Origin of the sequence: Methylocaldum sp. 14B (genome assembly GCF_002005105.1) — a bacterium.
Lineage (GTDB): Bacteria > Pseudomonadota > Gammaproteobacteria > Methylococcales > Methylococcaceae > Methylocaldum.
This window is the reverse complement of record NZ_MSCV01000017.1, coordinates 57,672-115,342: the sequence shown is the minus strand read 5'-3', so window position 1 is coordinate 115,342 and position 57,671 is coordinate 57,672. Positions and strand designations below refer to the sequence as shown.

At 58.3% G+C, this 57,671-nt stretch carries 47 protein-coding genes and 1 tRNA gene (2 of these 48 cut by a window edge); 16 read left to right on the top strand and 32 right to left on the bottom strand.

What is annotated here, in order from left to right:
- The 7 genes from B2A78_RS13965 to B2A78_RS13935 form a co-directional block, all read right to left on the bottom strand.
- On the bottom strand, window positions 1–3,554 hold part of the coding region annotated (locus B2A78_RS13965) for a PKD domain-containing protein (RefSeq protein WP_143735171.1) (this coding region is incomplete at its 3' end). The annotated region extends 900 nt beyond the left edge of the window; 3,554 of 4,454 annotated nt are visible.
- A gap of 661 nt (window positions 3,555–4,215) precedes the next feature.
- Window positions 4,216–4,872, bottom strand: a complete 657-nt coding sequence (locus B2A78_RS13960) for a hypothetical protein (protein ID WP_077730605.1) — start codon at window positions 4,870–4,872, stop codon at window positions 4,216–4,218.
- A gap of 186 nt (window positions 4,873–5,058) precedes the next feature.
- Entirely contained in the window at window positions 5,059–6,039 is a 981-nt protein-coding gene (locus B2A78_RS13955; RefSeq protein ID WP_168175429.1) for a HupE/UreJ family protein, read from the bottom strand.
- A gap of 14 nt (window positions 6,040–6,053) precedes the next feature.
- Complete coding sequence (locus B2A78_RS13950) at window positions 6,054–7,043, bottom strand: peptidyl-prolyl cis-trans isomerase (protein ID WP_077730603.1); 990 nt, start codon at window positions 7,041–7,043, stop codon at window positions 6,054–6,056.
- On the bottom strand, window positions 7,013–9,343 hold the full coding sequence (locus B2A78_RS13945; RefSeq protein WP_168175428.1) for a DUF3604 domain-containing protein: 2,331 nt from the start codon (window positions 9,341–9,343) through the stop codon (window positions 7,013–7,015). The genes B2A78_RS13950 and B2A78_RS13945 overlap by 31 nt, the downstream gene beginning before the upstream one ends.
- 441 nt (window positions 9,344–9,784) lie before the next feature.
- Window positions 9,785–10,810: a 2-oxoglutarate and iron-dependent oxygenase domain-containing protein gene (locus B2A78_RS13940; RefSeq protein WP_077730620.1), complete on the bottom strand. Its 1,026-nt coding sequence runs from the start codon at window positions 10,808–10,810 to the stop codon at window positions 9,785–9,787.
- 397 nt (window positions 10,811–11,207) lie between these two features.
- Window positions 11,208–12,383, bottom strand: coding sequence for an N-acetylmuramoyl-L-alanine amidase (locus B2A78_RS13935; protein ID WP_077730601.1), 1,176 nt, complete (start codon window positions 12,381–12,383; stop codon window positions 11,208–11,210).
- A 293-nt stretch (window positions 12,384–12,676) separates the two neighbouring features.
- Here B2A78_RS13935 and B2A78_RS13930 point away from each other — a divergent pair, with 293 nt between their 5' ends.
- Both B2A78_RS13930 and B2A78_RS13925 read left to right on the top strand, forming a co-directional pair.
- Complete coding sequence (locus tag B2A78_RS13930) at window positions 12,677–13,588, top strand: carbohydrate kinase (RefSeq protein WP_077730600.1); 912 nt, start codon at window positions 12,677–12,679, stop codon at window positions 13,586–13,588.
- A 116-nt stretch (window positions 13,589–13,704) separates the two neighbouring features.
- On the top strand, window positions 13,705–14,247 hold the full coding sequence (locus B2A78_RS13925) for a MarR family transcriptional regulator (protein WP_205780782.1): 543 nt from the start codon (window positions 13,705–13,707) through the stop codon (window positions 14,245–14,247).
- Between the two features lie 274 nt (window positions 14,248–14,521).
- On the opposite strand, the gene B2A78_RS13920 is transcribed toward B2A78_RS13925, so the two are convergent.
- A complete protein-coding gene (locus B2A78_RS13920; protein WP_240502533.1) occupies window positions 14,522–15,643 on the bottom strand; it encodes an AI-2E family transporter in 1,122 nt (373 codons plus the stop codon).
- Window positions 15,644–15,861: 218 nt separating this feature from the next.
- Between B2A78_RS13920 and B2A78_RS13915 the strand changes: the two genes are divergently transcribed.
- Entirely contained in the window at window positions 15,862–16,608 is a 747-nt protein-coding gene (locus tag B2A78_RS13915; protein ID WP_077730599.1) for a phosphatase PAP2 family protein, read from the top strand.
- A gap of 100 nt (window positions 16,609–16,708) precedes the next feature.
- Entirely contained in the window at window positions 16,709–17,476 is a 768-nt protein-coding gene (locus tag B2A78_RS13910) for a PRC-barrel domain-containing protein (RefSeq protein WP_077730598.1), read from the top strand.
- Window positions 17,477–17,536: 60 nt separating this feature from the next.
- On the opposite strand, the gene B2A78_RS13905 is transcribed toward B2A78_RS13910, so the two are convergent.
- The 6 genes from B2A78_RS13905 to B2A78_RS26355 all read right to left on the bottom strand — a co-directional run bounded on the left by B2A78_RS13905 (window position 17,537) and on the right by B2A78_RS26355 (window position 24,747).
- Entirely contained in the window at window positions 17,537–20,623 is a 3,087-nt protein-coding gene (locus B2A78_RS13905) for an efflux RND transporter permease subunit (protein ID WP_077730597.1), read from the bottom strand.
- On the bottom strand, window positions 20,623–21,867 hold the full coding sequence (locus B2A78_RS13900) for an efflux RND transporter periplasmic adaptor subunit (RefSeq protein WP_168175427.1): 1,245 nt from the start codon (window positions 21,865–21,867) through the stop codon (window positions 20,623–20,625). The genes B2A78_RS13905 and B2A78_RS13900 overlap by 1 nt, the downstream gene beginning before the upstream one ends.
- 8 nt (window positions 21,868–21,875) lie before the next feature.
- Window positions 21,876–22,379: a beta/gamma crystallin domain-containing protein gene (locus B2A78_RS13895; protein WP_077730595.1), complete on the bottom strand. Its 504-nt coding sequence runs from the start codon at window positions 22,377–22,379 to the stop codon at window positions 21,876–21,878.
- Between the two features lie 175 nt (window positions 22,380–22,554).
- Window positions 22,555–23,697 carry a Do family serine endopeptidase gene (locus B2A78_RS13890; RefSeq protein WP_346425848.1) on the bottom strand — a complete coding sequence of 381 codons (1,143 nt, stop codon included), beginning with the start codon at window positions 23,695–23,697 and terminating at the stop codon, window positions 22,555–22,557.
- Between the two features lie 145 nt (window positions 23,698–23,842).
- Window positions 23,843–24,238 (bottom strand): c-type cytochrome, encoded by a 396-nt coding sequence (locus tag B2A78_RS26360; RefSeq protein ID WP_133718174.1) that lies wholly within the window; start codon window positions 24,236–24,238, stop codon window positions 23,843–23,845.
- The gene (locus B2A78_RS26355; protein WP_205780781.1) at window positions 24,211–24,747 is read right to left on the bottom strand and encodes a cytochrome c; all 537 of its coding nucleotides are present in this window, start codon (window positions 24,745–24,747) and stop codon (window positions 24,211–24,213) included. Before B2A78_RS26355 ends, B2A78_RS26360 begins: the two co-directional genes overlap by 28 nt.
- A gap of 192 nt (window positions 24,748–24,939) precedes the next feature.
- Between B2A78_RS26355 and coxB the strand changes: the two genes are divergently transcribed.
- From coxB to B2A78_RS13860, 5 genes are all read left to right on the top strand, one after another.
- Window positions 24,940–25,668, top strand: a complete 729-nt coding sequence (gene coxB / locus B2A78_RS13880) for a cytochrome c oxidase subunit II (protein ID WP_168175426.1) — start codon at window positions 24,940–24,942, stop codon at window positions 25,666–25,668.
- An 87-nt stretch (window positions 25,669–25,755) separates the two neighbouring features.
- Window positions 25,756–26,055 carry a putative quinol monooxygenase gene (locus B2A78_RS13875; RefSeq protein WP_077730593.1) on the top strand — a complete coding sequence of 100 codons (300 nt, stop codon included), beginning with the start codon at window positions 25,756–25,758 and terminating at the stop codon, window positions 26,053–26,055.
- Window positions 26,056–26,206: 151 nt separating this feature from the next.
- The gene (locus B2A78_RS13870; RefSeq protein ID WP_077730616.1) at window positions 26,207–27,304 is read left to right on the top strand and encodes a sodium:calcium antiporter; all 1,098 of its coding nucleotides are present in this window, start codon (window positions 26,207–26,209) and stop codon (window positions 27,302–27,304) included.
- A gap of 10 nt (window positions 27,305–27,314) precedes the next feature.
- On the top strand, window positions 27,315–29,837 hold the full coding sequence (locus B2A78_RS13865; protein ID WP_077730592.1) for a cbb3-type cytochrome c oxidase subunit I: 2,523 nt from the start codon (window positions 27,315–27,317) through the stop codon (window positions 29,835–29,837).
- 6 nt (window positions 29,838–29,843) lie between these two features.
- Window positions 29,844–30,200: a hypothetical protein gene (locus tag B2A78_RS13860; RefSeq protein WP_077730591.1), complete on the top strand. Its 357-nt coding sequence runs from the start codon at window positions 29,844–29,846 to the stop codon at window positions 30,198–30,200.
- A 127-nt stretch (window positions 30,201–30,327) separates the two neighbouring features.
- Here B2A78_RS13860 and erpA read toward each other — a convergent pair whose 3' ends face one another.
- The gene (erpA, locus tag B2A78_RS13855) at window positions 30,328–30,663 is read right to left on the bottom strand and encodes an iron-sulfur cluster insertion protein ErpA (RefSeq protein WP_077730590.1); all 336 of its coding nucleotides are present in this window, start codon (window positions 30,661–30,663) and stop codon (window positions 30,328–30,330) included.
- A gap of 103 nt (window positions 30,664–30,766) precedes the next feature.
- Between erpA and B2A78_RS13850 the strand changes: the two genes are divergently transcribed.
- Window positions 30,767–31,090 (top strand): DUF2845 domain-containing protein, encoded by a 324-nt coding sequence (locus B2A78_RS13850; RefSeq protein ID WP_077730589.1) that lies wholly within the window; start codon window positions 30,767–30,769, stop codon window positions 31,088–31,090.
- 69 nt (window positions 31,091–31,159) lie between these two features.
- Here B2A78_RS13850 and B2A78_RS13845 read toward each other — a convergent pair whose 3' ends face one another.
- The 3 genes from B2A78_RS13845 to mtnA all read right to left on the bottom strand — a co-directional run bounded on the left by B2A78_RS13845 (window position 31,160) and on the right by mtnA (window position 34,346).
- Entirely contained in the window at window positions 31,160–31,564 is a 405-nt protein-coding gene (locus B2A78_RS13845; protein WP_077730588.1) for a septal ring lytic transglycosylase RlpA family protein, read from the bottom strand.
- Between the two features lie 240 nt (window positions 31,565–31,804).
- On the bottom strand, window positions 31,805–33,079 hold the full coding sequence (serS, locus tag B2A78_RS13840) for a serine--tRNA ligase (protein ID WP_077730587.1): 1,275 nt from the start codon (window positions 33,077–33,079) through the stop codon (window positions 31,805–31,807).
- A gap of 232 nt (window positions 33,080–33,311) precedes the next feature.
- Window positions 33,312–34,346, bottom strand: coding sequence for an S-methyl-5-thioribose-1-phosphate isomerase (gene mtnA, locus B2A78_RS13835; RefSeq protein WP_077730586.1), 1,035 nt, complete (start codon window positions 34,344–34,346; stop codon window positions 33,312–33,314).
- A 353-nt stretch (window positions 34,347–34,699) separates the two neighbouring features.
- Between mtnA and B2A78_RS26090 the strand changes: the two genes are divergently transcribed.
- Window positions 34,700–34,870 (top strand): hypothetical protein, encoded by a 171-nt coding sequence (locus tag B2A78_RS26090; protein ID WP_166642627.1) that lies wholly within the window; start codon window positions 34,700–34,702, stop codon window positions 34,868–34,870.
- Here B2A78_RS26090 and rlmB read toward each other — a convergent pair.
- Both rlmB and rnr read right to left on the bottom strand, forming a co-directional pair.
- Window positions 34,867–35,622 (bottom strand): 23S rRNA (guanosine(2251)-2'-O)-methyltransferase RlmB, encoded by a 756-nt coding sequence (gene rlmB / locus B2A78_RS13830; RefSeq protein WP_077730585.1) that lies wholly within the window; start codon window positions 35,620–35,622, stop codon window positions 34,867–34,869. The two genes, B2A78_RS26090 and rlmB, sit on opposite strands and share 4 nt — an antisense overlap.
- Window positions 35,619–37,859: a ribonuclease R gene (rnr, locus tag B2A78_RS13825; protein ID WP_077730584.1), complete on the bottom strand. Its 2,241-nt coding sequence runs from the start codon at window positions 37,857–37,859 to the stop codon at window positions 35,619–35,621. The genes rlmB and rnr overlap by 4 nt, the downstream gene beginning before the upstream one ends.
- A 165-nt stretch (window positions 37,860–38,024) precedes the next feature.
- On the opposite strand from rnr, the gene B2A78_RS13820 reads away from it, so the two are divergent.
- Window positions 38,025–38,109, top strand: a tRNA-Leu gene (locus B2A78_RS13820).
- Window positions 38,110–38,123: 14 nt separating this feature from the next.
- On the opposite strand, the gene B2A78_RS13815 is transcribed toward B2A78_RS13820, so the two are convergent.
- From B2A78_RS13815 to ftsH, 9 genes are all read right to left on the bottom strand, one after another.
- Window positions 38,124–39,416, bottom strand: coding sequence for an adenylosuccinate synthase (locus tag B2A78_RS13815; protein ID WP_077730583.1), 1,293 nt, complete (start codon window positions 39,414–39,416; stop codon window positions 38,124–38,126).
- Window positions 39,417–39,461: 45 nt separating this feature from the next.
- A complete protein-coding gene (locus B2A78_RS13810; protein WP_077730582.1) occupies window positions 39,462–40,655 on the bottom strand; it encodes an ATP phosphoribosyltransferase regulatory subunit in 1,194 nt (397 codons plus the stop codon).
- A 185-nt stretch (window positions 40,656–40,840) separates the two neighbouring features.
- On the bottom strand, window positions 40,841–41,701 hold the full coding sequence (hflC, locus tag B2A78_RS13805) for a protease modulator HflC (protein WP_086134122.1): 861 nt from the start codon (window positions 41,699–41,701) through the stop codon (window positions 40,841–40,843).
- Window positions 41,701–42,876, bottom strand: coding sequence for an FtsH protease activity modulator HflK (gene hflK / locus B2A78_RS13800; protein WP_077730581.1), 1,176 nt, complete (start codon window positions 42,874–42,876; stop codon window positions 41,701–41,703). Before hflK ends, hflC begins: the two co-directional genes overlap by 1 nt.
- 207 nt (window positions 42,877–43,083) lie before the next feature.
- A complete protein-coding gene (hflX, locus tag B2A78_RS13795; protein WP_077730580.1) occupies window positions 43,084–44,358 on the bottom strand; it encodes a ribosome rescue GTPase HflX in 1,275 nt (424 codons plus the stop codon).
- A 62-nt stretch (window positions 44,359–44,420) separates the two neighbouring features.
- Window positions 44,421–44,666, bottom strand: a complete 246-nt coding sequence (gene hfq / locus B2A78_RS13790; protein ID WP_077730579.1) for an RNA chaperone Hfq — start codon at window positions 44,664–44,666, stop codon at window positions 44,421–44,423.
- A gap of 127 nt (window positions 44,667–44,793) precedes the next feature.
- Window positions 44,794–45,177 (bottom strand): lactoylglutathione lyase, encoded by a 384-nt coding sequence (gene gloA, locus B2A78_RS13785; protein WP_077730578.1) that lies wholly within the window; start codon window positions 45,175–45,177, stop codon window positions 44,794–44,796.
- 71 nt (window positions 45,178–45,248) lie between these two features.
- Window positions 45,249–46,589, bottom strand: coding sequence for a phosphoglucosamine mutase (gene glmM / locus B2A78_RS13780; protein ID WP_077730577.1), 1,341 nt, complete (start codon window positions 46,587–46,589; stop codon window positions 45,249–45,251).
- 301 nt (window positions 46,590–46,890) lie between these two features.
- Window positions 46,891–48,807, bottom strand: a complete 1,917-nt coding sequence (gene ftsH / locus B2A78_RS13775; RefSeq protein ID WP_156879779.1) for an ATP-dependent zinc metalloprotease FtsH — start codon at window positions 48,805–48,807, stop codon at window positions 46,891–46,893.
- Between the two features lie 625 nt (window positions 48,808–49,432).
- On the opposite strand from ftsH, the gene B2A78_RS13770 reads away from it, so the two are divergent.
- Window positions 49,433–51,511 carry a TonB-dependent receptor gene (locus B2A78_RS13770; RefSeq protein ID WP_077730575.1) on the top strand — a complete coding sequence of 693 codons (2,079 nt, stop codon included), beginning with the start codon at window positions 49,433–49,435 and terminating at the stop codon, window positions 51,509–51,511.
- A gap of 216 nt (window positions 51,512–51,727) precedes the next feature.
- Here the strand turns inward: B2A78_RS13770 and B2A78_RS13765 are convergent, their stop codons facing one another.
- Together B2A78_RS13765 and B2A78_RS13760 are read right to left on the bottom strand one after the other, a co-directional pair.
- Window positions 51,728–52,153 carry a universal stress protein gene (locus B2A78_RS13765; protein ID WP_077730574.1) on the bottom strand — a complete coding sequence of 142 codons (426 nt, stop codon included), beginning with the start codon at window positions 52,151–52,153 and terminating at the stop codon, window positions 51,728–51,730.
- A 25-nt stretch (window positions 52,154–52,178) separates the two neighbouring features.
- Window positions 52,179–52,916, bottom strand: a complete 738-nt coding sequence (locus B2A78_RS13760) for a TerC family protein (RefSeq protein WP_077730573.1) — start codon at window positions 52,914–52,916, stop codon at window positions 52,179–52,181.
- Between the two features lie 205 nt (window positions 52,917–53,121).
- On the opposite strand from B2A78_RS13760, the gene B2A78_RS13755 reads away from it, so the two are divergent.
- Window positions 53,122–54,324, top strand: a complete 1,203-nt coding sequence (locus B2A78_RS13755) for a cytochrome P450 (protein ID WP_077730572.1) — start codon at window positions 53,122–53,124, stop codon at window positions 54,322–54,324.
- Between the two features lie 29 nt (window positions 54,325–54,353).
- Here the strand turns inward: B2A78_RS13755 and B2A78_RS13750 are convergent, their stop codons facing one another.
- Window positions 54,354–55,415 (bottom strand): fatty acid desaturase, encoded by a 1,062-nt coding sequence (locus B2A78_RS13750; RefSeq protein ID WP_240502532.1) that lies wholly within the window; start codon window positions 55,413–55,415, stop codon window positions 54,354–54,356.
- 18 nt (window positions 55,416–55,433) lie between these two features.
- Here B2A78_RS13750 and B2A78_RS13745 point away from each other — a divergent pair, with 18 nt between their 5' ends.
- Window positions 55,434–57,197, top strand: coding sequence for a carbamoyltransferase C-terminal domain-containing protein (locus tag B2A78_RS13745; RefSeq protein ID WP_077730571.1), 1,764 nt, complete (start codon window positions 55,434–55,436; stop codon window positions 57,195–57,197).
- Window positions 57,194–57,671, top strand: the 5' end (the start) of a protein-coding gene (locus B2A78_RS13740; protein ID WP_077730570.1) for an iron-containing redox enzyme family protein. Its footprint extends 1,604 nt past the window's final position; only the first 478 of its 2,082 coding nucleotides appear in the window; it begins with the start codon at window positions 57,194–57,196; the stop codon falls past the right edge of the window. Before B2A78_RS13745 ends, B2A78_RS13740 begins: the two co-directional genes overlap by 4 nt.

Below are 57,671 nucleotides of genomic sequence, written 5' to 3'. Positions count from 1 at the left end.
TAATACACAATGTCGTAGCGATACAGCAGCGTAACCGTCGCTTGACGCGAGCCAGTCACGGCACGGCCGTAGGCATCGAGGCCATCCCATTCGAAGCGGTAGGACTGATTCGGGGCTGCCGGAAACGTTTGGGTGAAGGTGCGCCCGGCGACGTAAACGGCAAGCTCGATGCTCTTGAGACTGGCCGGGACGCTAGCGCCGGCCAAGGAGATGTCGATGACCTTGTTCGGTTTATACCCTAGGGCGCGCTGGCTCCGATAATGCAACGTGTAAGGCGTGCCGGTGATCGGAAGCTCCTCGCCCACCGTCTGCGCCTGCGGGTTGATGCTGCAGCCCGTGCAGTCGTCGCTGTCTTTGTCGGGCGGCGTCTTGTTCTTCGTCTCATCCGGCGCGGGCGGCGCGGTGGCATCGGCGGGCGGGCCATAGGGCCAGTTGAAATCCCACGGCGTGAAGTGCGTCACCGGCACGCGCCAGAGGCTCTTGCCCGCCGGGTAGAGCTGGGCCAGCCGAGCGCGCTCGGCGTCGGTGATCCCGAGAGCGGCCAGCGTCGCGGCAGCGTCTTCGATGGTGTCGCCGTTGGTGTCGAGACCGGCGAGGCCATCAGCGACGGCCAGGATCTGGATTACCTTGCCGTTGTCCGACGGCATCCAGGCCGCCTTGTCGCGGTCGTACCAGCCGGCGGGGACGGTTTCGCCCACCGGGAAGTCGAGGAAATTGTCGACATAGACCGGCACCGGCTGGTTGAAGCGGACCGTCTTCGCGCCCGCGGCGATGGCCTCGTCCGCCGAGAGTTCCACTGCATAGGTATACCCGGAGGTCGGCGGCAGGGGACCCGGCATGGTCTTGGGGCCGTTCTCGCCCACCGTGTATTCGGTGGCGCGCACATGCAGTGCGCTGAGCGGCTGCTGGGTGCCGTCCGGCAGGGTCAGCACGGCTTGGGTGCCCTGTGGGAACAGCACGGTGGCCTGGCGGCTGCCGTCGGCATCGGTCATGACGCTGCCTTGCGCGACCTGGAAGGGCTGGGTGGTGTCCGCCAAATCGATGGTGCTGACCTCGGGGTCGAGCGGGATCAGCACGATGTCCTCGGACACGGCGAAGTCCTGCCACGGCGCATTGAGTTGCCGCTGGGCGGGGAGGAAACCGGGTTTGCTGTAGTTGAGGGTCAATAGGCCCCCGCCGTTGACCGCGAGGTCGAATTGTCCATCGGCGCGGCTCAGCGTTTGGCCGAACTCGGGGTGGTCCTTGACGGTGACGGTCACGCCCGGCAAGGGGGCGTTGGTCTTGTCCCGCACGGTCCCGCGGAGCACGGCGGCGCGTTTGGGCTCGATCGTGCCCTCGGCGACACCGGTCTGGATCGGGTTGGAGCCGGTGTAGAGGAATTTTGTTGCATCGGCCACCGGGGTGGCGACGGTCGGATCCAAGGGCGGAGCCACTTGGGCGGGATCGGGCGGCAAATTCCCGCTGGTGCCGCCACTGACCACAATCTCGAAGCTCTGGCTGGCCACACCGCCCCGCCCGTCATGGACGGTGACAGTGACGGCATACGTCCCTTCCGCCGTCGGCGTCCACTGGATCAGACCGGTAACGGAATCGACACTCATCCCGGCCAGGATCGCGCCCAGGCTGAAAACCAGGACATCACCGTTGGCATCGGTGGCCTCCACGTCGTAAACATAGCTCTGGCCGACCGTCGCCTGGGTCACCGGGGCGGAGGTGATCGCCGGCGCCACATTGGGCGGTAGCGCCACCTGGATCAGCGCGGTATCGGGATCGCTCGGGAGCTGCCCGTCCTGGACGATCAACTGGGCCACGTAATCGCCGGGGCGGTCCGCCAGGAAGGTCGTCGCGGGTGCGAGCGGATCGCTCAACAGCGCTTGGCTGCCGTCGGGCGTGCTCACCAAGGCCCATTGGTAGCTCAAGATGTCGCCGTCCGGATCGCTGGACCCGGCGCCATTCAGGTGGATCGTGGTGCCGGCGATCGCGGCCTGGTCGGGGCCGGCATTCGCGACGGGCCGGCTGTTGACGGTGCTGACGGTCACCGTATCGGGCACGCTGTCGAGCTGGCCGTCGTGGACGATGAGCTGGGCGACATAGGGACCCGGCCGGTCGACGGTGAAGGTCGGGGTTGGCGAGTCCGGGGCGGCAAGTGCGGCGGTGCTGCCGTCGGGCACCGACGTCAGGGACCAGTGATAGCTGAGAACGTCGCCGTCCGCATCAAGCGAACCCGCCCCGTCGAGTTGGACCAAGGTGCCGACCGGCACGCCCTGGTCCGGACCCGCGGCCGCAATGGGTCGGCTGTTGAGGGTGGTAATGACGACCGTATCCGGGTCGCTGTCGGCGGATCCGTCGTTGACGATGAGCTGGACCACGTACGCGCCGGGCCGGTCCACGGCGAAAACGGGTTGAATCGCCGCGGAGTCGGACAGGGCCGCGGCGCTGCCCTCCGGTTGATTGATCAAGGCCCAGCGGTAAGTCAAGCGGTCGCCGTCCAGATCGGTGGAACCGCTGCCGTTCAAGGTGACGGCGTCGCCGACGTAGACGCTTTGATCGGGGCCCGCCTCGGCGACAGGTTTTGAATTGAGAATGGCGATCGAGACAAAATCGGGTTCGCTGCTGGCCAGTCCATCGTCGACGACCAATTGCGCCGAATAGTAGCCGGGCCGGTCCAGCGTGAAAGCGGGCGTGGCCGAGTTGGGATCGGACAGATGCGCGGCGCTGCCGTCGGGCGCCAGAGTGAGGGTCCACTGATAGCTCAGCGGATCGCCGTCCACATCGCTGGAGGCGCTGCCATCCAGGCGGACGGTCGTGCCTACCGGGGCAGTTTGGTCGGGACCGGCATTGGCCACCGGGGCACTGTTGACCGTGCTGACGGTGACGGTATCCGGGACGCTCGCCAGTTGCCCGTCATCAACCACGAGTTGGACCGTGTAGGTGCCTGGCTTGTCGATCGTGAACGTCGGATTCACCGCGGTGCGATCCGACAGGATCGCGGTGCTGCCGTTGGGTTTTTCGGTAAAGGTCCATCGAAAAGTGAGAGGATCGCCGTCGCCGTCGCTGGAGGTGCTGCCGTCCAGGTAGACGGTCGTGCCCACCGGGGCGGTTTGATCCGGGCCGGCCTCCGCCACTGGGCGCGAGTCATGACCGAAGCGCCACTCCAGCAGCGAGGGGCGGAATTTGACATTGGCAGGCTTTTGAATGGTGAAGGTGTCGCGGCTGACGACGGTGGCACCGGCCGGCACATGGCCGAACGCGAGATCGCCGTCGATCACCACGATACGGGAATCGCGGCTGACGAGCCGCGCACTGACGCGGTACGCGTCCACCGCGGCGGTCGAAGTGAGGCTTGCCCGATAGGTATGCTCGAAGAGATTCTTCCGGCGGTGGATCTTTTTGCCGACTTCCTTGTACGAACCGATGGTGAAGACGGAAGATGATGATCCGCCCTTCCCTTCGGTGGCGACCGTCAGCGTTCCCCAGAGAAGCAGTCCGCAGAACGCGAGACACAAGCTCAGCACGAATCCCGCCCTAAACTGAGACAGCCGCTCGATCCCCATCCGTATTCCCCTTTTGTTTTTTCTCGGCCTTGTTCGACGCGCACGTCGATCCTGTCACAGTTTAGTGACACATTTTCGAAGTTGAAGCCAAGAGCTTGTAAGCCTCGGCGGATCTTTTTGTGAGCGTAGGCTTACATGAAGGGCGAGCCCTTGTTGCAAGGGAGATTGCGGCTGATCGGTGGCTGAATCAGCCCGTTACGTCGGGAAGGGATTCCCGACCTACTTGGTGACGCAGTTGTAGGTCGGCAATCCTTTGCCGACGAACCCGTTGGCCCAACGAAACCGTTGGGAATGGATTCCCCGACCTACTCGCGAATGCCCGTACAGTCGGTATGAAAATGCTCGAGGCGCGACGACGCCGTGGGGCCGCCCCCACAAGAAGGAGCAACGTCGCCAGGGTGGCCCGCCAGCCGTGCAATCGGGTGCGTAGCGGCTTCACCAAACGGTGAGATCGGTAGAAGGTAGGACGGTCAGAATTTATACGGCTTTTCTACTCCTTCTAAGCGGTCAACAGCCGTTTCTAGGAGAATCGTCCAGATGCGTGGGAGAAGACCTGATGTTGATCGCGTCATTAACGTTAATAGGTATTGTCGTTACCCGTGTTGCAAAATCAATAACGCGTCTTTCGATCCATCGTTCAAGAAAAGCCGCGGACGGCTATCTAAAGAATCTTGCGCCTTCGCCGAAATCGAGAAGCCGCAAAGCCAATCAGCGCTAGGCCCGATGCGATACCGAACAGGCTTACGATTCGTGTCGTCAAGCGTTTTACGCCGGAGTCGGCGCCGACATTGAGCGGGATTCTCAATGTGTCTTGTTCCGGAACGGCATCTGTTCCACCCTTGATCAAGTAGATCGCGTAATACCCATTCGTATCAAGGTCAAAATGCGATTCGATGACACCTTTGGAATAAGTTTTGGCGAGAACCTCCGATATGGTGCGCAGATCCTTGAAGTTTTCAGCATCGCTTTCATCGCCGCCCGTAAACTCCTGTTCGACGATCCGGATGCCGATAGGCATGCTCCTCGGTTCGTTACCCACCAGATCCGCTGTAAAAAACACCTTGCCGGGTGTTGGTATATCTTGGCAGTACGAGCGGAACAGCTCTTTCGTTAATCTCGCATCCTGGTTTTCGTCGGGCGGTTGGAGATGCACGCTGAAATAGACAGCGAAAAAGTCTGTGGAGGCCAGGCAGCCGATCCGGGCGTTGGTCATCTGCTGCGACGGATTATCGTTGTAACCTGGGCTGGTGCAAGCGGTCACGAGTGCCGTGCAAACCAATAGCGCATAGAGTCGGAATTCTGGCTGAAAAACTTTCATATGCGCCTCGTTAGCCTGCGTCACGGGGTTAGGAGAGCAGGCGGACATGGTAGAAGAACGAAGCGCGGTATTCCATAACCGTAATACGCTTGCTGTCCGTTATGCTCCTGCCATGGTTTTGGGGTCGAACACGATATTTTTGTCGGAGAATCATCGACGACAGATGCTGTATTGCTTCATCCTGATCTATACGGCCGCCCAGCTTCGATCGAGAAGCCAGAACGCGGCGAGGGAACCGATGGCGTAGGCGGGCATCAGCCGCGCAAACGAGTGCCGGGCGAGCGGCATTTTCCGCAAGAACCTCCACATGAAGAGCACAAGAACGACGAATGCGATCTGACCGAGTTCGATCCCCACGTTGAAGGAGAATAAGGCCAAGGGAATTTCGCCTTCGGGCAGGCCGGCTTCCGACAGCGCCCCGGCAAACCCGAGCCCGTGGAGGAGTCCGAACAGTCCGGCCATGGGCCAGGGATAGGCCCGCAGCAGGCCGGTCTCTCCCGGCCTTGCCAGTTCCACGGCGAGCACGTAGATGCTGAAGGCGATCCCCGCTTCGATCGGCGCGGGCGGAAGCTTGACGAAGCCCAGAACGGCGAGCCCGAGGGTAACGCTGTGTCCCAGGGTAAACGCCGTGATGGTCCAAAGCAGCTTTCTGCCGCCGCCGACCAATAGCGTCAGGCCCAGCACGAAGAGCAAATGGTCGAAACCCGTGAGAATATGCTCGACACCCAGCCTGGCATACGAACCCAACACCGACAGCCTGCTTTCGCGGGCGGGAACCGTAAACTCGGGTTCGTCTCCGGTCAGCACATGGCGCATGGAGCGGCCATCGGCGAGCCGTATCCGGAGGAGAACGTCCGCCCTGCTCGACGGAATGCCCTCGACCTCCACGGATTTGCCCACCAGCCCCTCTGGGCATTGAATCTCCCAGTTCGCTTCGATGCCCGTTCCCGCCTGCTTCACCGCCGGTCTTCCGATACCGTTGCACTCACCGGGGAGCACGGGACGGAGCTCGCTGCCCATGACCCGCATGATGGGCTGTTTCCAGCGTATCGTCACGTGACTCCCGGACGTCTCCTGGAGCTCGAGCAAAGCGGGGGCGAACAAATGCGCCTCGGCCGGGACCGAAAACAGGATCGCCGCCGGCAACAGAAGCCTGAGCCAAAACATGTCGTGCCTTCCCATCATGACTGTCGACCGGGCACGACGATGTCGAACTCGGCCCGAAGCTGCTGCAAACGAAAAGCCAGCCATTCGTCGGCAAGCTTTTCCACAAGACGCCGTCGCACCTGCGTTTTGACTTCCGCCAGAGGGGGTAGATACGGTTGAGTGCGCTCGTGCACGTAAACGAGATGAAAGCCGTAGCGAGAGGGTATCGGACCGCTCCACGCGCCTTCGGGCGCCGTACTGAGAGCTTCCACGAAACGGTACCCGAAACGCCGCGCCAGATCCTTGTTAGTCAGCAAAGGCAGCGACGGCGGTCCGAAAGCCTTGTCGCCCAAGGCGGAAGCCGCTGCCGAAGGGTCGGCGCCCCGCTTCATTCTCTTGAGCAGCGCCCGAGCACGGGCTTCGGTGTCCGAACCATGCGCCAGTCGGTTCACGGAAACCTGGGTGATGCGCGTCATCGCGGGAACCATGAAGGGTTCGGGATTGTTCTGCAAATACGCTTCCATCATCTCCTCGGTCGGCCGGCGCACCCGCACGGCGGCGCGGATCAGGCGCTTCGCCCCGTCGATCAGGATTCGCCGGACCACGGCGTCTCCGTGGTGGAGACCGAGTCCCTCGGCTTCCCCGGCCAACTCCGCCGGCGACTTGGCCTCCTCCGGGTTCTGCTCCACGAAAGTGGCGATTTGAGCCAGTCGCCGCTCCGCCACCGGCTGTTTGTCGAGCCCCAAACGCAGGGCATATTGGTAAAGCACCTCCTCGTCCACGAGCGTTTCGAGGAGATGCTTGTCCTCTTCCGGCGTCGGCGTTCGCCGGTACGCCTCCGCGAACTCGCGGCGCGCGAGATCCACGCGATACGAGGGAATCACCAGCCGAGCCCGGTCGGGCGGGTCCATTCTTCCTTGCGGTGCGAACGCTGCGAACAGTACCGCTCCGATGATCAGAAAATGCAGTGCCGGCGAGCGAAGAGCTCTGTGACCTAGGGTGTGTACCAGATGGGTGAACTCCATGCCCGCTCCTGTATGGCCGGTTGCACGATGGGGGCCGTCGTCTGGTTGCTGCAACACGACGCTGCGTATTGAGCCTTGAGCTGATCGATTTCGTTGCCCTGTTGCAGCTTTTGGAGATCATCCCTGCACTGTTGCGGGCGCAGCGGATTCAGACCGAAAGCGTTCTGACACCAGAGCGTGCTGTAGCGGCACACGGGTTTTTCGATAACACGGGCGTAGTAAAACGCACGCTCGTCGGGCTTGAACTGTTTGTCTTCCCACACCGCGCACAGCGACTCGGCTCCTCCGCCCCTGAGACTGCAATCGGGGGTGACGCCGGCCTGAGGGAGGTTGGGACGCCCTCTTTCGCCGGCTACCGTGACGACCGACTCGTGCAGCTCGCCTGCCGCGTCATACCACCCCTTGATGATCTGGATCTGCTCCAGCGGCGTCCGGATGAAATCGTCCCACCAAGCCGCCACGATGAACCGCGGGGCTTTGGCACGGGAGGGTCTCGGCGGGAGGTCGCCGCCCATGGGGACTCCGTCGGCATAGCCGGTCGGCACGAAATCCTTGCCGCACATGGATTTGTCGAAGTTCCAGCCTCCGAAGAAGCGCAGGACGATCCGCGTTCCGCTGGTCCCGTAAGTCTCCTTGCGCTTCAGCGCCTCGAAAATGGAGTCGCGCGAATTCTCCTCCGCCCACGCCACGGAGTGGCCGCCCGAACTGTTTTGGATGGTGGAGGGACGCTGCACGGGGACCGCATCGTCGATGCCGAGGTGCCCCGGAAACCTTTCGTTCTCGGGATGCCAGCCCATGGTGCCGTTATGCGAATCCGAGGACGCCACCACGCCCATCTTGAAGGGATTGACCCCCTCGAATTGCTCCTCCGCCAGCTTCAGTCCATCCTTCCAGACATTGCGGACGAAGGCGCGCTCGTTGAAAGCCGACGGCGGCAATCCTCCCGCCGATCCGCCGCTGGTTCCGACGCCCGAAGCCGCGGATAGGGAGGTCGTGTCCAGCAGCTCGAAATTGCAGAATTCATCCGCCGTGTCGACACCTTCCTTGAAGCGAGGATCCCAACGGCATTCACTACTTCCCTTGTTCTGATAGATCTCCACGAGCGGCTCGAACTTGGCGCGTCGAATCGCATCCTCTTTATTGAACGGAGTGAAAAACATCGGAGGAACGAGCCCCATGCCTCCGCCGAGGTTGGAGTTGTGCGGAATGGTCAGAAACTCGCAGCGAGTCCCACGGCCGTCCGTAACGTTCTGCCCCAAGGTGCAGTCGCGCTCCAGGCCGTTCCAGAGCCGTTCCGGAAGCGGAAACGTGATGAATTGACCGGGCGGGACTGGGAACACCTCCGGATCGTCGGGAACGATGCTGCCCACGTAGCTGGGGGGTTCCCCGACACCGCCGGGGCCGCCGGAAGTCGGACTCTCGTTGGGCCTCACGGCCATGTCGATCGCGGTAATGGGCCGTCTGACCACCCTGTCGTTGCGGAAAAAGACGTTACGATGCCAGTTGGTTCCCAGCGGCGTGGAAGTCACCTCGTAGGCGTTGAACGTGGTGAACGAACACCGGCTGCTCCGGTCGTAGAACTCCTCCGCCGCCGCCTGGTGCTCCTGCCATACCGCGAGTTCCGCCGAATCGCATTCATCCGGGTTGTTCACGCAAAGCGGCATCCGCGTCATCTGGCTCACCGGACCGAGGTTCATCATGGTGAGCTGCGTGAACGCATTGGAGGCGAGTTCCCGCTGGAATTGATTGAACGGCGCGGTGGCCGGAGTCGAAACTTCTCCTCCGAGCGGCTGCCAATAGAACCCGTTGATCATCCGGCAATCCAGTGAGAAACGTCCCTCAGGGTCGGCGGGGTCGGGAGTTCCGAGAAGGTCCTTGCAGATGCCCATCTCGCCGAAGTGCTCCGAATGATCGGTAACGCCGCCCCAATCGATCGGCCGGTCTATGGTGGGCCTGCGCAGATCGTTCGGCAAACCCAGCTCGGGAATCTCGACACCCTGGATTCCGATGATGTTCGGGAGCGTTATCGGGCTTTCGCCCCTGGCGAACGCATAGGCTCCGCGCGGATTGTTGCCGGCCTGTTCGTCGACGAAACGGATGCTCGCGTCGAAAGAGAGGCCGGTATGCAGATGGGTCACGCCGAAAAAGGGTTGGCGCATCGGATCATAGTTGTCGCAACGGGGGCGATAGGCTTCCGGTTCCGTGACCTCGAACGCTTCCCCGACCGTCGGCCAGGCCAAGAGCACCGCGTTCAAGGAAATGGCGAGTGTGACGCGCTTCGACAGAGAGCAGGTTTGCATGTGAAGCTCCTCCATGTATCCGCCGGGTATCCGGCGTTTCCTAGCCGGGTGCAATGGCACCGGATCATCCATGATCGGCTTCCGGAAAAACTCTTCAATCGTGCCGGCGACATTGACACAGAGCGGCAGATCCACCGCGGCAAAGACGTAGGAAGCTTGGCTTGCCTTTTGGTTACTTCGTCCGGCAACGTGAATAGTTAGCCTGTCACGTCGCAAGGGCGCGCGGCTTGCTACGCGAACTGAAAGGAAAAACCCGCCGAATATTCGGCAGTGCCTGTCTAGCCCATTAAAAAAGAAGAATTCGCCCGGGGTCGTGGGCATTATGGGTTGACAATATTTTGCTAGAACATCCGTACATTTGCTGACTCGACCGTGAGGCATTCGGCGCCGGTTGGTTTACAGGAAAAAATGTTCCTCGCATTCACGTCTAGGACGCCATTTTCAAATCACGCTGCCCCCGAGTGCCGGGAAGACTTTGCCGACCTTGTTGAGCAGGTAGTCGCCGTAGGTGCCGGTAAAGGCGTGGACGCTCGATCGGTCCCACCGGGACTCTTGATCGTCCATGACGGGCTCCAAGTCGGGACTCTCGATCCGTTTTACTTCCGCATCGAAATTCGGATCGAAAAAGAAGGGAAAGGACAGCCGGGAGCGACCGGCGGTATTACGGACCCGGTGAGGCGTGGAGCGGTAGCGACCGCCGGTCATTCGATCGAGCATGTCGCCGATGTTGCACACGAAGGTTCCGGGAACAGGCGGGGCCGCGACCCAGCCCGACTTCGACTTCACTTCCAAGCCGCCGGCGTCATCCTGTTTGAGAATGGTCAGCAGACCATAGTCGGTGTGTTCACCCACGCCCCAGCTGGGCGGAGTACCCACGTTCGCCGGCCCTGGCGGATAGTTGAAGATGCGGAACAGGATCAGAGGATCGGCGGTATAGCGGTCGGCGAAGTAGGACGCTTCCAGCCCCAGGCTGAGCGCAATGCCCTGCATCAAGGTTTGCCCGAGTTGCGTCAACGCCGCCATATACGCGAGCACCGTTTCACGAAATTCCGGGATGTTGGCGGGGAAGAGGTTGGCGCCATGCAGAGGAACGCCGGCCTGGACTCTCGGATCGTCCGCCCTGAGCTCGGCACCGAAATAGAGACCTTCCTTGAGGTCGGGCCGTCCGGAGGTGAGCTCGCCTCCGACCGGAAAATAGCCGCGCCAGGCTCGGCCGGCCCGTTCCATGAGAAGCTCCTGCTTCGTTTCGAGATCCTGTGCAAAAAATTGTCGGCTGAGCTGCTCCAGCCGGTCCTGAAGCGCCTCATCGACGCCGTGGCCCTTGATGTAGAAAAAGCCCATGTCGAGGCAGGCATGTCTGATCTGCTCCGCCACCGTCTCTTTATCGCCGGTGCCCGCTACCAGGGCGTGAACGTCGATGATAGGAAGATTGGAAACCGATTCGGATCCAGCTTGGGTATGAGTCATGGAAACCTCCCGAGGCGGCTGCCGCAGTTTTTCCGAACACGCGGGTATGCCTCTCATCAAATAGCTTTCAATCAGGCATTCATTTTCGTAGGGTGGGTTAGGCGCACATCAGCACCGGCCGATGGCCGATCACTGCGCTTCGCGTGCGCCGTAACCCACCGAGCGACCTTCAATCGGTGGGTTACGCGGAGCCTGTCCCGAGCGGAGACTAGGGGCTAACCCGCCATCGATGGGTTTCGCTTCGCTCTACCCATCCTACGATGAATATTATCTCGAATGCCGAATGGAATTACGTCGGGAAGGGATTTCCGACCTACTTGTGACACCGTTGTAGGTCGTCAATCCTTTGCCGACGGACACTGCACCCACGACGCGCTACACCAAACCGGAGAATGCTTTAGTTCCCGCTGGCCTTGGTCGGCGCCTTGGCCGAGAAGAACTGCCGAATCCCGTAAAAGATCGCGCGGCAAATCTTCGTCTGATGGGCGGCGTCTGCGAGCTTGCTCTCGCCTTCCGGGTTGGTGATGAATCCGGTCTCGACCAGAATCGACGGGATATCCGGCGATTTCAGCACGACGAATCCCGCCCGCTGGACTTCCGGATGGTGCATGGGGAAGCTCTTCTTCAGTTCCCACAGCACGGCGGATGCGGCTCGCGCGCTCGCCTCGGCGGTGGCGGACTGGGACAGGTCGAGCAGCACTTTCGCCAAGGTGCCGTTCTTGTCCCTCAAGCTCACGCCGCCTATCAAGTCGGCCGCATTTTCCCGTTCCGCCAGCCAGCGCGCGGCCTCGCTGCTGGCCCCGCGCTGGGACAGCGTGAACACCGACATGCCCCGAGCCAGGCCATGCACGTAGGCATCGGCATGCAAGGATATGAACAGGTCGGCCTGCGCCTCGCGGGCTTTCACCAGACGTTCGCGCAGACTGAGAAAACGGTCGTCCTTCCGGATCATCACCGGCTTCATGCCAGGTTCGGCGTAAATCATGTCTTTCAGCTTGCGGGCCATGGACAGCACCACGTCCTTTTCCCGACGGCCGCCCGGACCGACGGCGCCGGTGTCCTTGCCGCCATGACCCGCATCAATCGCGATCACGCGGATCTTGGGCTTCCTGGAACTTCGGCGGACCGGCGCATGTGCTGTCTTCTTCGCGGTTTTGGTCGCGGCACCGGCTTTGGGGGGCTCGGATTCGATCAGTTCGACGATCAGCCGGACTCCCTTTCCGGCGGGGCTGATAAACGCCCTGTGCAAAACCGGGCGCTTCAGGTCGACCGACAATCGAAGCCTTTCCTTGTGAGATGTCGTGCGGATCTTTCCCAAAAAAGGATGCGACGCTGGCGGCTGCTTTACGCTGACTCCGAGCTTGGCATCGGTAATATCCACCAGCAGCCGCCTCGGTTCGGCCCAGCGGATCACCCGGTATTCGGGTTTACCGGTGAATTCAAAAACCAAACGCGCCCGATCCGCCTTATCCGCAGCTCGCAATGCCGTGAGCCGGACCGGTTCGGCCGATACCGACGCTGCGAGGACCATCAGCAAGACGAAACAGCCCGCTCTATCCACAAATCGCGGCATGATTCCGGGAATAGATTTTTTACTAACTCGGCGGGTAGCAGAGATTGTTCTTCGTAACGATTCGAAACGCTCAGGCGTCGGCCGTATCCACAATCAGCCGTGGAGCGCTTCCCGCAGCGGGAGACGTGCAACATACCCGCCCTATTTTTTGATTTCAAAATGTTTGCACGAACCTGTCAACCCGATTTATCGTACTCCCATAGGTAAAACTACTGATTAGCGCGCCTTGCCCGGTAGCCTAGACGGCCGGAACAGGGCGTTCAGCTTTATTTTATTTTGACATCAAAGTAGACATGACCGAATTCACTGTATCACTGAGACCGGTCCTCTTCGGCGAACTGCTGCTCGATCATTTTCCCGATGGCTCGGTTGTGCTGGGGGGGGCTCCGCTGAATGTAGCCTGCCACCTCCGGGGACTGGGCATACAACCCTTGCTGATAAGCCGTATCGGCGAGGACGAGGGTGGAAAACTTGTTCGCGAGGCGCTTCACGACTGGGATCTGGACGAACGGGGCGTGCAAATCGACCCCGAGCGCATGACGGGAGCCGTGCGGGTGCACATCGAGAAGGGGGAACCCGTGTTCCGCATTCAACCCGAGCGGGCCTACGACTTCATCGAAGCGCACGACGTCCCTCAATTTCCGACGGGAGGCGCCATCCTGTACCATGGCACCCTCGCCGTGAGAAATCAGGTCTCGCGCCAGGCGCTCGATTATCTCATCAAGCGCCATCGTCCCCCGATATTCCTCGACGTCAATCTCCGTTCGCCCTGGTGGAGCGTCGAGCATTTGTGGACCCTGCTGGAACGGGCGAACTGGATTAAATTGAACGCGCAGGAATTGGACACCGTAACCGATATTTACGGCTTGTCCGGCAAGCTTCCCGAAGAGCGCGCCGAAGCCTTGCGAGCCCTCTGCGACGCGGAATACGTGGCGGTGACCCTGGGCGAATCGGGAGCATTCGCCGTCTGCGCCAACGGAAACACGGCTCGGGTGCGTCCCGACGCGTCGATAAAGGTCGTGGACACCGTCGGCGCGGGAGACGCGTTCAGCGCCGCGCTGCTGGTCGGCTTGATGTGGCGTTGGCCCTTGCAGGACGCGCTGGAACGGGCCCAGGAATTGGCCGGATTCATTTGCGGCGTCAGGGGCGCGGTCAAACGCGATCTGAGCTTTTATCGAAGGCTGCGCGAATCATGGAAGATATAATCCCGAAACGGTAGCCGGACGCGCCCGGCTTCAAAACTATCGTCGACGGCTTCGGACGGCATGTCATCCGCCTGAAGCGCTAGCCCGCACACTCACCGACTGGCAGGAACAATGGCGTGAAACAGGCTCAACCGCTCACCGGCGCTCCCATGGAAATTCACGAGCAGGTTCTGGTGGAACTCCGGCGCATCGTACAGGCGCTCGATTTGCAATCCAAGCAGTTGCAGAAAGCCGGGCTGACCGGCTCGCAGCTGCTGGTGCTGCGTGCCCTGGAAAAGCGCGGAGCGCTGACCGCCCACCAGCTCAGCCGGGCCGTCAGCCTCAGCCAGGGAACCATCACGTCTATCCTGGACCGCCTGGAACTGAAGGGCCAAATCCGGCGTGAGCGCAGCGCCGAAGACAAGCGGCGCCTGACTATCACCCTCACCGATGCGGGCCGGGACGCTCTCCGGCATGCGCCCTCGCTGCTGCACGTCAACTTCGTGGCCGCCTTCCGGCAATTGAACGACTGGGAGCAAACCCTCATTCTCTCCAGCCTGCAACGGGTCGCCGGCATGATGGACGTATCGGCGAACAAGGCCAAGCCGTCGGCGGATTCGGAGATCGGCGAAGAAGAACGTGCATTGCTTGCCGAAAACAGCAACGAGATCGGATGCTGAACCGAAACATTTTCCGGACAGCGCACGATCGATCCGCGGCTAGCCTCATTCGGATCTGTTCCCCACATGCGTGGGAATGGCCCCACTGCCATTAAGTTAAGCCGTCATACTGGCAGGGATGCCAGTATCCAGGGACAAGGATGTTAGCCCGCTTGCCATCCATGGACGCTGGATTCCGGCCTCCCTGCCGGAATGACGGACATCTCTTCTTAACTTAATGGCAGTGGGGAATGGCCCCTGCGACAGAAATCACAATCGAACCGCCCAGACGCCTTTAGGGCATCTCGACGGATTCTCCCAATACGTCCCTCATATACAGCATCTGCACCAGCACCATGATGACCACCACCAGCGGCGGCGCGAGCAGAAGTCCTAGGATGCCGAAGCTTGCGCCCATGATGAGTTGGGCGGTCAGCAGCAGAGCCGGCGGCAGGGAAACGATCTTCTGTTGGATGAAGGGCGTGATCAGATAACCTTCCAATCCCTGGACCACGAAATAGAGGATGGCTACATAGAGTACCGTCGGGCCGCCCTGGGTGAGACCGACCATCATCGCCGGCACGGCCGCAATCAGCGGCCCGATATTGGGTACGAAATCCAGGGCGGCGGCGACAAGACCCAAAATAAACGCGAACGGCACTCCCAGCGCCATCAGCCCGACGCCGATCAACACCCCCACGGCGAGCATGGCTGCGATTCGCCCGATCAGCCACCAGCGGAGTGCATTCCCCATCCGGTTGAATGCCTCCCAAACCTGTCCTCGGCGCCCCTTGGGAAACAGATGAACCGTGCCGTCGATGTAGGTCTTGGGATCAGCGGCGAAATAAAGCCCCAGCACGATCACGATGAAGAGGCTGCCCAAGGCGCCGAATGCGGTCGAAAAAATCCCGGCGATTTTCGATAGCTGCTCGGGATCTGTGAGGGTACTACCCGCCCTGGATAGCCTATCGATCACCGCGGTTCCCCACGGATATTGCTCGAGCGTGTTCCGTAGCCGGTCCAGCGCCGCCGGCAACTGCTGGAACAACTGGTAAAAACCGTCGGCGATGGCGGGTCCGTACAGCGCCAGGATCAGCACGAGCAAGCCCAGCAGTATCAAGACCACCACCGTCAGCGACCAGTTCATGGACAAAGGCGTATGCCGGGTGATGAACTCGGCGAGCGTGCGGAGGAACAGGGCCAGGAGGAGACTCGCGAAAACCAGCAAGAGGATCTGCGACACCTGCCAAACCGCCAGAAGCAGCGCAATGACGGCCGTACCCGCGACTGCGACGATGAGCGTCCGCTTGGTCAGCAGTCCACTGGGAGTCCGTGTCTCGCTGGTCTCATGATCCATCATTACGTCCCTTGCCGGCATTCCGGCCTTGCCGTAGAACTCGATCGAGCCGCCTCCCATCAAAGCCGCGGATACCTATAACTCCGGCGACCGGTACTATCCCGAGCTGCCGACAGCATATTGCGGGCTCCCCGCCGGTTCGGTCGAATGAAAGGCACTTTTACGGGGACTTACTAATAAGGACCAAGCGGAAAGTGGAATTATCCCCGCCCCGCCGTGCCGGAGAATCCATGGAATTGTCCAAATCATGATCATCAATCGAGATACAAGCGTTCGCCATGTCCATGTCTCAACGATTCATCGTCGCGCTCAGACCGCTACTCGGCGCCGCAGGGTCCGCCGTTGCTCGCGAGTTTCGAACCCTTGTGCTGATGCTCCTAACCGGGGCGGGAATCTGGGGGTTCATCGAACTCGCCGACGAGGTCGCCGAAGGTCAGACGCGCGCCGTCGACACCGCCATCCTGCTGGCCTTGCGGAATCCCGCCGACCCGGCCGACCCGATCGGCCCGCGATGGGTCGAGGAAATGTTCCGGGACTTCACCGCCTTGGGCGGCGTTAGCGTGATCGTATTCATCACGCTGGGCGCGGCGGGCTATCTCGCCCTGTTGCGAAAACACCGGACCGTGCTCCTCTTGGCTATCGCGGTCGGCGGCGGCCTGCTTATCAACACCTTGCTCAAGCTCGGCTTCGACCGCCCCCGCCCCGATCTCGTACCCCATGGCGCATACGTCTACACCGCAAGCTTTCCCAGCGGCCATGCGATGCTGGCTACCGCCACTTATCTGACTCTGGGCGCCCTGCTCGCCCGAGTGCTGCCCGATCGGCGCACCAAGTTTTTCGTGCTGACGATGGCCGTCGTGCTCTGCTTGCTGGTCGGCTTCAGCCGGGTGTACTTGGGTGTCCACTGGCCGTCCGACGTCGCCGCCGGCTGGATGATCGGAGCCGCCTGGGCATTGATCTGGTGGCTGGTGGCCCGCTGGCTGCAAAGAGAACGGATCGTCGAGGAAGCGGAGAACGGGAGCTAAATGCTCGTGCCGAAACTTTCCGCCGTGTTTCGTTACCTAAGAGGCAGCTTCAAGTAGTGCGCCGATCCGGCATGTCGGATACCTCGAGTTTGGAGGATTTATGTTGAGAAGCGTCAAGGAAATTGTGGGATATGTACTGGGGGCGAAAGACGGCGACATCGGCCGCTGCGACGATTTTCTGTTCGACGATCGCGATTGGGTGGTTCGCTTCATGGTGGCCAAGACCGCCAAATGGCTGCCCGGACGCAAGGCGGTCGTTTCGCCCGCGTTTCTCGACCAACCCGATTGGACCCACAGGCGTTTGCCCGTGCGTTTGACCAAACAGCAAATCGAAAACTCTCCGCCGCTGGACGAGCACGCCCCGGTATCCCGAGCGTACGAGATCGAATATTGGCGGCATTACTCGCAGCCCCCTTACACCGGCATCTTGTCGCCCTATGGCTTGGGTCCCGGCGGCTTCGGCGCTTACCCCTGGCCCGGCGGAGTCGTCGACCCGACACCGGCATCTGTGCCCGGGACCGAGATCCGGGAACCGAAAGAAGAGCATTTGCGTTCGGTAGAGGAAGTGACCGGCTACGACATCGCCGCCACCGACCGGGACATCGGCCAAGTGGACGATTTCATCGTGGACGACCAGGCTTGGGCGCTGCGCTATCTGGTGGTCGACACGGGCCATTGGCTGCCGGGACGCAAGGTTCTGGTGGCGACGCCTTGGCTCGGTTCAGTCGATTGGACCGCACAGCGCCTGCATGTCGAACTCGATGCCGAAAGCATCCGCAACGGGCCCGAGTTCGATCCGACAAAACCGGTCAACCGCCGCTACGAGATCGAGATCCACGACTATTATGGTCGTCCGTATTATTGGTGATAGAGCGATCGATGCGGTTCGAAGAGCTCACCGCGTCCTACGATTAAGCGACAACAGGTTTCAGGTCTCCTCACCTTGTTCACCCTTTTCCGATCCGGCCCGCTCGCTGGCGATAACGGTATAAAAGGCCGGCACCACGAATAGCGTGAACAGCGTGCCTATGGCCATGCCGGCGCCCAGCACGAAGCCGATGGCGAAGCGGCTTTCGGCGCCGGGTCCGGACGCGAACCAGAGCGGAATCATGCCGACCAGGGTCGCGATCGTGGTCATCAGGATCGGGCGGAGCCGGATCGCCGCCGCGGTCTCCATCGCCCGGCGGCGGTCCAGCCCCTCGCGCCGCTGGACCTCGTTGGCGAATTCCACCAGGAGAATCCCGTGGCGGATGATGGAGCCGATCAGCGTCAACAGGCCCACCTGGGTGTAGATATTGACGGTGACCACCCCGAGCGCCATGAACAGCAGCGCCCCGGCCAGCGACATGGGCACGCTCACCAGCATGATGGCGGGATCGCGGAAGCTTTCGAACTGCGCGCCAAGGACCAGATAGATCAGGATCACCGACAGGAAAAACGCGGTGACCAGTTCCGCGCCCTCCTGGACGTACTGCCGCGACTGCCCCTTCCAGTCGGTGACATATCCGCCGGGCAAGACTTCGGCCACGGTCGTCCTCAGGAACTCCACCGCTTCGCCGAGCGTCACTCCCGGCGCCGGAACCCCGGACAGCGTCGCTGCATTGAGCTGGTTGAACCGGGCCAGTTCCCGCGGCTGTACAGTTTGCGTCAGGCGGATGATGGTGGAGGCGGGAATCAGGCTGCCGTTCCGGGCGCGGAGATAATAATTCTCGAGCTGCTCCGGACGAAGCCGATAGACGCGTTCCACCTGGGGAATGACCCGGTAGCTGCGGTCACGGACGCTGAAATAATTGACATAGCCGGCGCTCAGCAGCGTGGAAAGATCGCCGCCTAATTGCTGCATGTCGATGCCGAGATCGGCCGCCTTGGCACGGTCGATCTCCACCTGCACCTGGAGCCGGTCGTAATGCAGATCGGTTTCGATGAAGTCGAATTTGCCGCTTTGCCGCGCCCGCTCCAGCACCCGCTGCACCGCATCGTAGAGCGCCTCGGTTTCCTCGGTGGTACCGATGACCCACTGTACCGGGGTTCCGCCGCCGGCGCCCGGCAGCGCGGGCGGCGGAAACACCGCGCTCTGGAGGCCGGCGACGCCGTTCACCCGATCCTGCAATTCGGGCATGATGTCGAACTGCGTTTGCTCCCGCTCTTCCCAGTCTCGCATGGACATGCCGGCGAAAGCCTGATAGGCGCTGCCCACGCCGCCTCCCCCCGGCACCACGCCGTTGATGACGAACGAATGGTCGGTGGCGTCGAAATCCTGAATGATCTCGCCGACCCGGCCGGTCCAGCGTTCCAGGTAGTCGATGGAGACGTTGGGATCAGCGGTGGCCTGCACGATGAGAAAGCCTTGGTCTTCCGTCGGCGCCAGCTCGTCCTCGGCGGCGGTATACAGAAAAAAGCAGGCGACCAGTACGACGCTGCCGAACAGCAGCACCAACCAGCGCTGCTCCAAAGTGTAATGGAGGAGGCGGCCGTAACGCTCGGCCACCCATCCGAAGCCTGCGTCCACCCGGCGGCTGAGCCCGCGTTTCCCGGTTTCCCGCCTGAGCAGCTTGGAGCATAGCATGAACGACAGGGTCAGGCCGACGACGCCCGAGATCAGCGTCGCCCCCACCACGGTAAAGGCGAATTCGGTGAAGAGATTCCCGGTCAGTCCGGTCATGAAGCCTATGGGTGCGTACACCGCCACCACCACGATGTTCATGGCGACGATGGGCGCCGCCAGTTCGCGCCCGCTCTCGATAGCGGCTTCAAACCGGGTCTTCCCCTCCTCCATGTGGCGGTGGACGTTCTCCACGATGACAATGCCGTCGTCGACCACCATGCCGATAGCGAGGATCAGCGCCAGCAAAGTCAGGAGGTTGATGGTAAACCCCATGACCAGGATCAGGAACAACGAGCCCACCAGCGACAGCGGCATGGCCACGGCGGGCACCAGCGCGGCGCGGGCCGACCCCAGGAACAGGTAGATGACCCCGGTCACGATGCTCAGCGCCTCGGCCAGCGAAACCAGCACCTCGCGCATCGAGTCGCGGATGAAATCGGTGCTGTCGTAGACGATGACGCCGCGGATGCCCGCGGGCAATTGCCGCTGGATATCGGGAAAGACTTCGCGCACGCGCGCCGCCGTGTCCAGGGTATTGGCCGTGGGCGCCGCCTCCACGGCGATGAACACCCCCGGAACCCCGTCGAAATACACCGAGGTTTCGTACGATTCGGCACCCAGGGACACCTCCGCCACGTCCCGCAAACGAATCAGCGCGCCGTTGTCCTCCCGCACCACCAGCCGCTCGAACTCCTCCACCGAATGCAGGTTGGTCGCGGCATCCAGCGAGATCGAGAGGGTCGCTCCCTTGGTCGATCCCACCGCCGCGATGAAGTTGTTGGCCTCGAGCGCCGCGCGGACGTCTGTCGGCGTGACCCGGAATGCCGCCATGCGCTTCGGGTCCAGCCAGATGCGCATGGCCACCGTCTGCCCGCCCAGGACCGGCGCCTCCTGAACGCCGACCAGGGTCTCCAGGCGCGGCCGAACGGCGCGGTTGAGATAATCGGTCACCTGGTTGCGTTCCAGCACCTCGCTGTAAAAGGCGATGTACATGGCGGCGGTCGGCTCGCCCGGAGTGACGGTGACGATGGGGTCCTCGCTGCCGGGCGGCAACTGGTTCCGCACTTGGTTGATCTTGGTGATGATCTGGGCCACCGCGGCGTTGGGATCGTAATTGAGCAAAAGCCTCGCCCGGATGGTGCTGGTACCCTGGACGCTGGTGGATTCGAGATAGTCGATGCCCTCGGCGGTGGCGATGGCCTGTTCCAGGGGCGTGGTGATGAATCCTCTGACCAGTTCCGCGTCGGCGCCGAAATAAGGGGTCGAAATGGTGATGACCGAGGAGTAGGTCTCGGGATACTCGCGGACATTGAGGGTTAGAATCGACCGCAATCCCAGCATCAGAATCACCAGGCTGATCACTGAGGCCAGCACCGGCCGCTTGATGAAGAGATCGGTAAAGCCGCCCATCACGGTCCCTTCGGTATGGGGTCGACTTCCGGCAGCACGTCCCGGTCCGAGATGAGCACCCGCGCCCCGTCGCTGAGCTTGAGCTGACCCGAGGTGACCACCCGGTCGCCGGGCGCGACGCCCTTCAAGATTTCGACGCGCAAACCCCGGCGCTCGCCGGTGGTGACAAAAACCCGTTGGACCCGATGGATACGCTGGTCCGGAGCCCGAGCGGAAGAAACCGCCGAATCGTCCGGATTTCCGCTATCGTCGGCACCGCCGGCCGGCAGTGCCGGAGCCGCCCCGCCCCCTTCCCGTATCACGAACACGACGTCGCCGTACGGGCTGTAGCTGATCGCCGTGTTGGGAACTGCCAGCACCCGGCGCTCATCGGGAAGCGTCACGACCACGTCGGTGAACATGCCCGGCCGGAGCAGGCGTTCGCGGTTGGGGAGCGTAGCGCGCACGCTGAAATTATGGGTTTCCCGGTCGATCTGCGGGCTGACCGCGCTGATTTCGCCTTCGAAAACCTGATCGGGGTAGGCGTCGACCCGCACCCGGACGGGCAGTCCCGGTCCGATAACGCCGTAATGACGTCCGGGTAAGGTGAAATCCGTGTAGATGGGGGCGATCGACTGCAAATCGACCACGGCCTGTCCGGGTTCAAGATATTGTCCCAGATTGACGTAACGGAGTCCGAGAACCCCGCTGAACGGTGCCTCGATCCGCTTTTTGCCGATCAGGACCCGCTGTTCCCTAACCTGGGCTTCAAAGGTTTCCACCCGGGTCGCCGCCTGCTCCCGTTCGGATTGAGATACGAAGCGCCGCTGCGCCAGTTCGCGGAACCTAGCCAAATCGCGGCGCGCCTGTTCGGCCTCGGCCTCGAGGCGCTCCAGCCGCGCCAGGTCCACATCGGTCTTGAATTGCACCAGGGTCGCGCCCTGCTCCACTTCGGCGCCCGATTCGAACCCGATGGTTTCCACCATGCCCGCCACCTCGGTGGTCACTTGCACCCCGTGCACGGCGACGAGGTTGCCGATGGTGTCCAATTCGGTCCGCCAGACCTCCGCCTCGGCATGGGCTGCCGTCACGGTGACGGGAGGAATCTCGAACGGTTCAGCCGGTCCGCGTTTACCGACAATCTGCGACCAGAGCCAATAAGCGACCAACGCCAAGACAGCCAGAACGGCGAGTCCTACCAAGATCCGCCATCGGCCCCCACTGCCGAACGCGCTCTCCGTTTCATGCGCCGAACGCCGTGCCATTCGCCGCATCAGCGGCGCGGCAAACAAGTCACCCGCAACGACTTGATATCTTCGAAAATCCCCAGCCCGCTGCGTCCCCGTCTTTCCCCCAAGTCGGGGATTTGCTGTCCTGGTTCGAACGACAGGCTATGGTCTTCGAAGTCTTCGTCGTCGAAGGCGGTTACCTGGGCGCGCGGTCCGACTATGACGCTTTCCAGGCCGGTCCAGCGGGCGCCGAACGGACCTTTCATGGTGCGCATCTCGACCGGGCCGACGATGTTCAGTTGAATTCCGGTAAAACGGTCGCCCGTGTAGAACTGTACCCAGCAACCGTCGGCGACCCGCTCGGCGCTGAACGATCCGGGCACGATCAGGACCGTCGGCAAAGCGCTGGGCTCCTCCGTAATCGGCGGGCGAGCGTCGGTATCGGGCGCGGAGGGAGGCACGGACTCCCTGGCCGTCACATTCAAGCCCGCCACGGCGGACAGCGCCCCGGCCACAATCCCGAACCGAAGGCGCCTAAATTTCCGCATGCGACGCTCCGATCAGAAAATGAGCATAAGAATCCCGATCACGACCAATAACCCGATCAGGAAGATGATGCCGATCGCGCTGCCCAAGAATCGCAAGATGCTGCCCATGTCCATGTCTCCGCGAGTGAAATAGAGTTTCGTCCATAACCATTGAGACAGCCGCTCCGAGGTTTCCTCACCGCCGCCGGGCCGGTGGTTGGGCTATCCGGGCCGTCGCCGTCCGCTTTTGGCCATTTCGGAGGAAATCCAGCTTGATTTCGGAACCGACTCGGAGCAGGCCGATAATGTTGCGCAAGCTGCTGGCATTGGCCACGGGAGCACCATCGATCGCCACCACGACATCGCCGGGACGCAGCCCCGCTTGGGCGGCAGGCGAATCCGGCTGAACCTGGGCAATCACGGCGCCGCCGCTCCGCTCCAGGCCCAAGGCTTTCGCCGACTCGGGAGTCAAATCCTGGACCCCGATCCCGAGTTGACCTCGCTGAACTTCGCCGTACTGGACGATCTGCTGCATGACGGCTTGGGCGAGATGGCTCGGGATCGCGAAACCGATGCCGACATTGCCCCCGGCCGGGCCGACGATGGCGGTATTGATCCCGACCAGTTCCCCATTCAGGTCGACTAGGGCGCCGCCGGAATTGCCGGGATTGATCGAGGCGTCGGTCTGGATGAAGTCTTCGTAGCCTTCGATGCCCAAACCGGAACGACCCAGCGCGCTGACGATGCCGGAAGTCACGGTTTGGCTCAAGCCGAAAGGACTGCCGATAGCCACCACGAAATCTCCGACCCGCAGGGATTGCGAGTCGCCGAACCGCAGAGCCGTAAGGTTTTTCTCGTCGATTTTGACGACCGCCACGTCGGTCTCGGAATCGGCGCCCACCACCGTAGCCTCGAAATCCCTTCCGTCCTGCAGGGTCACGGTCACTTGGTCGGCATTGGCGATGACGTGGTGGTTGGTGAGGATAAGCCCGTTTTCGGCGTTCACGATCACGCCGGAGCCGAGGCTCTGCTGTTGCCGTTGGCGCGGCGGCATGTTCGGCAAGTCGAAGAACCGTCTGAAAAACGGATCGTTGAACAGCGGATTCTCCTGCACGTTCACCGTCGAGGTCGTCGAAATATTGACCACGGCGGGCAATACGGCTTCCAGCATGGGCGCCAGAGTCGGCCTGCCGCTTTGTCCTATGGCGGCGCCGGGATTGGACGCCTGGTAGGCCGCTGCCGGCGCTTGCGCAAGTCGCGGTGCCGGTACGGGCTCGCATCCCGCCGACATCATGATCAGAACGGCGCCAAGAGCGCAAAGTCGGCCAAGCCGTTCCATGGAGTTCCTCCCGCAGTGTGCTTCTCGAGTCGCGACGTCACTTTTTAGGTCGTTCGATACCGTAAAAGTTCTCGGGCGGATTTTCTCTCTTCCGCCTGCGCGTGCATCCTCGATTATCGAGCATGAGCGCCGACCGCCTGCGGGATCATTTCAGGCTGAAGAGATACGCCGCCATGTCCCATGCGTCATGCTCGGTCACACCCAAGTCGGGCATGGCCGTGCCGGGCGATATCCGCTGCGGGTCCCGAAGCCACAGAACCAGGTCGTCCGGAGTGTTGGGCAGAACGCCGGCGATGTAGATGCGATTGGCCCAAGCGGTCAGGGGCGGCCCGGCCAAACCCTTGGCGCCGACGATGCCGGGAATGATGTGACAGGTCGCGCAGGCATATTGCTGCAAGGCGATACGCCCCCGGGCCGGGTCTCCGCCGGTGACGAACAAGGGCTGATCGGCGCGGCCGCAGGCATTCAGAAGAGCCAGTGCCGCGAAGAGTCCGCCCGCTCCTTTGATTCTTCTTATCGCCCGCCGGTCTTTCGATCCCATTCCGCGTACTCCTTCGGGGAAAACTCCGGCAACCGCTCTACGAACGCCACCACCGCCCACAACTCCTCCTCGTCGAGGCGATATTGCCAGGCGGGCATGCCGGTCATGCGGATTCCGTTGGCGACCACCCAATAGATGTATTCGGCCGATTTTTCGCGTGCCGTTTGTGCCAGATTGTTGGGCAGCGGCAGCATCCCCTTGCCGGCATCGTCGGGAGGCACACCCGGCGCGCCATGGCATTGCGCGCATTTGTCCCGGTAAATGCGGAAGCCGCGTTCCGCCAGGAGGGGATCGTCCAGGGGCGGCGCCGCGATGCCGCCGAGGCGGGCCGAGACCGACCGATCCAATGCGAAATCCAGCATCTCGTAAACCGGCCAAGTGTGTTGATAAATGGCAGCGACGTTGTACACGCCGGTGAGAACGACGATGGCCGCGCCCAATACTCCGAATCCACCCAGGATGACGAGAGTGATGAGCGCATGGATCAGAAACTTTCGGGAAGGTGCCATGGTCTCTTGTGAGTACGCTCCAAAATTCGAGAGAACGGCGCCAGCCGCACGGCTCGATATTCGGCCAGGGGAGTGACCGATGACCATCGGGAATGGAACGTCTTCCGACGCTATAGCATTTTCGACTCTCCGCACTGCGGTTAGTGCCGGCTGTCGATGCGTTCGGCCGGACGGCCCGCGTTCCGCCATGCCATGACCGCCCGTCTTGGTTCGGCCTTGCTCCTGGCAACGCTGCCGGCATCTGCCGGCGCCGGCCTTCAATCCGCCATCGATCCGCATTCGCCGACCGCATCCGAAATTGATGCCATCGGCTGGCTGCTGTACTGGGGAGCCGCGGTCATTTTCGTTTTGGTCATGGCGCTGACCGTTTATTCGATGTCCGGATCGGAACGCGCCGGCCGCTTGCTGGGCCATCGCCGAGCAGTCCTTATCGGCGGCCTCGCGTTTCCCGTGGTCCTGTTGTCCGCGCTCTTGGTCTATACGCTGAGAATCGCCGGGGATATCGTCACCCCGTCGGAACCTCCGGCCCTGCGGATCGAGGTCGTCGGCGAGAAGTTTTGGTGGCGGGTGAATTACCTGACCGAGGCGGGCCATGTCGATGTCGCCACCGCCAACGAGATCCACCTTCCGGCCGGTCGGCTCGTGGAATTCAGACTGCGCACCGCCGATGTCATCCATAGTTTCTGGCTGCCCAACCTGGCCGGAAAAGTCGACATGATTCCCGGCCGTATCACCACGCTGCGTATCCGACCCGACCGGCCGGGCGTGTGGCGCGGGCAGTGCGCCGAGTATTGCGGCGCCCAGCACGCCAACATGGCCTTCCTGGCGGTGGTCGAAACGCCGGAGGATTTCGATGCCTGGCTTAACGCCCAGCGTCAGCCCGCGCGTCCGCCGGCGGCTTATTCGGAGAACCGGAGATGAACGCGGTTCCGGGATTGTCGAACATCTCCGTCCGCAGCGTCCCTAAAATCATGGATCGCAACCGGCACTCCGATAAAGGAGCGAAACATGGCGAGCAAACCCGTGACGGTTATCGTTCGAATCGTAGCCAAACCCGGCATGGAGGCGCAGGTCAAGCGAGAGCTCATGAACCTCCTCGCCCCGACCCGCTCGGAAAAAGGCTGCATGAATTATGACATGCACCAGGCTGCCGATGACGATTCGCGTTTTCTCTTCCATGAGAACTGGGTGTGCGAGGAGGACCTCAGAAGGCATCTCGAAGCGCCACATATCAGACATTGGATTACGCTGGCCGAAACGCTGTTGGCCGAGCCGATGGAGCTTACTCTCTGGCACAACGTTGGTTAGATGCGCCGCTCGGTGTATGCGACGGCAGCACCGCCGGTACCGCTTTAACGGAGGACTGCGCAAGAGCTGAATCTTCGAGTGGATTTCACGGATGCCGGCCGCGGCGCTTCCACGCGCATCGGCCGACGGCTTATTTGGAGAACCCGAGCTGATGCCTTTCGATTTCAAGAATTATTCGCTCTGGCTCAACATCGTGATGTTCGCGGTTTCGGCAGGCATCGTCTGGATTGCCGGCACCAAGGTCTCGCACTATGCCGATGCCATCGCCGAGCATACCGGCATCGGCCATGCAGCAGCCGGATTGATCCTTTTGGGCGGCATCACTTCGCTGCCCGAGGTCGCGGTCACGGTCGCCTCGTCCGCCGCCGGCAATGCGCCGCTGGCAGTGAACAACATCCTCGGCAGTCTCGCGATCAACGTCGTCATCCTGGCGCTGGCCGACGCCGTCATCGGGCGGGACGCTCTGACTTCGGTGATTCCCGATCCGGTCGTGATCTTGCAAGGGGCACTGGGCGTACTGCTGCTCGCTCTGGTGTCCGCGGCCGTGATCGTGGGCGACACGGCGTTCCTCGGCATCGGCGGTTGGGCATGGAGCATTCTCCTTTTTTATTTCGGGGCCATCTGGATGCTCGCCAAATCTCAGGGCCGCTTTCCCTGGCGGCCGGACGGGCTGGGCTGGCATCAACGACGCGCTCCGAAGCGTCCCCATCAGGGACTTGAGGGACAGCACAGAGGACATCCGGCCCAACGCGACGAAACGGAGGAGGAACCCGAACGTCCGTTTGGAAAAATTCTCGGCAAGACGGTGCTTGCCGGTTTGGCGATTCTGGTGGCGGGCTATGCGCTATCGCGTTCCGGTGAAACCCTCGCCGAGCAGAGCGGGCTGGGCTCGAGCTTTTTCGGCGCCGTTTTTGTCGGCTTTTCGACCTCCTTGCCGGAAGTCAGCACCGTACTGGCGGCGATGCACCTAGGGCGTTACCTGATGGCGGTTTCCGATATCTTCGGCACCAATCTGTTCAACGTCGGCATGATTTTTTTGATCGATGCCGTCTATCCGGACGGCCCGGTGCTGAACCAGGTGGGACGGTTTTCATCATTCGCGGCCCTTTTAGGGATTGTCGTGACGACGCTGTACATCGCCGGTTTGGTCGAGCGCCGGGATCGGACGATCCTGCGCATGGGCTACGACTCGCTGGCCGTGCTCTTGACTTATCTCGGCGGGATATTCCTGCTGTATCGATTGCGCTGAGGAGACATGGATGGACCGGAATCAGGAATTTCCGAACCCTGTGCCCCGCCCGGACGAAGAGCTTTCCCTGCTCAAAAAGATTTGGCGGCCACCATCGGGCTGGAACTTCATCACCGTCGTCAACAACGAGTACATCGGCATCTTCTACGTCGGCACGGCCTTTCTGTTCTTCTTGCTGGCCGGCGTGCTGGCGCTCCTGATGCGCACCCAGCTCGCGGTGCCGGAAAACGATCTTCTGGGGCAGGACACCTATAACCAGATCTTCACGATGCACGGCACCATCATGATGTTCCTGTTCGCCGTGCCGGCGGTGGAAGCGCTGGGAGTTCTCATCCTGCCCAACATGCAGGCGGCGCGCGACCTGCCCTTCCCGCGGCTGTCGGCCTATGCCTTCTGGGCTTATTTCGCGGGTGGGCTGGCGTTCTTCTGCAGCCTGTTTTTCGACTTGGCGCCCAAGGGCGGCTGGTTCATGTATCCGCCGCTGACCAGTTATCAATTCTCGCCCGGCGACAACTCCGATTTCTGGCTGCTCGGCATCGGCTTCATCGAAATCACGGCCATCGCTGCGGCCATCGAGATCGTGGTGGGGGTGCTGCTCAACCGCGCGCCCGGCATGAGCCTCGATAAGATGCCGATCTATTGCTGGGCCATGCTGGTGTTCGCCGGGATGATCATGGTCGCCTTCCCGGCGGTGATCCTCTGCACCGCGCTTCTGGAGCTGGAGCGCAGCTTCGAGTGGCCGTTCTTCGTAGCGGAGAAAGGCGGCGACCCCTTGCTCTGGCAGCATCTCTTCTGGTTTTTCGGTCACCCGGAGGTCTACATCATCTTCCTACCGGCCGCGGGAATCGTCTCGATGATCATACCCACCATGGTGCGCAAGCACTTGGTAGGATACCGATTGGTGGTGCTGGCCCTGGTGGGCACGGGTTTCCTGAGCTTCGCCCTGTGGGTGCACCATATGTTCGCCGTGGGACTGCCGCAGATCTCCATGAGCTATTTCTCGGCGGCCAGCATGGCGGTGTCGGTTCCGAGCGGCATACAGGTGTTCGCCTGGATCGCCACCATTGCGGCCGGACGCCTGAAACTCACGGTGCCGGCGCTGTTCACCCTGGCTTTTTTGTTCATTTTCGTGCTGGGCGGGCTGACCGGGGTGATGGTGGCGATCGTGCCCTACGACTGGCAGGTGCACGATACCTATTTCGTGGTGGCGCATCTGCACTACGTGCTGTTCGGCGGCATGGTGTTCCCGCTATTCGGCGTGTTCTATTACTGGGCGCCTTATGCGAGCACGAAGCCTCTCTCGGAAAAACTGGGCCGCTGGGTGTGCGGATTGATGTTCATCGGGTTCAACACGGCGTTCTTCCCGATGCACATCACCGGGCTGCTGGGTATGCCGCGGCGGGTCTATACCTATTCGGCGGAAGTCGGCTGGGACACCCTCAACCTGATCTCGACTTTCGGCGCTTTCCTCATCGGTGCGGGCGTTCTGGTGTTCCTGGTCGATCTCATTCGCAACTTCCGACCCTTCCGTCCGGAAAAGGCGGGCAACGTCTGGGATGCAGGCACCCTCGAATGGCTGCCCGGCGGCGATTACGCCATGCGCAGCATTCCCATCGTCGAAAGCCGCGAGCCGCTTTGGGATCAGCCGAATCTGGCGGAGGACGTCGAGGCCGGCCGCTATTACCTGCCGGGCGCGCCTACCGGCGCGCGCGAGACCGTCGTCACCAGTCCCATCGATGCCCGGCCTCTGTACATTTTGCAGATGCCGGCAGGGAGCTGGTTCCCGGTGTTGGCGGCCTTCGGAACGGCGGCGTTCTTTCTGCTCCTGACGGTGAAGGTAGTGGTGCCTGCACTGTTCTTCGGCGTGTTCGCCATCGCCATGATCATCCGGTGGGCATGGGAAACCGACCCCGGCCCCAGCCACCCTCCCGTGGACATCGGCGGCGGCATCAAGCTGCCGGTCTACGTGACCGGCCCCATGTCGCATTCCCGGTGGGCCATGGTCGTGCTGATGATAGTCTCGGCCTCCCTCTTCGCCTGCCTGATCTTCTCGTATTATTTCCTGTGGACCGTAGCGCCGGGGTTCTGGCCCAAGGGCGGAGAATCGCTGCCGGAAGTGGCTTATCCGCTCGCGGCGGGAGGCCTTTCGGCATTCAGCAGTGCTGCCATTGCCTACGCCAGCCGCGCATTGAAATCGAACAGGTTCTGGACGGTGCGCCTGGCCATGCTTTTAGCCGTCCCCCTGCTCGTCGGTGCGTTGGTGGCCGAGCTGTGGGGCCAATGGCAGATAGGCCTGCGGCCGACCGATTCCGGCTATGCCGCGATCGTTTATACCGTCATCTCGATTCAGGGATTTTTCGTTACCGTGGTGGTCATCATGGGCCTCTATACCTTCGCCCGCTCGGTGTGCGGACTCATAAACCGCGAACGCCGGGCCACTTTCGACAACACCATGCTGTTCTGGCATTACACGGTCGTTCAGGGCCTGATTGCATTAGCCGTGGTCCATCTGTCTCCGCGCTTCCTGGGGTGAACCGCCATGGCTGCCGCACTCCACTTCGTCACAAACACGCTTCGGATGCTCTCGGGCGTCTTGATCTGGGGTGCCCATTTCGGGGTTGTCTACATCGCCACTGCCCTGGTGTGTGCACGGGGGGTTCAGAATTTAAGCTGGCTCGGGGTGGGCATCGTTGCATGGATGGTCACCATTGCTACGGTGATGGCGATCGCGGGGATTCTGATCATACTTGTCCCCGCCTGGCGGAATCTTCACCGGCACCGCCCGCAGTCCGCGACACCCGCTTTCATCGACTGGATGACCGTCTCCTTCGGGGGGCTGGCACTGCTGGCGATCGTATGGGTAACGTTTCCGGTAATGCTGGTGCCGATATGTTAGCCCTGATTTCCAGCACCCGTTCGTCTGCAATCCATCGGCGTGCTTGGCAGCCACGAAGCGGACGACCCAATACGCGTGGAATTGGTCCCCTACCGGCACTTTGCGAAAGTTTTTGGAACGAGAACGCTTAAACCGAGAAGGACGAACCGCAACCGCACGTTGTGGCCGCATTGGGATTCCGAATAACGAATTGAGATCCGGATAAGTCCTCGGTATAGTCGATCTCGGCACCGGTCAAATATTGGATGCTCATGGAATCGATCAAGACAATGACACCGTTCTTCACAATTTGCGTGTCGTCTTCATTGACCGCGTCATCAAAAGTAAAGCCATATTGAAAACCTGAGCAGCCGCCGCCGGTAATGTAAACCCGCAGCTTCAGGTTATCGTTTCCTTCATCGGCTATCAGTTGGCTCACCTTGGCCGCAGCGCTGTCAGTAAATTTAATAGGCTCTTCGCTCATACAACTCGTAACCTCGGTACGCTTATCGATCAAACGCCATTATATGATTTTTTCCGAGAGTTTCGGTCAAGAATAACCGCTATCCATAACTTGATGGTCATTTATGAAAAAAAGGATTCTTTTTCTCGGTCTGTATCTGAGCTTATCCGCACCGTCCGCCTGGGCCCTACGCTGCGGCTCTCTACTGGTAGACACTGGAGATTACAAGCTCGAGGTGCTTCGCAAGTGCGGCGAGCCCGTATTCACGGACTCCCGCATCGAGCTCAGGTATGTGAAATTGTACGGTTCGGGCTTGGAGTTGGGGCAATACGTGCCGGTCATGATCGACGAATGGACCTACGACTTCGGTCCGAATCGGTTCGTGCAGCTGCTTCGATTCGAGAACGGCCGTCTGGTGGATATAGAATCCTTGGGCTACGGCCGATAACCGGCACGCTCAAAACCGTTTTCCTACGGCGAAAAATAAAAATTGCCCTCATCACGGATGAGGAGCAAATCAACCGTCTCCCGGTTGGATCACCTCAAGCTTCACTTGAGCAAGTCCCGCTCTTATGAATCCGAGCTCTTTGGCCGCGCGCCGCGAGAGATCGAGCAGACGCTTGTTCGCGGGATCGCCGCGGTCGTTCACGCGCACCTCTATGCTGCGGTTATTGCCGAGATTGGTCACCCGGAGCCGGGTACCGAATGGTAGCGACCGATGCATTGCGGTGAGGCCGTTCCGGTTGTAACGCTCGCCGCTGGCCGTCCGCCGGCCGTGGAAACGATCGCTGTAGTACGATGCAATGCCTTTTTGAGAGCTTGCAAGGCTTTTTGGACTTGCCGTTCTGGCATGACCAACAGTACAGGAAGACGCCAGATAGATCGACAGAAGGGAGTTAGCAATCAGTCGAAGCTTCTGCATCCTTCACCTCCATATTGGTTATTTTAGGAACGATGCCGTTTCATAATAAACGATGCTTCTAAAAAGGCCAAGTTTTTATCGAAATGGTTATATCGTCATGCGCTGTTCTGCGATGCGGCTCACGCCTTGGCGCAGATCCCGTCGCGCAACCAACCTGAAAATGAATAGCCCGCGCTCCTGTTTCAACGGCGCGGGCATTCGAATTTAAATGACTGTTTTGAGAGCTTCTCAGTTTTTCGCTCAGCCGATTGCTTCAACCCCACCCATGTACGGAAGCAAGACCTCCGGAACTCTGATCCGTCCTTTTTCATCCTGATAGTTCTCCATCACGGCAATAAGGGTGCGGCCGACAGCGAGTCCCGAACCGTTCAGGGTATGAACCAGCTCGGGTTTACCCGTTTCGGCATTCCTCCAGCGCGCTCTCAAGCGTCGCGCCTGGAAATCCCGGAAATTGCTGCACGACGAGATTTCACGGTAGGCATTCTGTCCCGGCAGCCAAACCTCGAGATCATAGGTTTTGGCCGATGAAAAGCCCGTATCGCCGGCGCACAAAACCATTCTTCGAAACGGCAGCTTCAAGCGCTTGAGAATCTCCTCCGCATGGGAGGTTAGCTCCTCATGGGCACGCGCCGAATCGTCGGGCCTTACAATCTGCACCAGCTCGACTTTTTCGAATTGATGCTGGCGTATCATGCCGCGTACATCCTTGCCGTAGGAGCCGGCTTCGCTGCGGAAACACGGCGTATGGGCAACGAATTTCAAAGGAAGCGTTTCCGCGGCCAAGATTTCGTCGCGGACCAAATTGGTAACCGGCACCTCGGCGGTCGGAATCAGATAGAACGGCGGTTCGCGATCGAGCTTGAACAGATCTTCTTCGAATTTCGGAAGCTGCCCCGTGCCGCGCAAGCTTTCCGCGTTCACCATGAACGGCACGTAGGTCTCGGTGTAACCGTGCTCTTGCGTATGAATATCGAGCATGAATTGGGTCAAGGCCCGCTGCAAACGAGCCAGAGGACCTTTCAGGGTGACGAACCGTGAACCCGTAATTTTGACGGCCGCCTCGAAATCGAGACCTCCAAGCCGCGTTCCCAAATCGACGTGGTCGCCAGGTTCGAATCCGAACTGCGACGGCTCGCCCCAGCGATGGATCTCCACGTTGTCCGCATCGCTCCGGCCATCGGGAACGTCGGCATCCAAAATGTTCGGTATGCCGAGCAGCAAGTCTTCCAACTTCGCTTGAATGCCTTCCAATTCCCCTTCCATCCGTTTGAGGTCATCCCCCAAATGCTGCATCTCCGCAAGTATAGGCTGGATATCCTCTCCTCTTGCCTTGGCCTGGCCGACCAGCTTGGAGCGCGTATTGCGTTCGTTCTGCAACGCCTGAGTGCGGCCCTGTATTTCCTTGCGCTGGTTTTCCAACTCGCGAAATACTTCGGTGTCCAGCTTGAACGAGCGCCGCGCCAATTGCGCTTCGACCTCATCCAATTGAGTGCGGAAAAGACGTGGATCTAACATCGGTTATCCTTGGTGAGATTTGGGTGAATCTGGATCAAAAACTATCTACGGCGCGGGCGAACCCGCCGGAGATTCGAACGGATTCATCGGCGCCGTGGTGCATAGCGAAGGCGGGTATCAAACTGCTTGAGTCTTCAGATAAGCTATTTCACGAGAAGAGACGGACAAGTAGCTTCGATCGAACCCGCTAGCTTCGCGTCTTGTCAGCGCACGGACAGCCGAAAATACGAACTCATCCGGCATCCGCCAGCACTTTCATGGCCTGACGATTCGGATTCCGCACAATACCCCGCTCGGTGACGATGCAATCGATCAATTCGGCCGGAGTCACGTCGAACACTGGATTCCACGCTTTTATAACACTGCTCGGCCGCGCGAAATATTCGTTCAGCAGTTCGCTCTGGGCCCTTTCCTCGATCCTAATGCTCTCGCCGGACTCTGTCCGCCAGTCGATGGTGGACGTCGGCGCAACCACCATGAATTTCACGCCATGGTGGCGAGCGGCAACGGCCAAGGCATAGGTGCCGATCTTGTTGGCGGTATCTCCGTTTGCGGCGATGCGGTCGGCTCCGACTGCGATCCACTGGATCGCACCCGATTTCATCAAATAGGCGGCAGCGGAATCGGCAATCAAAGTCGCGGGTATGCCGTCCTGCTCCAGCTCCCAGACAGTCAGCCTAGCCCCCTGTAGCCACGGACGGGTTTCGGTCGCGAAGATATTCGTAACGCCCTGTCGGTAGGCACTTCGAACCACTCCGAGCGCCGTACCGTACCCACCGGTCGCAAGTGAACCCGTATTGCAGTGGGTCAAAACGCCGCTGGCTCCGACAAGCAGGGAGGCTCCCAAGTCGCCCATCGTTCGATTGGCAGCGATGTCCTGATCATGAATGGTGCGCGCGGCTTGCAACAGATGCGGCTCCGGGTCACCTTCGACAGCCCCGATTTCCGATCGCATACGGTCAAGGGCCCAGAACAGATTCACGGCAGTGGGACGCGAACTGGCAAACTTGGCCAAATCCGCTTCGATCGCCTCTCTCCAGTTATCCGGATTTTCGCGATACCGTTGACGCGCCGCCAACACGACACCATAGGCGGCGGCGATACCGATGGCGGGGGCTCCGCGCACGCGCATCGAAAAGATAGCCTCAGCCACGCCCTGAGCGCTGTCGAATGTCTCGTATTCGACCACGCTCGGCAGCCTGCGCTGATCCAGCACGCGGAGCCCGCGCTCGCTCCACTGCAGGGCACGGACCGTATCGTTAGACATTATGGGTGCAGAAGATGAAGGCATTTGGATTATTGAAATCAGGCGATTGTCGAAGAACCCCCGACTCGCGGGTGTTGTCGGGCCGGGCCGGTGCGGCTAAACGTCCATGCATTTTAAGATGGTCCAGCCGACAAACAAAGAATTCGCTCGTGCGCACCGAGACTTGGTGATAAGTCCTAAAGAGGCATACCATTTGCAACGCGTTTTAAGGCAATTAAGGTGCGCGTTTTTGCCGCATCGTCGAGCGGCTATTCTCGGTTGCAAGATGGTCATAGTCACATTAGCCTGAATTTGTCAAGACTAACACCCGTAAAGGTCCGACTATGGTACTCGAAATCTACCTCTGGTGTTGGATGCACTTGGAACCGCGGCATGCGGCGAAAAGAGGCGCAAAACTTCTGGGCTTGGCGGTATTGGTGTTGGCTCCGCTGATTTATGCCAACGTCGAAATGACCGGACAAGGATTCAAGCCCTCGACGCCCAGCCTGACGATCGAGGTTGGTCAGAAGGACTCGAATCGTTAAGTCCTCTTTGCCTGTGCTCGCTGCCGTACGGCTTCAAAAAGCAGTACGCCTGTCGCAACCGATAGGTTAAGGCTTTCGATTTGGCCGAACATTGGAATTTTGACTAAAAAGTCACAGGACTCGCGCGTCAAGCGACGTAGACCCTTTCCTTCGGCTCCGATCGCCAAGACCAATGGAATGGCCAGGTCGATCTCGTATAGCGATCGCTCGGCCTCGCCCGCAGCCCCTACGATCCACAGCCCCGCCTCCTTTAACCAGCCCAGGACTCGATTCAAATTGGTTACGCGGTAAATCGGCACCGTTTCAGCAGCGCCGGAGGCGACCTTGGCCACGGTCGGCGTCAACCCCACAGACTGATCTTTCGTTATAATGACCCCCTGTACTCCAGCGGCGTCCGCGGTACGCAAACAGGCTCCGAGGTTGTGCGGATCCTGCACATGATCCAGAACGAGAAAAAAAGGCTGCCGCGAAAGATTCGCCAGCGCATCCTGAAGCTCCGACTCTCCGAGTTCAGCGGCCAGCTTCAGCTCGAGAACGATGCCTTGATGGCTTCGGCTTTCGGCTAACGAGTCAAGTTGATTTCGTCCGGCCGGCTGAACCGAAATTCCAAGGGAAGCCAATTTCCGTTCGATGGCGGCAATGCGACCATCTTCCCGCCGATGGTCTATCCAAACGCTGATGATTTTGTCCGGGGCGTTTTCGAGAGCAGCTTCCGCCGCATGAAGACCCGCGATGCGACGCCGATTCTTCATGACCGGCGTCTTTTCTTCCGCGTCCGGCGCGACGAAGACTCGGAGCGTTTCACCAATTCGAGGTCGATCTTGCGTTCATCCAGATCCACGCGAGCCACAATCACACGAACGCTGTCGCCAAGCCTATAAGTCACACCGCTCCGCTGCCCTTCCAACCGATAACCGATCGGATCGTAGTGAAAGTAGTCTTTGTCCAAAGTCGAAACGTGGACCAATCCTTCCACGAAGATGTCTTTTAGCTCCACAAAAAAACCGAATGGCGTAACGGCGGAAATGACGCCTTCGAACTCCTCTCCCAGCTTATCGAGCATGTACTCGCATTTAAGCCAGGCGACGACGTCGCGAGTCGCCTCGTCGGCGCGCCGCTCGGTGTACGAGCAATGCTCGCCCATCAGTACCATGTCGTTATGGGAATAGTAGAATTCTTCTATCTTTTTCTTTTCGAGCGAGTGGCGAATAGCCCGGTGTACCAGCAGGTCCGGATAGCGCCGGATGGGCGACGTAAAATGGGTATAGGCATCCAGGCCCAACCCGAAATGGCCTTTTTTCTCCGGGCTATAAACGGCCTGAGCCAGCGAGCGTAACAGTACAGTTTGGATCAGGTGCTCGTCGGCCCTGCCGGTGATATTGTCCAACACTTCGAAATAATCCTTAGGTCCAGGATTATCGCCGCCACCGAGGTTCAGACCGACTTTTCCGAGAAAGGCACGCAGATCGGCCAATCGTTCGGCGGTGGGACCCTCATGAATTCGAACCACATGGGGGAGTTTTTGACGGGTCAGATATCGCGCCGCGGCGATATTCGCGGTAATCATGCATTCCTCGATCAGGCGATGGGCGTCGTTGCGCTCGCGCGGCACGATTTGCGCGATTTTCTTGCCCTCTCCGAATACGATGTAGGATTCCTGGGTGTCGAAATCCATCGCCCCCCGTGCCTCCCTTGCCCGCCGCAGCACTTTGTAGAGCGAATGCAACTCCTCCAGGTGAGGCACTAGAGCGCGATACTTCTTCCTCAGTATCTTATCGCCGTCGACAATCATGCGGGCGACTTCCGTGTAAGTGAGCCTCGCATGGGAGTACATCAGCCCCGAGTAGAAACGTGAACGGACGATGGCGCCATCGGTGTTTATGTAAATTTCGCAGACCATGCACAGCCTGTCTTGCTCGGGGTTGAGCGAGCACAAACCATTTGAGAGCACCTCCGGCAGCATGGGAATGACTCGATCGGGAAAATACACCGAGTTGCCACGGATTTTTGCTTCGTCGTCGAGAGCCGTTCCCGGCCGGACATAATGGGAAACATCGGCGATAGCGACATAAAGTTTCCATCCTTTCGGCGTTCTTTCGCAGTACACGGCATCGTCGAAATCGCGGGCGTCCTCCCCGTCTATGGTTACGAGCGGCAGCCGCCGCAAATCAACGCGACCGGCTTTATCATCTTCCGCGACTTCCGTACTTAGCCCCGCAACGTCGTTCAACACGGCTTCCGGCCACTCGGCCGGCAGATCGAAGCTGCGAATCGCCACCTCGATCTCCATACCGGGGGCCATGTGATCCCCCAGAACCTCCCTGATTCGACCGATGGGGTCACGCTGGCGGGTAGGTTGCTCGATGATCTCGGCGACCACGATCTGACCTGGGAGCGCTCCATTTCTATGCTCCTCAGGAATAAGAACGTCGTGAGCGATGTGCTTATTGTCTGGGACGACGAATGAGATTCCCTGCTCCAGGTACAACCGACCCACGATATTGTGCGTATTCCGCTCCAACACCTCCACAACCCCGGCCTCTCGCCGCCCGCGGCGGTCGACGCCGCGTATGCACACCACGATGCGATCATCGTGCATGAGCGAACGCATTTCCTTGGGCGAGAGAAAAAGATCATCGCCGCCCTCGTCGGGCCGAAGAAAGCCGAACCCATCGGGATGGCCGATGACCCGCCCAACGATGAGATCTTTGTGGTTTACGATGCAGTAATAATTGCGGCGGTTTCTCAGTATCTGCCCATCCCGCTCCATGGCATTGAGGCGGCGACGGAGCGATTCAACGTCCTCATCCTCTTGTACGCCCAATACGCCGGCAACGTCCTCGACTCTTAAAGGAATCCCTTGCTCTTTCATCACCTCGAGGATCAACTCCCGGCTGGGAATGGGACGCTCATACTTTCCTGCCTCCCGCTCGGCGAAGGGATCCTCGAGCTTAAACCCTCTAGCGATCGTAGGGGCGGACTTGGTCATCGATAATTTTCCTATTTTCTATATGTTTAGTTTTGCTATTCGGACAGCCCTCGGTCCGACAACCTCTTCGAAGATCGATGATTCCCTTCAAAACTTTCGGTATTGACAATTTAACCGATAAGTAACAAAATTCGCGACTCAATTGAGTCGCTCGACTCGCCTCTTGCCGAGGTGGTGAAATTGGTAGACACGCATGATTCAGGTTCATGTGGGGAGACCCGTGGAGGTTCAAGTCCTCTCCTCGGCACCATCCTTAGTCGTCCCTCAATCGAAGGGATTCTTCAGAATTATCGTCTCGCTGCGATCAGGACCGGTCGAGAGAATATCCACTGGCACACCGACCAATTCTGAAATCCGGTCAATATAGGCTCTCGCATTTGCCGGAAGGTTCTCATACGAGGTAATGCCGGCAGTAGACTCTTGCCACCCTGAAAGCTCCTCGATAACGGGCTCGCACTGAGCATAACTATCGGCGCCGATTGGTACCGTACGAATCTCCTCTCCTTTATATCGATAAGCCGTACAAATTCCGATCTTTTCCAGCCCATCCAGAACATCCAATTTCGTCAGGCACAACCCGCTCAGACTGTTGAGTTTCGCCGAACGCTTCATCAAGATGGCATCGAACCAGCCACAGCGACGCGCTCGTCCAGTAGTAGCACCGAATTCCGCGCCTTTCGCGGATAAATGCTTGCCAATCTCATTCGACAGTTCCGTCGGAAAAGGTCCGTTTCCAACGCGTGTCGAATAGGCTTTGGTGATACCCAATACATAATCGAAATCCAGCAGGCCCATTCCGCTACCGGATGCTGCGCCGCCCGCCGTAGTATTAGACGAGGTCACATAAGGATAAGTGCCATGATCGATATCCAGCATTGCGCCTTGAGCGCCTTCGAAGAGGACATTTCTATCCTCATCACGATAAGCATGCAGCATACCCGCCACATCTCCCAGCATGGGTTTAATCTGCTCACCCAATGCCATCGTTTCGTCCAGCACTTGCTGATAATCGAGCGGAGACTGCCGGTAATACCCGCTGAGTACGAAATTATGATAATCCAGGAGTTCGCGTAACCTTTCGGCAAACACGGCGGGATACATAAGATCGCCGGCGCGTAACCCTCGCCGCGACACTTTATCTTCATAAGCGGGACCGATACCTCTTCCTGTCGTACCGATAGCCTTATCGCCACGAGATTTTTCACGCGCTACATCTAACGCGACGTGAATGGGTAATATCAAGGCACAGGCTTCGCTGATCGTAAGCCTATCCCGAACCGGAATACCGGCTTTCTCCAGCAGCGCAATCTCTTCCAACAAAGCGCGGGGCGATAACACCACGCCATTGCCTATCAAGCATTTCACCGACTCCCGCAAAACGCCAGAAGGTATCAAATGCAATACCGTCTTTTGGCCGTCGATTACCAAGGTATGCCCTGCGTTGTGACCACCCTGGAAACGGACCACTGCATCTGCACGCTCCGTCAGCAAATCGACAAGTTTACCTTTACCTTCATCGCCCCACTGGGTGCCGATGACTATGACGTTTTTACCCATTCTTGATTCCAGATTAGCGTTTCATTTTTCGAGGTAATTTTGGGCTCAATCGCTAACGGGAAAGACTTCCCAAGTTAGCCCCTGCTTTTGAAGGTAGTGTGAACATGCCATCTCGCGAGCCTCGCCAGTTTGTCCATACAACGCCTGAATGACCGTTTGCCCGGCGCCGCGCAAATTACGCACTATTTCGTGCAAATCGGGATCGTCTACGGCGGGCGCAAAAATGCGCAAACTAGGCGCATCATCGTCTTTTCCGTTGGCCAATCGTGCCAGAACCTTCAAATCGGCGCTAAAACCCGTCGCCGGACGAGCGCGCCCGAAAATTTTTCCGATCTCATCGTAACGGCCGCCACGTGCAATTTCTCTGCCGTAACCCGGCACAAAAGCGGCAAATACGACACCCGTTTTGTAGTGATAACCACGCAATTCCGCAAGGTCGAAATTGATTCGTAAGGCCGGGAACAAGCTTGTCAAACTCTTCGAAATGGATTCCAAATCCATCAAAGCGCGATGTACCGACTCATTGGCGGTTGCCAATCGCTTTCTAGCTTTCTCTATGACACCCTCATGTCCATTTAGATCGATCAGCGCTTCCAACATCTCGGTGGAAGAATCGCTAACCGTCAGCGAATGTAATAAAGTTACCAATTCCGGATAGTCTTTCCGCTGAAGAATTTCAAACAGCTCCGCCTCCTGCTGCGCATTCAAACCGGCCTGACGTGCCAACTCCCGATAGATGCCTACATGTCCCAGATCCAGATGTACGTTTTCAATACCTGCAATGGCAAGCATCTCCAACATCAAGCAGATAACCTCCATGTCGCTGGCATTACCCGCATGTCCGTACAATTCGGCCCCAACCTGCAATGGGCTCCGGGACTTTTCGAGATGATCCGACTGCGTGTGCAGCACCGTTCCCATGTAACAGAGCCGTGTCGGCGTATCGGTGCCAAGGTTGCGCGCATCGATACGCGCAACCTGAGGCGTCATATCAGCACGTATCCCCATTAATCGACCACTGATCTGATCGATGATCTTGAATGTCTGCAAATCAAGATCGTTGCCCGAACCAGTCAAAAGCGATTCAATGAATTCAATCAGCGGCGGCATCACCAGCCGATAGCCCCAGCTGGCGAACAGATCGATGATCTTTCGACGTAGCTGCTCCAAACGCTCGGCTTCTTCCGGAAAGACCTCATCAATACCTTCTGGCAACAGCCAATTATCTTCGGTTAGCATCGAATTCGGTGAGCTCAGCAAACGGAAAAAAATCTGGATGGATTAGGCGACAGTTATGTTACCGCGAGGCTCATATTGACCCTAGCAGTGTGTGAGAATCCTTTGCCAACGGCAAACGGTCCGCCCCTTTGTCCCTGTCGACTGGACAAAGGGGCAATAGAAAATATGCGGGAGCAACAGTCCGGTTACTTTGGCTTTTTGAAGTACTGGAAGAATTTCGAATCAGGCTCCAACACGATCATATCGTTCTCGTCCTTGAACACTTGCCTGTAAGCATACAAGCTTCGATAAAACTCGAAGAACTCTGGATTTCTGCTATATGCCTGAGCATAAATCTCCGATGCCGTGGCATCGCCCTCACCACGCCTGATCTCCGAGTCTCTATAGGCATCAGCAAGTATCACCTCCCGCTGACGGTCTGCTTCCGCACGAATACGTTCGGCTGCCTCCGCACCACGCGAACGGAAATCTCTCGCAACCCGTGCGCGTTCGGCTTCCATCCGTCGGTAGACCGATGAACTTACCTCATCCGGCAAATCGATTCCTTTCACACGAATATCGATAACCTCGACTCCCAAATCATCGACTACAGGGTTCACCGTCTTGATCAGTAGATCGCGGATCTGGCCACGCTCTAAGGAAACCACCTCGCGGATAGTTCGCTTGCTGAATTCGTTCCGCAATGCGTCTTTCGTTATCTGATCGAGACGAATATTTGCCGCTGCCTTATCCCCACCGACTGCCTTATAGAATTTCGTCGCGTCTTCGATCCGCCATTTCACGAACCAAGTAACGATTACGTTTTTCTTTTCAGAGGTGAGAAACCGCTCGGGCTTGGACTCCAATGTGAGGATTCGGTCATCGTATTTCTTCACCTCTTGATATGGAAGCTTGAAATGCAACCCCGGCTCGAAGTCTGTTCGAACGATTTTCTTAAACTCCAGCAATAAGGCTCTTTCCGTCTCCGATACAGTAAATATGGAGGTAGCAGTAATTACCAGCAAAATAAAAACAAACGCAAGAATTAGGGTATTTTTACTAATCATTATTGTCCCCTTCCTTCACGACCTCGAGTGGTTGATCGGATAGTTCTAGGGGCCCCGCTGTCCGATACTTCCGGAGTAGTAATCGTGGCATTGTCGGCATCTCTGGGCGGCATCAGGGGCGACGCAGCTTTTTGAAGTTTATCTATAGGCAGATACAACAAATTATTGCTGTTCTTGACATCGATCAATAACGTACCCGTGCGTCCAAGCACTTCCTCCATCGTATCGAGATAGAGGCGCTCTCGCGTAACCTCCGGAGCCTTGTCGTACTCCGCCAGCAACTGTTTGAACCTACTCGTGTCACCTTCTGCTCTGGCAATTACGCGCTGTTTATACGCTTCCGATTCTTCCAAGACACGTGCCGCGGCACCCCTTGCTCTTGGCACGACTTCATTCGCATAAGCTTCCGCTTCATTTTTCAGGCGCTGCTCATCTTCCCTTGCCTTGATCGCGTCCATGAATGCTGCCTGGACTTCTTCCGGAGCCTGAGCATCCACCAAGCTCACATTGCTCACTCTGATTCCGGTTTGATATTGATCCAGCGTTTGTTGAATTTCGTTCTTGATCTCGTCGGCAACCTTGCCCCGTCCCTCCGTCAACACGAAATCCATCGTACTCTTCCCGATAACCGCACGTTCGGCGCTTTCAATAACCTGCTTCAAGGTTTCGTCCGGATCAGCAACATTAAAAAGATAATCTTTCGCATCCTTGATCTGATACTGAACCGCTAATCGGATATCGATAATATTTTCGTCCTGCGTGAGCATAAGGGCTTCCCTGGGCACGGATCCCAAAGATTGCTGACGCCCGCCGGAGCGATACCCTACTTCCAGAAAACGTTGCTGCTCCATATTGACCACCTGAACGTGCTCTATTGGCGCAGGCATGTGCCAATGCAGCCCAGGCATGGTGGTATCAGCGTATTTGCCGAAACGCGTAACGACGCCGCGACTCCCTTCGTCTACGAGATAAATACCGGTTAGCCCCCATACAGCCAAGGCAATCAGGAGAAATAAACCGATCGTCCTCATGGGCGCATTTTCACCGCCACCGAAAAACCTCCCTATCCTTTCGTGTAATCCGCGCATGACTTCTTCCAAGTCCGGAGGCGTCTCCTGCTGATCACGCCCGCTCCACGGATCTTTTTTATTACCGCCCGGTTCGTTCCAGGACATTGGATGACTCCTATAGTACAGAACTTGATGCTCTTCTAGAGCTATAACAAAGCCGCTACTGCGGCATGAATATTAGAATTATCTAGGAAAATGGTTGGATATACAAAAACGAGCATTTGAGAGGAAGCCGGAACGCTCTCCACTGGCCCAGTGCTTCACGGTAGAAGCATGCTATGCCCCGGCATTATTGTTACCAGATCGAGATGATTAAGCACTAATTGAATCCTGCAGCTCGTCGAGCTCATGCAATAACTTCACATCCCGCTTGAGAAGCTCGACTTCCAAATCCCACCCTCCGGTTCCGTCCGATTCTTCTCTCAAGATCTGCGCTGCGTTATATAACCGTGCCCTCAATCCGGCGTTTTCCGGACCCAAGTGAATTCTGCGGTGAATCACTTCGCGACGAAAAAGAACCTCTAAAACGTCGTGAAGCAAAGGCAGACCAGCACCTGTCTTGGCGGACAACCATACTTTTGCGACATCTCCGCTCGCGTTTCTCTCAGCGTGCGGCTCAATATCCGCAACCCGATCGATCTTGTTAAAGACCTGAATCTGTCTTACTCGATCAGCTCCGATTTCGCTCAGAACCCGATTGACTTCCGATATGGTTTCGTCAGACCGCTCATCACTCGCATCAATAACGTGAAGCAATAAATCTGCGTCCGCCGCTTCCTTCAAAGTCGAACGGAATGCTGCAACCAGCTCGTGTGGCAAATGCCGGATAAATCCGACCGTGTCAGCTAGAATTACCGTCAAACTCGGCGTTAACTGCAAGCGTCGCAAGGTGGGATCGAGCGTAGCAAATAACTGATTTGCCGCATAAACGCCAGCCCCCGTCAACGCGTTGAAGAGAGTCGATTTGCCGGCATTTGTATATCCCACCAAACTGACAACCGGCAACTCCGCCCGCCGTCTAGCGGAGCGTCCCTGATTGCGTTGCCGCTCGACTTTCTCCAGCCGTTTTTGAATCAGCCGTATTCGATCAGCAATTAAACGCTTGTCCGTCTCAAGCTGTGTCTCCCCAGGACCACGGAGGCCGATACCCCCTTTTTGACGTTCCAAGTGAGTCCAGCCGCGCACCAAACGAGTAGATAAGTGCCGCAACTGTGCTAATTCAACCTGGAGTTTGCCTTCGAAGGATTGGGCCCGCTGAGCGAAGATATCGAGAATCAATCCGGTGCGATCGACAACCCTGACCGAAAGCTCTCTCTCTAAATTACGCTCTTGGCTGGGCGTTAAAGGATGGTTGAAAAGAACCAGCTCTGCTTCGTTCTCCCGGACAATCCGGGCCAACTCGTCAAGTTTCCCTTTTCCGATGTAATAACGAGGATCGGGCGTGTGTCTCCTGCCTGTCACCGTAGCTACAGGCTCCGCCCCGGCTGATGAGGCGAGTTCCTGAAGTTCTACAAGAGCTTCGGTCTCGTCCTGAGCGGCCAAATGAACAAGCACGGCACGCTCGCCGGACTTCGGCCTCTCAAACAAGTAAACTCTTCTCCCAGACCAACTTCGACATCACCATCTTACGGCTTGAACCGAACTGTCGATTAACCCTCGTCTTCCAATCCTTCCGCCGCATGGGGTAGACGGACCTGACGCGCAGGGACAATCGTGGAAATGGCATGCTTGTAAACCATTTGGCTTACAGTGTTCTTGAGTATGATCACGTACTGATCGAAAGAATCCACTTTACCTTGTAACTTGATCCCGTTTACGAGATAGATCGAAACCGGAACATGTTCTTTTCTAAGCGCATTTAGGAACGGATCTTGTAAATTTTGCCCTTTTGACATCCTCTTTCTCCTTATTGTTATAAGACCGACGCTCAGCCAGTATTAAAACAAATCTCTCATTTTTTCGCCAGGCACAATACCTGACTGTAGCTGCCATTAATATATGAAAAATAAGCGCAATAGCCCTTTATTCTTTTCCGATTAATTCAATTTTGTAACCATCCGGATCCGCCACGAAGGCAATGACCGTGGTGCCGTACTTCATGGGGCCGGCTTCGCGTAAAATTTCGCCGCCAGCGCGTCTTATACGCTCGACAGCGTCGTAGATGTCCTCGACTTCGATCGCGATATGCCCAAAGGCATCGCCCAAGTTATAGCCATGAACACCCCAGTTGTAAGTCAATTCAATCACCGAATCGTGGCGTTCGTCACCGAACCCTACGAATGCCAGAGTGAATTTTCCATCAGGAAAATCCTCCTTTCTCAATAGTTTCATTCCGAGAATTTCAGTGTAAAAGCGAATCGACCGTTCTAAGTCTCCAACCCGAATCATCGCGTGCAAGATACGCATCGACTGACTACCTCGACTCAATTTTTGCTAATGAAATCATCGCGCATCTAATAACCGCCACGAACACATCTCTAGGTCAGCGCCGAAGAGACGGCATTTGCGAGACGGTCGGCCGTAGCACGAACAACATGAGCGTCTTGCCCTTCAACCATAATCCTAATTAGCGGTTCGGTTCCCGACGGTCTGAGCAAAATACGCCCCTTGCTGCCAAGTTCACGCTGAATTTCATTTTTCAACTTCTGAACCGGCTCGATTTCATCCAAATTGACTTTGTCCCGCACCTTCACGTTCACCAAACACTGAGGGTATTTGACCATGTCGCTCTTCAATTCGTTAAGCGATTTGCCCGCCTCGTGCATCGCTGCCATAACCTGCAAAGCAGAAACAATACCATCGCCGGTCGTAATCCGGTCCCGGCATATGATATGACCTGAACTTTCACCACCGAGCACGCTGTCATGCTGAAGCATCATTTCCATCACGTAACGATCTCCTACCGCAGCGCGCTTAAACTCTAACCCCAACGCATCCAGCGCATGCTCTAGCCCTAAGTTACTCATCAGAGTACCGACTATCGGCCCTCTTAACCCACCGCACTCCATACGGGACTTAGCGATGATGTAAACGAGTTCATCGCCATCGACGATCTCCCCTTTATGATCGACCATGATCAGCCGATCGCCGTCGCCATCCAAGGCGATCCCAAAATCCGCCTGCTCTTCCAATACCGCACGGCTAAGTCGCTCGGGTTTGGTAGCTCCGACGCCGTCGTTTATATTCAAGCCATTGGGCTGAATGCCAATAGCGACAACCGTCGCACCAACTTCCTCGAATACATGGGGCGCGATGTGATATGTCGAGCCATGGGCGCAATCGACAACAATTTTGAATCCAGTAAATTCGATGCGGGACGGAATAGTGCTTTTGCAAAATTCGATATAACGCCCGACCGCATCACTGATGCGAGACGCTTTGCCTATCCTTGAAGACTCCACCGTCGTCATGGGTTTGTCCAATTGCTCCTCAATCTGGAGCTCGACCTCGTCCGGAAGCTTCATGCCATCGGGCCCAAAAAACTTAATCCCATTATCGTAATGCGGATTGTGCGAGGCGCTGATGACTATCCCGGCCTGGGCTCGAAACGTCCGCGTAAGATAAGCGATTGCCGGGGTTGGCATGGGACCGAGCAACTGAGTATTAATCCCCGCCGCCGCAAGCCCCGCCTCGAGAGCAGATTCGAACATGTAGCCGGAAATTCTGGTGTCCTTTCCGATCAGAACATTGGAAGGGTAGCGATCCAGCGAAAACACGCGGCCTGCCGCCCAACCCAACTTCAGCATAAAGTCCGGTGTAATAGGATATTCCCCTACTTTGCCGCGAATTCCGTCTGTACCAAAGTACGATTTTTTCATTCGCCGTCCTTCAAATCTAAAGATTCAATTATTTTTGATTTTACGCTCTATGCAGTAGCCGATCCGTCGACACCTTTTGGACACACTAATACCTTCCGCTTTCAAGAAGCATGGAAATTACGCAATTATCCGCGCCGTCTATGTCCTTAGTTTCATAGCGACTACCCTCCATTCCAACGGACAAGTTCTATCCGACAACTGAACGTAAAAGCTCGTCAGCTAGTGTAGGCGATCCATACAAAAACAAAACCCCCCGCACCTAGCACGGTGCCGGGGGTCTCAATAAGCCTACCAAACAGAATCAGTGCTGTTCCGCTGCTTTACCGATGCCTCCAGCTCCTTTTGCCTTGGGAGTCTCTTTAGCACCCAAACCCGCCGCAGCACCACCGCTCGGAGGCGCCTCGCCCCAGCTTTGCGGCGGGCGCGGAACCTTGCCTTCCATAATGTCGTCGATTTGGAAACGATCGATTGTCTCGTACTTGATCAAGGCTTCAGCCATCAGATGTAATTTTTCCATGTTTTCTCGCAACAAGCGCTCCGAACGCTCATAGTTGCGATCGATTACCGAGCGAATTTCCTCATCGATCAGATGCGCCGTCTCCTCGGAGACCATTTTATGCTTGGTGACGGAGCGTCCCAAGAATACTTCGCCTTCTTCTTCGCTATACGCCAACGGCCCTAAACGTTCCGAGAGCCCCCATCGGGTAACCATGCTGCGCGCGAGATTGGTAGCCCGCTCGATATCGTTCTGAGCGCCGGTCGTCACTTTTTCTTTGCCGAAAATGAGCTCTTCCGCTATACGTCCTCCGAACAAACTCGAAATCTGGCTTTCCAGTTTCTGCTTGCTCGCACTGTACTGGTCACGCTCCGGCAAAAACATAGTAATTCCCAGCGCCCGGCCGCGCGGCATGATGCTGACCTTGTACACCGGATCGTGTTCCGGAACCAGCCGTCCCACAATCGCATGACCTGCCTCGTGATAAGCGGTGAGCTGCTTCTCCTCGTCGGTCATTACCATGGATTTGCGCTCTACGCCCATAAGAATCTTATCCTTGGCTTTCTCGAAGTCCTCCATGTCGACGCTGCGCTTATTCTTGCGGGCGGCGAACAAAGCCGCCTCGTTGACCAAGTTGGCCAAATCAGCGCCGGAAAATCCAGGGGTGCCGCGTGCCAGATATTCGACTTCCACGTTGTCGGCAATCGGCACTCGCTTCATGTGCACCTTCAAGATTTGCTCGCGACCACGAACGTCAGGTAGTCCAACGACGATCTGACGGTCAAAGCGCCCAGGACGCAAGAGCGCCGGATCCAGAACATCGGGGCGGTTGGTTGCCGCGATGACGATAATACCTTCGTTTCCTTCGAAACCGTCCATTTCGACGAGCAACTGATTGAGCGTCTGCTCGCGCTCGTCGTGGCCACCGCCTAAACCGGCACCACGATGGCGGCCTACCGCATCGATCTCGTCAATGAAGATGATGCACGGCGCATTTTTCTTCGCCGTCTCGAACATGTCGCGCACGCGGGACGCACCCACGCCCACAAACATCTCGACAAAATCCGAGCCCGAGATGGAAAAGAACGGAACCTTAGCCTCTCCGGCGATCGCTCGGGCCAGCAAAGTCTTACCGGTCCCTGGCGGACCGACCATCAGAGCCCCGCGCGGAATCTTGCCGCCCAGCTTCTGAAACTTGCTCGGATCCTTGAGGAAATCGACCATCTCCTGAACGTCTTCCTTGGCCTCTTCAACGCCCGCTACGTCGGCAAACGTCACCTTGACTTGATCTTCTTCGATCAGCCGAGCTCGGCTCTTACCGAAGGACATGGCCCCCCTTCCTCCGGTACCGCCTTGCATTTGCCGCATGAAGAAAATCCACACAGCAATCAGCAGCAACATCGGGAACCACGAAATAAAGATCTGCATCAATAATGATTGAGATTCTGGCGGCTGAGCCTTGATCTCGACATGGTTCTTCAGCAGGTCGTCAACCAAGTGGTCGTCGCCAGGACTGTAAGTAGTGAACTTCTCGCCGGTCCCGAGCATGCCCCGGATCATTTGCCCGTCGATAGTCACCTGCTTAATCTGCCCCTCGTTCACCGCCGAGATGAACTGCGAATACGACATAGTCGAATCGACCGACTTTCGGGAGCCAAAATTATTGAAAACCGACATCAAAACGACGGCGATGACTACCCACAGAATTATGTTCTTCAACATGTCATTCACGGTCTAACTTCCTCGTCGGATAAATCCGACCATTTTTTTGAAATAGTTTACAAATACTATCAGGATATCGCCCGCTGTAAATGCTTCAAACGGGCAAGGACAATCGTAGAAGCCTACATCTACCTCCCTCTTCACTGACTTTTCGACTGCGCATATTCAAGAAGGTTCATTCTGCAATTTTTCTGCCGAGAACTGCCCGAGCTCTCGCAACCATCGGCACCGCACGCGAATACCGGCGTGAGAAATTTATTACACCGATGCAGCGCCGCCGCACCCATCATCAAAACCTCGATGCGGCAAATGCCCTACCCCAAAGCGGGTACTGCAAGAAAAATTTTTTTGGCTGACCAATTAATGTCACCGACATCGGCCTGCAATCTCCATCAACGACACCCATGGGAGCAAAAAACAAGAAATTGCCAGAGCGCTTCCAACCTTATCGCACCACCCCAAGCATGTCATTTGCCTCACTTTGCCGGCCAGCAATGCGTTATTTCACACACCCAGATCGACCTTTCCGACAAATTATCCTCCAATTCCCGGCCTGAAGACGGACTGGCTCAAATACTGCTTACGCTAACAGCCGTCTCAAAAAACTAAAACAACAAGTCCGAAAATGATGAGCAATCACTATTTAAAGATGACTCTCGCACTCTTATGCAGCGGAGCAACCATCGGGGGAAAAGCATGGGCCGATCATGACACCAAGCCCACTCAGTTACCAACTTTAACGATTACCGGCGAAGCCGATACGGCACCTCAAGCTCTCACCGTACCTAATATCGAAACCGCGCGCGAGCAGATTAACCGGGTTCCCGGAGGCGTCGATATTATCGATGCGGAAAGCTATCAGAAGGGCCGTGCCGCCAATCTCAAGGATGTTCTCGACTACTCTCCCGGCGTGTACGTGCAACCGCGATTCGGTGCCGAGGAATCGCGGGTCTCGATCCGAGGCTCCGGCATTCAACGCACCTTTCACGGCCGCGGCATCAAACTCCTTCAGGACGGAGTTCCGCTAAACCTCGCCGACGGAGGCTTCGACATGCAGGCAGTAGAGCCTCTGGCTGCCGAATACGTGGAAGTTTACCGCGGCGCTAACGCACTCATGTACGGCTCTACCACCCTTGGCGGAGCGATCAACTTCGTGAGCCGGACCGGATACACCGCGTCGCCTCTACAGCTACGCTTCGAATCCGGCAGCTTCGACACTTACCGTGCCCAGGTGAGCTCAGGGCAAGTGATCGGCGATGCTGATTACTATATCTCCGGAACCTTCTTTTCTACCAACGGTTTTCGCAACTGGAGCGAGCAGGAGAACGAGCGCATCTTCAGCAATTTCGGCTATCGCTTCAATGAGAACCTGGAAACGCGCTTCTACGTCACTTATGTCAACACCCAATCGAACCTACCAGGAAGCTTAACCAAAGCGCAACTGGAAGACGATCCGACCCAGGCCAATCCAAGCAGCCTCAGAGGCCAGCAGAAGCGCGACTTCAGGCTGATGCGGCTCGGCAATACCACTACCTGGCGATGGGACGACAAGCAGCGCATCGACATCAGCAGCTTCTGGTCTTACAAGGATCTTTATCACCCTATTTTTCAGGTTCTTGACCAGGTTTCCGACGATTACGGCATGAACATCCGTTACACCAACGAAAACGATTTGTTCGGCCGCAAGAATATTTTCATCCTGGGTCTATATCCGACCGGCGGCCGAACCCAGGACGACCGTTTCGTCAACGTCGGCGGCCACCGCGGCGCCAGAAGGGCCAAGAGTACGCAAGACGCCATCAACATCGATCTCTACGGCGAAAACCAACACTATATCTTGCATCAATTGGCCCTGGTTACCGGCCTTCAACTGTCCTATGCCTCACGCGAATATACCGATCGCTTCCTGAGCAATGGCGATCAAAGCGACCACCAGGATTTCTTCGGGGTCAGCCCGAAAATCGGCGCGCGCTGGGAATTCACGGCCAATAGCCAAGCTTATGTCAATTTCAGCCGCAGTTTCGAACCCCCGTCGTTCGGCGAACTGGTCGTCCAGCGGAACGGCGTTCCGCTTGAGCTGACGGCTCAAAGGGGCAGCACTGTAGAAATCGGAACGCGCGGCAGAGAGGGCATCGTCAACTGGGACTTGTCCTATTACCACGCTTGGGTGGAAAACGAATTGCTTCAACTGCGCGATCCCACCGATCCGACCGCGACGGCGACGATTACCCGCAACGCGGACTCCACGACCGTACACCAGGGTATCGAACTCGGTTTCGAGGTCCGCCCCATAGACGATATCGTCCTGCGCCAAGCCTATATGTGGAACGATTTTCGGTTTGACAACGACCCGACCTACGGCGATAACCGCTTACCGGGAATCCCGGAACATTACTTGAGAACGGAACTGCGCTACGAGCATCCGTCCGGCTTTTACGCGGGTCCCAACGTGGAGTGGTCCGCGACCCGAATTCCGGTCGACCTGGCCAACACTCTGTCCGCCGATGCCTATGCCATCATGGGTTTCCGCGCTGGTTATAGGACCAAACAAGGATTTTCCGCCTATTTCGAAGCGAAGAACCTGACCGACGAAAAATATGCGGCAACCACTGGCGTCATCGCCAATGCCGACGGACGCGATGCGGCGCAGTTTTATCCGGGTGATGGGCGGGCTTTCTTCGGTGGCGTGGAATACCGGTTTTAACGTAGCGGCCGGATAGTACTCGATATCGACAAAATGAAATAACGGGGCTTGCAATCTGACGCGTTCGGTTGCAAACCCCGTCGCCCCGTAGACTAACGGGCTGATCGTCAAGTCACTTTGAAACCTGGATAGGCGAGAACGTCACAAGCACCCGCATCCGTTCATACAGCGCACAATCCATTTATGACGCGGCGGAACGATCACGCATCTACGGGATTACTTCACAAGCAACACCGGCACTTCGCTCAGATGGATGACCTTGGTGGCTACCGACCCCATGAGCAGAGCCGCGACCGAACCAAGGCCGCGAGCGCTCATGACGATCTGATCGCAGCCCTTCTCTTTCGCGTATTGAACGATCACCTCAGCCGGGTTGCCGACACCGATATGAACGATGTACGGAATCCCGGCTCCGTCCAAAACTTTACGCGCCGACTCCAGGGCCTTGGTTCCCTCGTCATGGTGAAACGCGCGGATCTGTTCGGCATCGAGGAACATACGTACCTCGCCATGCAGCGGATGCTGGACATTAAGGAGATGAATCTCCAGCGGCTCCTTGTACCAGGCTGCCTTTTTGAGCACATGATCGACGGCGCGGATCGAATTTTCGGAGCCATCGACCGGAACCAATACTCTTAACATGCGTATTCTCCTGGAATAGGTGGCGTTAGCCCGTTTTGCCCGATTTCGGCTGCTCGTCTTCGGCGGCGAGATCCACTACCCGGTGCTGTGCCGTCGTCGCTTTACGCTGCGCCAACCACTTGCCGGCCAAGACCACCAGAACGGCACCGGCAAAGGGGATCACGTCATGCAGCCAATGGCCCTCCGGCCCAGGCCACGCCGGATCGGTGACCAGCATTTCGCCCGATACGAAACCGAGCAAAGCGGCCCCGAGCACAATGATTACCGGGAACCGGTCCATCAAGCGCAGAATGACGGTGCTGCCGAAAATCACGAGGGGAATACTGATCGCCAGACCGAGTATCAGGAGCAGTACGTTGCCTTTCGCCGCCGCGGCAACTGCGATAACGTTGTCGAGGCTCATGACCAGATCGGCAATCAGGATCGTCCGGATCGCGGCGATGAGATTATCATGATCATCGATACCTTCACCGCCATCACCTTCAGGCAACAGCAGCTGCACGGCGATCCAGAACAGCAGCAAGCTGCCGACGATCTTCAAGTAAGGAAGCCTCAACATTTCTACCGCAACTATGGTGAGGACTACCCTCATCAGAATGGCGGCGACCGAACCCCAGACTATGGCGAGATTGCGCTGCCGTTCCGGGAGAGAGCGAGCGGCAAGAGCAATTACGACTGCGTTATCGCCCGAGAGGATGATATTGACAACAATGATCTCGCCGAGTCCGATCCAGAATTGCGGATCGACAAAAAGTCCTGACATGAGTATTGCTTCCGGCCGAAGTGTGGCCCTAATGAGGGATGAAAATTTCGAATAGGCTGTTACGGCATATTGTCGCCGCGTAACGGCGAAGTCGCAAGCAATCGGTGCATGGATTAAACCGCACCTGTAAAACGTCTCTTTATAGATCTGACGTGGATCGGGTATCTTCGGTAATCTTCATATTCTTAAAACAGAATCGGCCACCGTGCTCAAGATCGATCTCAACTCCCCCGCATTTTTTGCAGATCCCTATCCGCTCTACGCCAAATTGCGTAGCGACGCACCGATTTGTCCGCTCATGCCCGGTATTTGGCTGGCGACACGCTATGAGGACGCCAACCGGATTCTCCGCGATCCCCGCTTCGGCAAAGACTTTCTGGCCGGGGTCGCCCGCCGCTACGGAACGGACACCGTCAAGGAACCGGCCTTTCAGACCGTGAATCGATTCATGCTGCTGATGAACCCCCCGGAGCACACTCGGTTGCGCACGCTCATAAGCAAAGCCTTCGGCGTGAAACAGGCACCCGAATTGCGCCATCTGGCCCGACGGGAAGCCAATCGGCTGGTTGACGGCTTCATCGATCAGCGCCGCACCGACTTGATAAAGACATTCGCTTATCCGCTGCCCGTCCGGGTGATCTGCGCGCTCCTCGATATTCGGCTTGAGGATAGTCTCCGGTTTCTCGAGGACACTCAAGCGCTGGTCAAGGTATTCGAATTGAGTCCGATCGGACCAGCCGAAGTCCATGCCGCCAACCGGGCCGCGCAAGCATTCGACGACTATTTCCGCGCGGTTTGCCGCGAACGCCGCAAGAATCCCGGCACCGACCTGGTTTCCTTACTGCTTCAAGCGGAGGAAGGTGAAGATCGGCTGAATGAGGATGAAATCATCGCCAACGTGGCGCTGCTGTTTCTGGCAGGACACGAAACCACGGCCAATATGCTCGGCAATGCGCTTTTGACCCTGTTCCGACATCCCGACCAACTGGATTTGCTCAGGGGAAACCCCTCGTTGCTGCCCCAAGCGGTAACTGAATGTCTCCGTTACGAGACTTCGGTTCATATCGCCGCTCGCGTCGCCATGCAGGATATCGCCATCGGCGCGGTAACAATCAAACAAGGCGAGACAGTCTATATCAACCTAGGCGCAGCCAACCGCGATCCGGCGGTATTTTCGGATCCGGACCGATTTCTGATCGGACGCCCCGAGCTGCCTCGAAAACCGCTGCCCTTCGGGGGCGGTATTCATTATTGTTTGGGAGCCCGGCTCGCGCGCATCGAACTGGAAACAGCGCTCGATATCCTGTTCCGCAAGCTGCCGAAACTGCAACTGGAAAACATAGATAATCCGTGCTGGAAGCCGACCATCACCATCCGCGGCCTGGACTATTTGCTGGCCCACTGGTAGAGAGGAGAATCAAGAGCGGGCCCCGCTTTCTATCGCCGCTGCACCCTTTCTTGGGAAGCTGCCCAAGCCCGGTATCTCTCGTTGCGCCGCAGCACCATCACCGCCATTCCCCAATATCCGTAAGGCATGACGGGTTCGTCATCCGATGCACGCAGCTCGGGGTAAGGCACTCCGGGATGCCGATGATGATCGGCGTGCCGCGTGAGACCCAGAAATAGAAACAGACTGACGGCGGAGTCGTTGCGCCAGGCAGTCAGGCGCGATCGTCCGGAAGCCTCGGTCAGCCCGTAATGCTGGAAATAATTGACGGATTCCAAGATCCGTATGGCGAGATAGGCGCATCGCAGAAACACCGCTGCCGCCAAGAGACCGAACAGCCAAGCGTACGCCGCGAGCCAGACGGCTTCGACGGCCGCTCCGGCGAGAGCAGCCTGTCGATCCGCTCGCCAGGCGATCCGCCATTGCTGAATCGCCGCGCGCCGGAAAAAATCTTCATAGCATTCGCCCGCAACAGCGGTGGACGGGTCCAACGTGCTGCCCAGCTTGGCATGATGCGCCCGCTTGTGCGCGATCGCGAAATGATCGTAAAACACGGTTGTAAGCAGAAATCGTCCCAGCATCCGCTGCCAATGGCGACGTCTGTGGATGAATTCATGGGCGGGACAAATGGCCGCACAGCAAAAATTGGCTCCGGCCATGATTCGCACGGCTAACAGATCGCCCAGGCTATTCGCAACTTCGAGCGGGCCGGCCCATCTGAGTCGCGAGACCAAGAGGCCCAAAGCAAGGACGTTCAATATCTGCAATAGAACTAGCGCGTACAGGATTCCGTCGAAAAACCAGCGGGGAGCATCGGCAGGCACCGACCGCCGTTCCGAAGGACCGAAACAATCGACCGCAAAGAGCGCACCGAACGGCAGCGTCCAGGCCAAGGCCTGAACCGCTTGATGAGGACCGGTTGCCAAAAACGCGAAAATGCAGCTCGGCATGAAAAGGCTGAGACCGAAACCGCACCACCAAGGCGGTAGAAAATCCAGCAGACGAGTCGTTCTCGAAATCCCGTCCCCCGCAGTTTTCGTTAGAATGTCCATAGACCTTCGGAATCGGCAATGAAAAAACACGACACCCGAACGTATTATGTTGGCCTCTGCACGACCTATCACGATCCGGCGCTGTCCATCCTGAACGATGCGGGCGAGATCTTATTCGCGGAGGCTACCGAACGCCACCTTCAATACAAGCGCGCCCTGAATTGCGAGCCGGACAACCTATACCTCATCCCTAAGCTTCTGCGCGAGCATTGCGGCGATGCCGACGAATTCGTCATCGCGTGCAACTGGCGCAAATCGCGGCCGATCTACGAGAGGCTCGCAAAGCTGCTCGGCTGGCTGTCGCCCCGGGGCATCCTGAGCGGCAAAGGACGCCGGCTTACCACGTGGCTGGACATGCATCAGATCCACCACATGCTGGCTTGCCAGCACCACGCCATGCGGCGGATCGGGATCAACCTGGCGCGCACATTGGGCCGCGACTTTCCCGGCGCATCCGTCCGTTTCCGCCATTACGACCATCATCTGACCCATGCCGCGCTGGCGTGTTACGGGAGTCCTTTCGACGAGGCAGCCTGCGCGGTAATCGATTCTTATGGCGAGGAAGGCTCCATGGCGTTCTTCGCCTATCGCAACGGACGCCTGAAACCTCTCTTCGAAGCACGCGGCCCGCTCAGCTTGGGATTCTACTATATGAAGCTCACCGAGCTATGCGGTTTCGATTGGATAGGCGGCGAGGAATGGAAAGTCATGGGGCTCGCGTCCTACGGACGGATCGACGAGGAGGTCTTGAGCTGGCTGCGCGGCACGATGCGGATCGAGGGTTTGCGCCTGGCTCCCGATTACGAACGATTCTTCGAGTACCTGAACCGCCTGATAACCCGTCGGAGATTGAAGAATCAAGCACCGGAGGCTGTCGCGGATTTGGCCCATACCGGCCAGCATTTCTTCACCGAGACCGTCAACCGGCTCATCGCCAATCTCCACGAACTCGCCTCGTCCGATAATCTGGCTTTCGGGGGAGGATGCGCGCTCAACTCGGTCTGCAACGGTCAGCTGTTGGCACATACGCCGTTCCAATCGCTGTACGTCCCGCCGGCACCGGCCGATGACGGAACCGCCTTAGGCGCAGCCCTGCTGGCGTTTCACGACGACCATCCGGAAAGCCGGACGGAACCCCGCCGCCTTTCGCCCTATTTAGGTAGCCGCATCAAGCGCGACGCCATTGAACGTCTCGCTCAGTACGCACAACTTCCGGTTCGACACTTGCCGGATGGAGCCGTAATAACCGCTGCCGCGGATCTTCTGGCCCAGGGAAAAATCTTGGGCTGGGTTCAAGGCTGCGCCGAATTCGGCCCCCGCGCGCTGGGCAATCGTTCCATTCTGGCCGACCCCAGGTCGCGGGACATGGGCGAGCGCATCAACCGAGACGTGAAATTCCGCGAACGCTTCCGTCCCTATGCGCCGGTCGTTCTGCACGAGCACGGTCCGAATTTCTTCGAAAACTACCAGGAAAGCCCCTATATGGATCGTACCCTGCGCTTCAGGCCCACCGTACTTGACCGGGTGCCCGCCGTGGTCCACGTCGACGGCACCGGTCGGCTGCAAACGCTCAAGCAAGACTGGAATCCGCGTTTTCATGCGCTGCTCGGCGAATTTCATCGACGAACCGGCGTGCCGGTCCTGCTCAACACCAGCTTCAACGTCATGGGCAAACCCATCGTGCACAGCGTGGAGGACGCCGCCGGCGTATTGCTCACGTCCGGCCTCGACGCCCTGGTCATCGACGATCATCTGTTCACCAAGCCAGGTCTTCAGCCATGACCGCGTCGCCGGATTTCCGCTCTCTTTGCCAGGTTCTGCTGAACGATCCTCCCGATCGAGGAACTCTGCAAACCGCCGAAGAGTTCGTGAAAGCCGCTTTGATCGAAGCTCAAGAGCAGCAAAATCGACCCGACTTCCAACTCGAAACCTGGGTGCCGGTTAACGCGCCGAATGTCGCCGACCCAGCCGAACGACGATCGTTGCTCTTGGCTCTCAGTCCAAGCGCGTTGCTCGAAGGCGCGTGGCTGGCCCGCGTATCCCAGCCGGCCACGGGCCATTTGTCCGCGCACGGTCACCTATTTGCGATTTACTGCCGAACGATCGGGCTGGAGGACGACTCACCGCCCCTTTCCCTACATTTCCGGAGCTTGTTGACGAATTCGACCATAACGCTCCCGGCCATTTACAGCCCTACTTTTTTCAGCGACCGGCGTTTCCCCGATTTCGCCCTGCGCATGCCCTGCCTCCATCTCG

Excerpts from the sequence above, each read along its gene's own strand:
- B2A78_RS13960 (WP_077730605.1), bottom strand. The coding sequence starts at position 4,872 with ATGAAAGTTTTTCAGCCAGAATTCCGACTCTATGCGCTATTGGTTTGC.
- B2A78_RS13955 (WP_168175429.1), bottom strand. The coding sequence starts at position 6,039 with ATGTTTTGGCTCAGGCTTCTGTTGCCGGCGGCGATCCTGTTTTCGGTC.
- B2A78_RS13950 (WP_077730603.1), bottom strand. The coding sequence starts at position 7,043 with ATGGAGTTCACCCATCTGGTACACACCCTAGGTCACAGAGCTCTTCGC.
- B2A78_RS13945 (WP_168175428.1), bottom strand. The coding sequence starts at position 9,343 with ATGCAAACCTGCTCTCTGTCGAAGCGCGTCACACTCGCCATTTCCTTG.
- B2A78_RS13940 (WP_077730620.1), bottom strand. The coding sequence starts at position 10,810 with ATGACTCATACCCAAGCTGGATCCGAATCGGTTTCCAATCTTCCTATC.
- B2A78_RS13935 (WP_077730601.1), bottom strand. The coding sequence starts at position 12,383 with ATGCCGCGATTTGTGGATAGAGCGGGCTGTTTCGTCTTGCTGATGGTC.
- B2A78_RS13930 (WP_077730600.1), top strand. The coding sequence starts at position 12,677 with ATGACCGAATTCACTGTATCACTGAGACCGGTCCTCTTCGGCGAACTG.
- B2A78_RS13920 (WP_240502533.1), bottom strand. The coding sequence starts at position 15,643 with ATGGGAGGCGGCTCGATCGAGTTCTACGGCAAGGCCGGAATGCCGGCA.
- B2A78_RS13915 (WP_077730599.1), top strand. The coding sequence starts at position 15,862 with ATGTCCATGTCTCAACGATTCATCGTCGCGCTCAGACCGCTACTCGGC.
- B2A78_RS13910 (WP_077730598.1), top strand. The coding sequence starts at position 16,709 with ATGTTGAGAAGCGTCAAGGAAATTGTGGGATATGTACTGGGGGCGAAA.
- B2A78_RS13905 (WP_077730597.1), bottom strand. The coding sequence starts at position 20,623 with ATGGGCGGCTTTACCGATCTCTTCATCAAGCGGCCGGTGCTGGCCTCA.
- B2A78_RS13900 (WP_168175427.1), bottom strand. The coding sequence starts at position 21,867 with ATGGCACGGCGTTCGGCGCATGAAACGGAGAGCGCGTTCGGCAGTGGG.
- B2A78_RS13895 (WP_077730595.1), bottom strand. The coding sequence starts at position 22,379 with ATGCGGAAATTTAGGCGCCTTCGGTTCGGGATTGTGGCCGGGGCGCTG.
- B2A78_RS13890 (WP_346425848.1), bottom strand. The coding sequence starts at position 23,697 with ATGGAACGGCTTGGCCGACTTTGCGCTCTTGGCGCCGTTCTGATCATG.
- B2A78_RS26360 (WP_133718174.1), bottom strand. The coding sequence starts at position 24,238 with ATGGGATCGAAAGACCGGCGGGCGATAAGAAGAATCAAAGGAGCGGGC.
- B2A78_RS26355 (WP_205780781.1), bottom strand. The coding sequence starts at position 24,747 with ATGGCACCTTCCCGAAAGTTTCTGATCCATGCGCTCATCACTCTCGTC.
- coxB (WP_168175426.1), top strand. The coding sequence starts at position 24,940 with ATGACCGCCCGTCTTGGTTCGGCCTTGCTCCTGGCAACGCTGCCGGCA.
- B2A78_RS13875 (WP_077730593.1), top strand. The coding sequence starts at position 25,756 with ATGGCGAGCAAACCCGTGACGGTTATCGTTCGAATCGTAGCCAAACCC.
- B2A78_RS13870 (WP_077730616.1), top strand. The coding sequence starts at position 26,207 with ATGCCTTTCGATTTCAAGAATTATTCGCTCTGGCTCAACATCGTGATG.
- B2A78_RS13865 (WP_077730592.1), top strand. The coding sequence starts at position 27,315 with ATGGACCGGAATCAGGAATTTCCGAACCCTGTGCCCCGCCCGGACGAA.
- B2A78_RS13860 (WP_077730591.1), top strand. The coding sequence starts at position 29,844 with ATGGCTGCCGCACTCCACTTCGTCACAAACACGCTTCGGATGCTCTCG.
- erpA (WP_077730590.1), bottom strand. The coding sequence starts at position 30,663 with ATGAGCGAAGAGCCTATTAAATTTACTGACAGCGCTGCGGCCAAGGTG.
- B2A78_RS13850 (WP_077730589.1), top strand. The coding sequence starts at position 30,767 with ATGAAAAAAAGGATTCTTTTTCTCGGTCTGTATCTGAGCTTATCCGCA.
- B2A78_RS13845 (WP_077730588.1), bottom strand. The coding sequence starts at position 31,564 with ATGCAGAAGCTTCGACTGATTGCTAACTCCCTTCTGTCGATCTATCTG.
- serS (WP_077730587.1), bottom strand. The coding sequence starts at position 33,079 with ATGTTAGATCCACGTCTTTTCCGCACTCAATTGGATGAGGTCGAAGCG.
- mtnA (WP_077730586.1), bottom strand. The coding sequence starts at position 34,346 with ATGTCTAACGATACGGTCCGTGCCCTGCAGTGGAGCGAGCGCGGGCTC.
- B2A78_RS26090 (WP_166642627.1), top strand. The coding sequence starts at position 34,700 with ATGCACTTGGAACCGCGGCATGCGGCGAAAAGAGGCGCAAAACTTCTG.
- rlmB (WP_077730585.1), bottom strand. The coding sequence starts at position 35,622 with ATGAAGAATCGGCGTCGCATCGCGGGTCTTCATGCGGCGGAAGCTGCT.
- rnr (WP_077730584.1), bottom strand. The coding sequence starts at position 37,859 with ATGACCAAGTCCGCCCCTACGATCGCTAGAGGGTTTAAGCTCGAGGAT.
- B2A78_RS13815 (WP_077730583.1), bottom strand. The coding sequence starts at position 39,416 with ATGGGTAAAAACGTCATAGTCATCGGCACCCAGTGGGGCGATGAAGGT.
- B2A78_RS13810 (WP_077730582.1), bottom strand. The coding sequence starts at position 40,655 with ATGCTAACCGAAGATAATTGGCTGTTGCCAGAAGGTATTGATGAGGTC.
- hflC (WP_086134122.1), bottom strand. The coding sequence starts at position 41,701 with ATGATTAGTAAAAATACCCTAATTCTTGCGTTTGTTTTTATTTTGCTG.
- hflK (WP_077730581.1), bottom strand. The coding sequence starts at position 42,876 with ATGTCCTGGAACGAACCGGGCGGTAATAAAAAAGATCCGTGGAGCGGG.
- hfq (WP_077730579.1), bottom strand. The coding sequence starts at position 44,666 with ATGTCAAAAGGGCAAAATTTACAAGATCCGTTCCTAAATGCGCTTAGA.
- gloA (WP_077730578.1), bottom strand. The coding sequence starts at position 45,177 with ATGCGTATCTTGCACGCGATGATTCGGGTTGGAGACTTAGAACGGTCG.
- glmM (WP_077730577.1), bottom strand. The coding sequence starts at position 46,589 with ATGAAAAAATCGTACTTTGGTACAGACGGAATTCGCGGCAAAGTAGGG.
- ftsH (WP_156879779.1), bottom strand. The coding sequence starts at position 48,807 with ATGTTGAAGAACATAATTCTGTGGGTAGTCATCGCCGTCGTTTTGATG.
- B2A78_RS13770 (WP_077730575.1), top strand. The coding sequence starts at position 49,433 with ATGATGAGCAATCACTATTTAAAGATGACTCTCGCACTCTTATGCAGC.
- B2A78_RS13765 (WP_077730574.1), bottom strand. The coding sequence starts at position 52,153 with ATGTTAAGAGTATTGGTTCCGGTCGATGGCTCCGAAAATTCGATCCGC.
- B2A78_RS13760 (WP_077730573.1), bottom strand. The coding sequence starts at position 52,916 with ATGTCAGGACTTTTTGTCGATCCGCAATTCTGGATCGGACTCGGCGAG.
- B2A78_RS13750 (WP_240502532.1), bottom strand. The coding sequence starts at position 55,415 with ATGGACATTCTAACGAAAACTGCGGGGGACGGGATTTCGAGAACGACT.
- B2A78_RS13745 (WP_077730571.1), top strand. The coding sequence starts at position 55,434 with ATGAAAAAACACGACACCCGAACGTATTATGTTGGCCTCTGCACGACC.